The 54686-nt window shown below is 71.5% G+C and carries 57 protein-coding genes (1 of these 57 running past the window's edge); 29 read left to right on the forward strand and 28 right to left on the reverse strand.

Annotated features, from left to right (window positions below):
- From ACIGXP_RS37160 to rfbB, 3 genes are all read left to right on the forward strand, one after another.
- The coding region (locus ACIGXP_RS37160) for a vitamin B12 dependent-methionine synthase activation domain-containing protein (RefSeq protein ID WP_399776036.1) at window positions 1-366 on the forward strand (366 nt) is incomplete at its 5' end.
- On the forward strand, window positions 363-1241 hold the full coding sequence (gene metF / locus ACIGXP_RS37165) for a methylenetetrahydrofolate reductase [NAD(P)H] (protein ID WP_399776038.1): 879 nt from the start codon (window positions 363-365) through the stop codon (window positions 1239-1241). The genes ACIGXP_RS37160 and metF, both read left to right, overlap by 4 nt.
- Window positions 1238-2242 (forward strand): dTDP-glucose 4,6-dehydratase, encoded by a 1005-nt coding sequence (gene rfbB, locus ACIGXP_RS37170; RefSeq protein ID WP_399776039.1) that lies wholly within the window; start codon window positions 1238-1240, stop codon window positions 2240-2242. The genes metF and rfbB overlap by 4 nt, the downstream gene beginning before the upstream one ends.
- Before the next feature lie 83 nt (window positions 2243-2325).
- Here the strand turns inward: rfbB and ACIGXP_RS37175 are convergent, their stop codons facing one another.
- Entirely contained in the window at window positions 2326-3357 is a 1032-nt protein-coding gene (locus ACIGXP_RS37175) for a zinc-binding dehydrogenase (RefSeq protein ID WP_399776040.1), read from the reverse strand.
- Between the two features lie 174 nt (window positions 3358-3531).
- Here ACIGXP_RS37175 and ACIGXP_RS37180 point away from each other — a divergent pair, with 174 nt between their 5' ends.
- Window positions 3532-4296 (forward strand): SDR family NAD(P)-dependent oxidoreductase, encoded by a 765-nt coding sequence (locus ACIGXP_RS37180; protein ID WP_399776041.1) that lies wholly within the window; start codon window positions 3532-3534, stop codon window positions 4294-4296.
- Between the two features lie 49 nt (window positions 4297-4345).
- Window positions 4346-5569, forward strand: coding sequence for a cytochrome P450 (locus ACIGXP_RS37185; RefSeq protein ID WP_363215251.1), 1224 nt, complete (start codon window positions 4346-4348; stop codon window positions 5567-5569).
- Window positions 5570-5655: 86 nt separating this feature from the next.
- On the opposite strand, the gene ACIGXP_RS37190 is transcribed toward ACIGXP_RS37185, so the two are convergent.
- Together ACIGXP_RS37190 and ACIGXP_RS37195 are read right to left on the reverse strand one after the other, a co-directional pair.
- Entirely contained in the window at window positions 5656-7086 is a 1431-nt protein-coding gene (locus ACIGXP_RS37190) for an alpha/beta hydrolase (RefSeq protein ID WP_363215250.1), read from the reverse strand.
- Window positions 7087-7112: 26 nt separating this feature from the next.
- Window positions 7113-8630 carry an MFS transporter gene (locus tag ACIGXP_RS37195; RefSeq protein WP_399776043.1) on the reverse strand — a complete coding sequence of 506 codons (1518 nt, stop codon included), beginning with the start codon at window positions 8628-8630 and terminating at the stop codon, window positions 7113-7115.
- A gap of 195 nt (window positions 8631-8825) precedes the next feature.
- Between ACIGXP_RS37195 and ACIGXP_RS37200 the strand changes: the two genes are divergently transcribed.
- A complete protein-coding gene (locus tag ACIGXP_RS37200) occupies window positions 8826-9149 on the forward strand; it encodes a 2Fe-2S iron-sulfur cluster-binding protein (protein WP_399776044.1) in 324 nt (107 codons plus the stop codon).
- A complete protein-coding gene (locus ACIGXP_RS37205) occupies window positions 9149-10408 on the forward strand; it encodes an NAD(P)/FAD-dependent oxidoreductase (RefSeq protein WP_399776046.1) in 1260 nt (419 codons plus the stop codon). The genes ACIGXP_RS37200 and ACIGXP_RS37205 overlap by 1 nt, the downstream gene beginning before the upstream one ends.
- 65 nt (window positions 10409-10473) lie before the next feature.
- On the opposite strand, the gene ACIGXP_RS37210 is transcribed toward ACIGXP_RS37205, so the two are convergent.
- The 3 genes from ACIGXP_RS37210 to ACIGXP_RS37220 all read right to left on the reverse strand — a co-directional run bounded on the left by ACIGXP_RS37210 (window position 10474) and on the right by ACIGXP_RS37220 (window position 13432).
- Window positions 10474-11691: a cytochrome P450 gene (locus tag ACIGXP_RS37210; protein WP_363215245.1), complete on the reverse strand. Its 1218-nt coding sequence runs from the start codon at window positions 11689-11691 to the stop codon at window positions 10474-10476.
- A gap of 100 nt (window positions 11692-11791) precedes the next feature.
- A complete protein-coding gene (locus ACIGXP_RS37215; RefSeq protein ID WP_399776048.1) occupies window positions 11792-12916 on the reverse strand; it encodes a hydrolase in 1125 nt (374 codons plus the stop codon).
- Window positions 12917-12946: 30 nt separating this feature from the next.
- Window positions 12947-13432, reverse strand: coding sequence for an SRPBCC family protein (locus tag ACIGXP_RS37220; RefSeq protein WP_363215243.1), 486 nt, complete (start codon window positions 13430-13432; stop codon window positions 12947-12949).
- A gap of 241 nt (window positions 13433-13673) precedes the next feature.
- On the opposite strand from ACIGXP_RS37220, the gene ACIGXP_RS37225 reads away from it, so the two are divergent.
- The 3 genes from ACIGXP_RS37225 to ACIGXP_RS37235 are packed head-to-tail and all read left to right on the forward strand — an operon-like array spanning window position 13674 to window position 15981.
- Window positions 13674-14459, forward strand: a complete 786-nt coding sequence (locus tag ACIGXP_RS37225) for an SDR family NAD(P)-dependent oxidoreductase (RefSeq protein ID WP_399776051.1) — start codon at window positions 13674-13676, stop codon at window positions 14457-14459.
- 47 nt (window positions 14460-14506) lie between these two features.
- A complete protein-coding gene (locus ACIGXP_RS37230) occupies window positions 14507-15067 on the forward strand; it encodes a flavin reductase family protein (protein WP_363215241.1) in 561 nt (186 codons plus the stop codon).
- Window positions 15064-15981: an MBL fold metallo-hydrolase gene (locus ACIGXP_RS37235; protein WP_399776053.1), complete on the forward strand. Its 918-nt coding sequence runs from the start codon at window positions 15064-15066 to the stop codon at window positions 15979-15981. Before ACIGXP_RS37230 ends, ACIGXP_RS37235 begins: the two co-directional genes overlap by 4 nt.
- A gap of 69 nt (window positions 15982-16050) precedes the next feature.
- Here the strand turns inward: ACIGXP_RS37235 and ACIGXP_RS37240 are convergent, their stop codons facing one another.
- Window positions 16051-16515 (reverse strand): nuclear transport factor 2 family protein, encoded by a 465-nt coding sequence (locus ACIGXP_RS37240; protein ID WP_363215239.1) that lies wholly within the window; start codon window positions 16513-16515, stop codon window positions 16051-16053.
- 216 nt (window positions 16516-16731) lie between these two features.
- Between ACIGXP_RS37240 and ACIGXP_RS37245 the strand changes: the two genes are divergently transcribed.
- Window positions 16732-17565, forward strand: a complete 834-nt coding sequence (locus ACIGXP_RS37245; RefSeq protein ID WP_399776055.1) for a slipin family protein — start codon at window positions 16732-16734, stop codon at window positions 17563-17565.
- Here the strand turns inward: ACIGXP_RS37245 and ACIGXP_RS37250 are convergent.
- Window positions 17504-18700: an MFS transporter gene (locus ACIGXP_RS37250; RefSeq protein WP_399776057.1), complete on the reverse strand. Its 1197-nt coding sequence runs from the start codon at window positions 18698-18700 to the stop codon at window positions 17504-17506. The two genes, ACIGXP_RS37245 and ACIGXP_RS37250, sit on opposite strands and share 62 nt — an antisense overlap.
- Before the next feature lie 86 nt (window positions 18701-18786).
- Between ACIGXP_RS37250 and ACIGXP_RS37255 the strand changes: the two genes are divergently transcribed.
- The 3 genes from ACIGXP_RS37255 (at window position 18787) to ACIGXP_RS37265 (ending at window position 21254) form a co-directional block, all read left to right on the forward strand.
- Complete coding sequence (locus ACIGXP_RS37255) at window positions 18787-19782, forward strand: ArsR family transcriptional regulator (protein WP_399776059.1); 996 nt, start codon at window positions 18787-18789, stop codon at window positions 19780-19782.
- A gap of 34 nt (window positions 19783-19816) precedes the next feature.
- Window positions 19817-20305, forward strand: coding sequence for a glutathione peroxidase (locus ACIGXP_RS37260; RefSeq protein ID WP_363215235.1), 489 nt, complete (start codon window positions 19817-19819; stop codon window positions 20303-20305).
- Between the two features lie 67 nt (window positions 20306-20372).
- On the forward strand, window positions 20373-21254 hold the full coding sequence (locus tag ACIGXP_RS37265; RefSeq protein WP_399776062.1) for a MerR family transcriptional regulator: 882 nt from the start codon (window positions 20373-20375) through the stop codon (window positions 21252-21254).
- 132 nt (window positions 21255-21386) lie between these two features.
- Here the strand turns inward: ACIGXP_RS37265 and ACIGXP_RS37270 are convergent, their stop codons facing one another.
- The 3 genes from ACIGXP_RS37270 to ACIGXP_RS37280 all read right to left on the reverse strand — a co-directional run bounded on the left by ACIGXP_RS37270 (window position 21387) and on the right by ACIGXP_RS37280 (window position 23635).
- Window positions 21387-21581 (reverse strand): DUF397 domain-containing protein, encoded by a 195-nt coding sequence (locus ACIGXP_RS37270; RefSeq protein WP_363215233.1) that lies wholly within the window; start codon window positions 21579-21581, stop codon window positions 21387-21389.
- 188 nt (window positions 21582-21769) lie between these two features.
- Window positions 21770-22627 (reverse strand): helix-turn-helix transcriptional regulator, encoded by an 858-nt coding sequence (locus tag ACIGXP_RS37275; RefSeq protein WP_363215232.1) that lies wholly within the window; start codon window positions 22625-22627, stop codon window positions 21770-21772.
- Window positions 22628-22879: 252 nt separating this feature from the next.
- Window positions 22880-23635 (reverse strand): GPP34 family phosphoprotein, encoded by a 756-nt coding sequence (locus ACIGXP_RS37280; RefSeq protein ID WP_363215231.1) that lies wholly within the window; start codon window positions 23633-23635, stop codon window positions 22880-22882.
- Window positions 23636-23816: 181 nt separating this feature from the next.
- Between ACIGXP_RS37280 and ACIGXP_RS37285 the strand changes: the two genes are divergently transcribed.
- Both ACIGXP_RS37285 and ACIGXP_RS37290 read left to right on the forward strand, forming a co-directional pair.
- Window positions 23817-26279, forward strand: a complete 2463-nt coding sequence (locus ACIGXP_RS37285) for a D-alanyl-D-alanine carboxypeptidase (protein ID WP_399776064.1) — start codon at window positions 23817-23819, stop codon at window positions 26277-26279.
- Between the two features lie 236 nt (window positions 26280-26515).
- Window positions 26516-28420, forward strand: a complete 1905-nt coding sequence (locus ACIGXP_RS37290) for an MFS transporter (RefSeq protein ID WP_399776066.1) — start codon at window positions 26516-26518, stop codon at window positions 28418-28420.
- A 28-nt stretch (window positions 28421-28448) separates the two neighbouring features.
- On the opposite strand, the gene ACIGXP_RS37295 is transcribed toward ACIGXP_RS37290, so the two are convergent.
- The gene (locus ACIGXP_RS37295) at window positions 28449-29291 is read right to left on the reverse strand and encodes a hypothetical protein (protein ID WP_363215228.1); all 843 of its coding nucleotides are present in this window, start codon (window positions 29289-29291) and stop codon (window positions 28449-28451) included.
- A 74-nt stretch (window positions 29292-29365) separates the two neighbouring features.
- Here ACIGXP_RS37295 and ACIGXP_RS37300 point away from each other — a divergent pair, with 74 nt between their 5' ends.
- The 3 genes from ACIGXP_RS37300 (at window position 29366) to ACIGXP_RS37310 (ending at window position 32506) form a co-directional block, all read left to right on the forward strand.
- Entirely contained in the window at window positions 29366-30154 is a 789-nt protein-coding gene (locus tag ACIGXP_RS37300; RefSeq protein WP_399776068.1) for an SDR family oxidoreductase, read from the forward strand.
- Between the two features lie 127 nt (window positions 30155-30281).
- Window positions 30282-31853, forward strand: coding sequence for a sodium:solute symporter family protein (locus ACIGXP_RS37305; RefSeq protein WP_399776070.1), 1572 nt, complete (start codon window positions 30282-30284; stop codon window positions 31851-31853).
- 38 nt (window positions 31854-31891) lie between these two features.
- Window positions 31892-32506, forward strand: a complete 615-nt coding sequence (locus tag ACIGXP_RS37310) for a hypothetical protein (protein ID WP_399776072.1) — start codon at window positions 31892-31894, stop codon at window positions 32504-32506.
- A 30-nt stretch (window positions 32507-32536) separates the two neighbouring features.
- On the opposite strand, the gene ACIGXP_RS37315 is transcribed toward ACIGXP_RS37310, so the two are convergent.
- Both ACIGXP_RS37315 and ACIGXP_RS37320 read right to left on the reverse strand, forming a co-directional pair.
- The gene (locus ACIGXP_RS37315; RefSeq protein ID WP_399776074.1) at window positions 32537-33652 is read right to left on the reverse strand and encodes an ADP-ribosylglycohydrolase family protein; all 1116 of its coding nucleotides are present in this window, start codon (window positions 33650-33652) and stop codon (window positions 32537-32539) included.
- 95 nt (window positions 33653-33747) lie between these two features.
- Window positions 33748-34485, reverse strand: coding sequence for a TetR/AcrR family transcriptional regulator (locus ACIGXP_RS37320; RefSeq protein WP_399776076.1), 738 nt, complete (start codon window positions 34483-34485; stop codon window positions 33748-33750).
- A gap of 108 nt (window positions 34486-34593) precedes the next feature.
- On the opposite strand from ACIGXP_RS37320, the gene ACIGXP_RS37325 reads away from it, so the two are divergent.
- Complete coding sequence (locus ACIGXP_RS37325; RefSeq protein WP_399776078.1) at window positions 34594-35616, forward strand: alpha/beta fold hydrolase; 1023 nt, start codon at window positions 34594-34596, stop codon at window positions 35614-35616.
- Window positions 35617-35636: 20 nt separating this feature from the next.
- Here the strand turns inward: ACIGXP_RS37325 and ACIGXP_RS37330 are convergent, their stop codons facing one another.
- Entirely contained in the window at window positions 35637-36137 is a 501-nt protein-coding gene (locus ACIGXP_RS37330; RefSeq protein WP_399776079.1) for a MarR family winged helix-turn-helix transcriptional regulator, read from the reverse strand.
- Between the two features lie 95 nt (window positions 36138-36232).
- Here ACIGXP_RS37330 and ACIGXP_RS37335 point away from each other — a divergent pair, with 95 nt between their 5' ends.
- Window positions 36233-36688 (forward strand): SgcJ/EcaC family oxidoreductase, encoded by a 456-nt coding sequence (locus tag ACIGXP_RS37335; RefSeq protein ID WP_399776080.1) that lies wholly within the window; start codon window positions 36233-36235, stop codon window positions 36686-36688.
- Between the two features lie 18 nt (window positions 36689-36706).
- Here the strand turns inward: ACIGXP_RS37335 and ACIGXP_RS37340 are convergent, their stop codons facing one another.
- The 4 genes from ACIGXP_RS37340 to ACIGXP_RS37355 form a co-directional block, all read right to left on the reverse strand.
- Window positions 36707-36967 (reverse strand): hypothetical protein, encoded by a 261-nt coding sequence (locus ACIGXP_RS37340; protein WP_399776082.1) that lies wholly within the window; start codon window positions 36965-36967, stop codon window positions 36707-36709.
- A complete protein-coding gene (locus ACIGXP_RS37345) occupies window positions 36964-37311 on the reverse strand; it encodes a DUF6247 family protein (protein WP_399776084.1) in 348 nt (115 codons plus the stop codon). Before ACIGXP_RS37345 ends, ACIGXP_RS37340 begins: the two co-directional genes overlap by 4 nt.
- A gap of 74 nt (window positions 37312-37385) precedes the next feature.
- Window positions 37386-38165, reverse strand: coding sequence for a helix-turn-helix domain-containing protein (locus ACIGXP_RS37350; protein WP_399776085.1), 780 nt, complete (start codon window positions 38163-38165; stop codon window positions 37386-37388).
- A gap of 229 nt (window positions 38166-38394) precedes the next feature.
- A complete protein-coding gene (locus ACIGXP_RS37355; RefSeq protein WP_399776235.1) occupies window positions 38395-38811 on the reverse strand; it encodes an ATP-binding protein in 417 nt (138 codons plus the stop codon).
- 104 nt (window positions 38812-38915) lie between these two features.
- On the opposite strand from ACIGXP_RS37355, the gene ACIGXP_RS37360 reads away from it, so the two are divergent.
- A complete protein-coding gene (locus ACIGXP_RS37360) occupies window positions 38916-39728 on the forward strand; it encodes a helix-turn-helix transcriptional regulator (RefSeq protein ID WP_399776087.1) in 813 nt (270 codons plus the stop codon).
- Window positions 39725-39910: a DUF397 domain-containing protein gene (locus ACIGXP_RS37365; protein WP_399776089.1), complete on the forward strand. Its 186-nt coding sequence runs from the start codon at window positions 39725-39727 to the stop codon at window positions 39908-39910. The genes ACIGXP_RS37360 and ACIGXP_RS37365 overlap by 4 nt, the downstream gene beginning before the upstream one ends.
- On the opposite strand, the gene ACIGXP_RS37370 is transcribed toward ACIGXP_RS37365, so the two are convergent.
- Complete coding sequence (locus tag ACIGXP_RS37370) at window positions 39894-42395, reverse strand: tetratricopeptide repeat protein (protein ID WP_399776091.1); 2502 nt, start codon at window positions 42393-42395, stop codon at window positions 39894-39896. The two genes, ACIGXP_RS37365 and ACIGXP_RS37370, sit on opposite strands and share 17 nt — an antisense overlap.
- Before the next feature lie 87 nt (window positions 42396-42482).
- On the opposite strand from ACIGXP_RS37370, the gene ACIGXP_RS37375 reads away from it, so the two are divergent.
- On the forward strand, window positions 42483-42992 hold the full coding sequence (locus ACIGXP_RS37375; RefSeq protein ID WP_399776093.1) for a DUF2165 domain-containing protein: 510 nt from the start codon (window positions 42483-42485) through the stop codon (window positions 42990-42992).
- On the opposite strand, the gene ACIGXP_RS37380 is transcribed toward ACIGXP_RS37375, so the two are convergent.
- The 3 genes from ACIGXP_RS37380 to ACIGXP_RS37390 all read right to left on the reverse strand — a co-directional run bounded on the left by ACIGXP_RS37380 (window position 42985) and on the right by ACIGXP_RS37390 (window position 46480).
- Complete coding sequence (locus ACIGXP_RS37380; RefSeq protein WP_399776095.1) at window positions 42985-43548, reverse strand: hypothetical protein; 564 nt, start codon at window positions 43546-43548, stop codon at window positions 42985-42987. The genes ACIGXP_RS37375 and ACIGXP_RS37380 overlap by 8 nt on opposite strands.
- 59 nt (window positions 43549-43607) lie before the next feature.
- Window positions 43608-46193 (reverse strand): bifunctional FO biosynthesis protein CofGH, encoded by a 2586-nt coding sequence (locus ACIGXP_RS37385; RefSeq protein ID WP_399776097.1) that lies wholly within the window; start codon window positions 46191-46193, stop codon window positions 43608-43610.
- A 77-nt stretch (window positions 46194-46270) separates the two neighbouring features.
- Window positions 46271-46480, reverse strand: a complete 210-nt coding sequence (locus ACIGXP_RS37390; protein ID WP_399776099.1) for a hypothetical protein — start codon at window positions 46478-46480, stop codon at window positions 46271-46273.
- Between the two features lie 153 nt (window positions 46481-46633).
- Here ACIGXP_RS37390 and ACIGXP_RS37395 point away from each other — a divergent pair, with 153 nt between their 5' ends.
- Window positions 46634-48151, forward strand: a complete 1518-nt coding sequence (locus ACIGXP_RS37395) for a CehA/McbA family metallohydrolase (protein WP_399776101.1) — start codon at window positions 46634-46636, stop codon at window positions 48149-48151.
- On the opposite strand, the gene ACIGXP_RS37400 is transcribed toward ACIGXP_RS37395, so the two are convergent.
- Complete coding sequence (locus ACIGXP_RS37400; RefSeq protein WP_363215209.1) at window positions 48138-48656, reverse strand: PadR family transcriptional regulator; 519 nt, start codon at window positions 48654-48656, stop codon at window positions 48138-48140. The genes ACIGXP_RS37395 and ACIGXP_RS37400 overlap by 14 nt on opposite strands.
- A gap of 94 nt (window positions 48657-48750) precedes the next feature.
- Here ACIGXP_RS37400 and ACIGXP_RS37405 point away from each other — a divergent pair, with 94 nt between their 5' ends.
- Both ACIGXP_RS37405 and ACIGXP_RS37410 read left to right on the forward strand, forming a co-directional pair.
- Window positions 48751-49320, forward strand: coding sequence for a hypothetical protein (locus ACIGXP_RS37405; RefSeq protein ID WP_399776103.1), 570 nt, complete (start codon window positions 48751-48753; stop codon window positions 49318-49320).
- Complete coding sequence (locus tag ACIGXP_RS37410) at window positions 49317-50624, forward strand: carotenoid oxygenase family protein (protein WP_399776105.1); 1308 nt, start codon at window positions 49317-49319, stop codon at window positions 50622-50624. The genes ACIGXP_RS37405 and ACIGXP_RS37410 overlap by 4 nt, the downstream gene beginning before the upstream one ends.
- Here ACIGXP_RS37410 and ACIGXP_RS37415 read toward each other — a convergent pair.
- From ACIGXP_RS37415 to ACIGXP_RS37430, 4 genes are read right to left on the reverse strand one after another with little or no spacing between them, the layout of a single operon-like run.
- Complete coding sequence (locus tag ACIGXP_RS37415) at window positions 50621-51016, reverse strand: hypothetical protein (RefSeq protein ID WP_399776107.1); 396 nt, start codon at window positions 51014-51016, stop codon at window positions 50621-50623. The two genes, ACIGXP_RS37410 and ACIGXP_RS37415, sit on opposite strands and share 4 nt — an antisense overlap.
- A 23-nt stretch (window positions 51017-51039) precedes the next feature.
- The gene (locus ACIGXP_RS37420) at window positions 51040-51612 is read right to left on the reverse strand and encodes a protease inhibitor I42 family protein (RefSeq protein WP_399776109.1); all 573 of its coding nucleotides are present in this window, start codon (window positions 51610-51612) and stop codon (window positions 51040-51042) included.
- A gap of 25 nt (window positions 51613-51637) precedes the next feature.
- Window positions 51638-53272, reverse strand: coding sequence for a peptidoglycan-binding protein (locus ACIGXP_RS37425; RefSeq protein ID WP_399776111.1), 1635 nt, complete (start codon window positions 53270-53272; stop codon window positions 51638-51640).
- Window positions 53273-53282: 10 nt separating this feature from the next.
- Window positions 53283-53777: a hypothetical protein gene (locus ACIGXP_RS37430; RefSeq protein ID WP_363215203.1), complete on the reverse strand. Its 495-nt coding sequence runs from the start codon at window positions 53775-53777 to the stop codon at window positions 53283-53285.
- A gap of 152 nt (window positions 53778-53929) precedes the next feature.
- Here ACIGXP_RS37430 and ACIGXP_RS37435 point away from each other — a divergent pair, with 152 nt between their 5' ends.
- A complete protein-coding gene (locus ACIGXP_RS37435; RefSeq protein ID WP_399776113.1) occupies window positions 53930-54325 on the forward strand; it encodes a nitroreductase/quinone reductase family protein in 396 nt (131 codons plus the stop codon).
- A 19-nt stretch (window positions 54326-54344) separates the two neighbouring features.
- Window positions 54345-54686: the beginning of a hypothetical protein gene (locus ACIGXP_RS37440; protein ID WP_399776115.1), read on the forward strand. 546 nt of this gene lie beyond the right edge of the window; only the first 342 of its 888 coding nucleotides appear in the window; the start codon lies at window positions 54345-54347; its stop codon lies off the right edge, out of view.

Here is a 54686-nt window from a genome sequence, read left to right on the forward strand (position 1 = left end):
GCGAAGCTCTTCGAAGCCAACTCCTACCGTGACTACCTCGAACTGCACGGCCTGTCCGTGCAGTTGGCCGAGGCGCTCGCCGAGTACTGGCACGCACGGGTCCGCGCCCAGCTCGGCATCGCGGACAGCGACCCGGACGCCATGGAGGGCATGTTCCGCACCGAGTACCAGGGCTGCCGCTACTCACTGGGCTACCCGGCCTGCCCCGACCTGGAGGACCGCGCCAAGATCGCCGGCCTGCTCCGGCCCGAACGTATCGGCGTCCACCTGTCCGAGGAGTTCCAGCTCCACCCCGAACAGTCCACCGACGCCATCGTCGTCCACCACCCGGAGGCGAGCTACTTCAACGCGGGAGGACGGACATGACCACCTTCTCCTTCGAGTTCTTCCCGCCGAAGACCGAGAAGGGCGAACGTGCCCTGTGGGAGGTGATCCGCCGGGTGGAGTCGCTGCGCCCCGACTTCGTGTCCGTCACCTACGGCGCGGGCGGCTCCTCCCGGGACCGGACCATCGCCGTCACCCGGCGCATCGCGGCGGAGACCACCCTGCGCCCCGTCGCCCACCTCACCGCCGTCGGCCACTCGGCCGCCGAACTGCGGCACATCGTCGGCCGGTACGCCGATGCGGGCATCCGGGACGTCCTGGCCCTGCGGGGCGACCCGCCCGGCGACCCCAACGGCCCCTGGACGCCGCACCCGCAGGGATTCACCCACGCCCGTGAACTCGTCGAACTCGTACGGTCGCTGGGCGACTTCACCATCGGAGTGGCGGCCTTCCCCGAACGGCACCCGCGCTCCCCGGACTGGGACAGCGACATCCGGTACTTCGTCGCCAAGTGCCGGGCGGGCGCCGACTACGCCATCACCCAGATGTTCTTCCACGTGGAGGACTATCTGCGGCTGCGGGACCGGGTGGCCGCGGCGGGCTGTGACATACCGATCATCCCGGAGATCATGCCCGCCACCGACGTACGCCAGATACGGCGCTTCGCCGAACTGTCCGGCGCGGCCTTCCCCGAGGAGCTGGCGCACCGCCTGGAAGCCGCCCGCGACAACCCGGCCGCCGGCCACCGCATCGGCGTGGAACACGCCACCGCCATGGCCGACCGCCTGCTGGCCGAAGGCGCCCCCGGCCTGCACTACATCACCCTCAACAAGTCCACCGCCGCCCTCGACATCCACCAGAACCTGCGAGGACCAGCCATGACGAACCCACCGCTCCCGGCCGGGAGCCCCCGATGAGGCTGTTCGTGACCGGCGGCGCCGGATTCATCGGTTCGCATTACGTCCGTACGCTCCTGAGCGGCGGCTTTCCCGGGTACGAACACGCCGACGTGACGGTCCTCGACAAGCTCACCTACGCGGGCAACCGGGCGAACCTGCCGGCGGACCATCCCCGGCTGCACTTCGTGGCGGGCGACGTCTGCGATCGTGCGCTGCTGCTCGACCTGCTGCCCGGCCACGACGCGGTGGTGCACTTCGCGGCCGAGTCCCACGTCGACAGGTCCCTGGCCGACGCGAGTCCGTTCGTCCGCACGAACGTCGGCGGCACCCAGACCCTCCTCGACGCCTGTGTGGCCTCCCGGGTGCAGCGCGTGGTGCACATCTCCACCGACGAGGTCTACGGCTCGATCGCCGAGGGCGCCTGGACCGAGGAGTGGCCGCTGCTGCCCAACTCCCCCTACGCCGCGTCGAAGGCCGCCGCCGATCTCGTCGCCCGCTCGTACTGGCGCAGCCACCGCCTCGACGTGTCGATCACCCGCTGCTCCAACAACTACGGCCCCTACCAGCACCCGGAGAAGCTCATCCCGCGGTTCGTCACGCGTCTGCTGCGCGGCCGGCCGGTGCCCCTGTACGGGGACGGCGGCAACGTACGGGAGTGGTTGCACGTCGCCGACCACTGCCGGGCCGTGCACCTCGTGCTCACCCGGGGGCGGGCCGGAGAGATCTACAACATCGGGCAGGGCAACGAGCGCACCAACCGGCAGATGACCGACGCCCTGGTGCGGCTGTGCGGCGCCGACCCCGGTCTGGTGCGCACGGTGCCCGACCGCAAGGGCCACGACCTGCGCTACGCCCTGGACGACACCAAGATCCGCGAGGAGCTGGGCTACGCCCCGGCCGTCCCTTTCGAACGGGGGCTCGCCGAAGTCGTCGACTGGTACCGGGAGAACACCGGTTGGTGGGAGTCCGCACGCGACGCGGCCGAGTCGGCGGTCCGGCTCACTCCGGCGGGCGTCTGAGCGGGAACAGGCGCGCACGGCACGAAGGCGGGCACCGGACCGAGGAGGCCGGCACCCGCCTTCGTGCTGTCGTGGCCGGACGGTCACCCCGTCGTCAGGTCGACGACGACATTGCCCCGGTAGCGGCCCTTCAGGAGTTCCAGGAGCGCCTGCGGGGCCGCCGCCAGACCACCGTCGACCACGGTGTGCGGGTACACGAACCGCCCCTCGGCCAGCCACGTCGCGAAGTGCTGCGTCCACGCCGCGATCTGCTCGGGTGTGTGGTACGTGGCGAAGGGCCGCAGTTCCAGGTGCCGGGTGATGGCCGTCATCAGGTCGAGCCGCGGGTAGGCCTGGCTGCCGTTCTGCGCGGACAGCGCCCCGCACAGCGCGAACCGGGCGTGCGGCGCCGCGGCCTGGATCGCCGCCTCGAACTGCTCACCGCCCACGTTGTCGAAGAACACGGTGATGCCCTCGGGCGCCAGCTCCTTCAGCCGGTCGATCACCGGGCCGTCGTGGTAGTCGAAGGCGGCGTCGTAGCCGAGCTCGTCCACCAGGTACGCGACCTTCTCCTTGCTGCCCGCGCTGCCGATCACCCGTGCGGCGCCGCGGCACTTGGCGATCTGCCCGGCCAGTGAACCGACCCCGCCCGCCGCCCCGGAGACGAACACGACGTCGCCCTCGCCGACGCGGGCGATGTCGGCCATGCCGTAGTACGCGGTGGGGCCCTGCCCGAGGTAGTACACCGGGCTCGGGAACAGCTTCGGGTCGACCTTGAAGTAGGTGTGCGCCGGGCCGCTGGAGTACTCCCCCCAGCCCGACATCGACTGCACCAGGTCACCCACCGCCAGGTCGGGGCTGGCGGACCTGACGACGGTGCCGATCGTCCCGCCGCCGAGCCGGTGCCCCACCTGGAAGGGCGGGATCGGCAGCGGACAGTCGCTCTTCATCATGTCCTGGTAGGCCGCGGCCAGGGGCAGGTAGTCCGTGCGCACCAGCACCTCACCGGGGGCCGGCCCGGCCACCTCCACCTCGACGGTGTCGAAGTGGTCGAGCGTGAGGTCGCCCTCCAGATACCTGGTCAGCCGCACTTCCCGGGCCCGCTGCGGAATCTCCGGAAGCATGTCGGCGCTCATCAACTCTCCTTCGGCCTGTCACCACGGTGGAAAACGCTCACCCATGCCTACGCTGCTCCGCTCGTGCCCTGGTCGGCCGGTCCTCGGGCCCGTCCTCCGCATGGACTCGACCACGGCCCAAGACCCCCCGGGTGTACTGGGCCCCCCGGACCGACCCACGAGAGGGAACCGACCATGCCGGACCAGCCGTTCGCGGAGCACACCGTCGTCGTCACGGGAGGCGGCACCGGCATCGGCCGTGCCACCGCCCTGGCCTTCGCCGAGCACGGCGCCCAGGCCGTGATCGTCACCGGACGCCGCAAGGAGCGGCTCGCCGAGGTCGCCGCCGCGCACGAGGCGATCGTGCCGGTGGCGGCCGACGTGACCACCGGCTCGGGCGCCGAGGCCGTCGCCGACGCGGTGCACGAGCACGGCGGCACCCTGGACGTCCTGGTGCACAACGCGGGCATCTTCCGGTTCAGTCCGCTCGCCGCCCTCGACGCGGGCACCGCCCGCGAGGTCCTGGAGACCAACGTCCTCGGCCCGCTGCTGCTGACCGCCCGGCTGCTGCCGCTGCTGCGCTCCCCCGGCGCGGGCATCGTCCTGGTCTCCAGCCGCGGCGGCCACAACCCCACGCCCGACGGCTCGGTGTACGGGGCGAGCAAGGCCGCCCTGCACAGCTTCACCCGCAGCTGGGCCGCCGAACTGGCGCCGAGCGGCATCCGGGTCAACGCCGTCGCCCCCGGCTTCGTCCGCACCGAGGCGTACGCGGCCAACGGGCTCAGTCCCGAGGCGGTGGAGGGCCTGTTCGCCGGCGTGACGCCCACCATCCCGCTGGGCCGGGTCAGCGAGCCCGAGGACGTCGCCCCCTGGATCATCCGCCTCGCGGACCCGGCGAACGCGCTGGTCACCGGCCAGATCATCACGGTGGACGGCGGCCTGGACATCACCGCTCGTTAGACCTGCTCCGCTTCACTTCCCCACTCACTCCGCACGAAGGGACCCGATCGTGACCACCAGTGCCACCGAGGCGGACGCACCGGCCGAGGCCAGGACGTTCCCGTACGCGCGCACCTGCCCGTTCACGCCGCCCGCCGAGTACCGGGAGATGACCGACAAGGACGTCTCGCAGGTCACGCTGACCGGCTCCGGCCTGCGGATATGGACGGTCACCGGCTACGAGACGATCAAGCGGCTGCTCACGGACCCCCGGGTCAGCGCCTCCCGCAAGCACGACAACTTCCCCTTCTACTTCGTCGCGCCGCCCGAGTACCGCACGGAGACGTCGTTCATCGGCTACGACGGCAAGGAGCACAGCTCGACGCGGCGCAAGGCGGCGCTGACCTTCACCAACCGGCAGGTGCAGCGGCTTCGTCCGCGGATCGAGGAGATCGTCGACGAGCACATCGACAAGCTGCTCGCGCTGCAGCCGCCGGCCGACTTCCACCGGGTGTTCTCGCTGGCCGTGCCGATGACGGTGATCTGCGAACTGCTCGGCATCCCGCAGGACCAGCACGACTTCTTCATCAAGCACGGCACGGCGCTGCTCGGCGGGCACAGCACCACCGAGGAGCGGCAGGCCGCGATCGTCGAGGTCAACGCGTACGTCAACGACCTGATCCAGCTCAAGCGGCGCGAGCCGGGCGAGGATCTGCTCAGCCGGGCGATGGCCGACTACGAGGAGTCCGGCGAGGAGTACACGGACCGCGACCTGTTCAACATGGTGCGGCTGCTGATGAACGGCGGCCACGAGACCACCGCGAGCCAGATCTCGCTGGGCACGGCCGCCCTCCTGGAACACCCCGACCAGCTGCGGCTCCTCCTGGACGACCCGTCGTTGGTGAAGCCGGCCGTCGAGGAGCTGGTGCGGTACGCGACGATCGGCGACACGGCCGTGCCGCGCGTCGCCCTGGCGGACATCGAGATCGGCGGCCAGGTCATCCGCAAGGGCGACGGCATCCTGTGCCTGGGCCTGGCCGCCAACCGCGATCCGGAGGTCTTCCCCGAGCCGCAGAAGCTCGACATCACCCGCGGCAGCCGCAAGCACCTCGGCTTCGGGCACGGTGTGCACCACTGCATCGGCGCCGACCTGGCCCGCCTGGAGCTGCAGATCGTGTGGAGCAAGCTGTTCCAGCGCGTCCCCACCCTGAAGCTGGCCAAGCCGTTCCTGGAGATCCCGCGCAAGGAAGGCGCCGTGATCTACGGCCTGTGGGAGCTGCCCGTCGTATGGTGACGCCCTTCCCGGTGACGCCCTTCCCGTACACACCCGGGCCCGGTACCGAACCGATCGGTACCGGGCCCCCGCGCGTCCGTGCGGCGTCAGTCGTTGACGTCCGCCGCGATCTCGGGCCGTGGCGTGCGCCCCGGGCAGGTGGCGCGCGGCGCCGGCAGCTCGCCGTCGACGAGGTAGCGGTGGACGATCGTGTCGACGTACGGGTTGTCGCCGAGGACGTACACCTCGTGCTCGCCGGAGTCCTCGACGGTCAGCAGGTGGTGGCCGAGGCGTTCGGCCATGGCGACGCCGCCCGCGTAGTGGTCCATCGGGTCGCCGTCGGCCTGGACGACCAGGCCCACCGGGTAGCCGTCGCGGACCGGCACGACGGGCGGCTCGGCGGGTTCGAAGGTACGGAAGGCGCCGACCCAGGGCTGGGCGCGCAGCACGCCGTAGCCGTACGGGAACCGCTTCCGGAACTCCCGCATGTCCTGGTAGTAGACGTCCAGGTCGGCGGGCCACTCGTGTTCCAGGGTGATGGCCTCCAGGACGCCGATGCGCAGCGAGCCCTCGCTGTCGGCGGGCCGCCAGGTGCCCTGTTCCTGCAGCAGGTCCCGGCAGGCGGCCGCATCGCCCGCCGTGGCGGCCTTGCCCAGCCGGCCGACGAGCGTGCCGAGTTCGGCCCACCGGCCGCGGTCCGCGGCGCGGTTGCCGACCGCGCCGTCGAAGAGCGTACGCAGCCGCGGCCCCCCGCCGAGGCCGTCGAGGTGTACGACGACGTCCTCCACGGAGGCGAACACCCGCTCCGTGCTGTCGCCGAGCCCGAAGTGCCGGTGGCGTTCCGCCGTCCACTCGGCCCACCGTGTGACGTTGCCGAGCACCGCGTCGCCCTGCCACAGGAACTGCTCGCGCCAGGTCCAGTCGGGGTGCACGCAGGAGTCGAGGACGCTGCGGTCGAGGCGGTCGGGGAAGAGGGTGCCGTACACGGCGCCGACGTAGGCGCCGTACGCGTAGCCGACGAAGGTGACGCGCTCCTCGCCGAGCACTCCGCGGATGACGTCGATGTCACGGGCCGTGTTCGGAGTGCTGATGTGGCGCCGCAGCGCGCCGCCCGCGCGGGCGCAGGCCTCCTCGCGCAGCCGCATGTCCTCGGCGAGCTGCGGGAACAGCTCATCGGGCGGCCGGGAGTCGAACTCCGCCCTGGGTACAGTCACTTCGGCGTGCAGCGGAGTGGACGCTCCGGTGCCGCGCGGGTCGAAGCCGATCAGGTCGTACACCTCGTGCGGCGGGGTTCCCGCGAACCTGTCGGGCAGCGCGCGACCCGCGCCCCAGTCGCCGCCGGGTCCGCCGTTGACACCGAGCAGAATGCCGCGCCGCCGCTCGGGCGCGGTGGCCCGGCGGCGGCTGAGGGCGATCGTGAGCCGCTCCCCGTCCGGGGCGGAGTAGTCGCGCGGCACCTCGATCTCCGCGTGTTCGAGGTCCTTGTCGTCGGGGTCCTGCCGCCACTGCGGTCGCTGGGCGTAGAAGTCGGTGAGCACCGCGAACCTCCGTTCTCGTCAGGAGGTCAGCCTCGCCTCACCGGCTTGAGAGGCCCTGGATCCCTCCCGGACCGGGTGCTTCGCTGCGGCTGCCCCGCATCGCCCCCGGCCCGGCCCGGCACCGCGAGCGCGGCGAGGAGGCCGGCCGCCGCGAACGCGGCCGCGCCGGTCAGGGCGAGGCCGTAGCCGGCGGCCAGTTGCCGCGGGGAGGCCGTGCCCGCGCCGCCCGCCAGCGTGTCGATGCGGTGGGAGGAGAGGGCCGCGAGGGTCACCAGGCCCAGGGCGCTGCCGAGTTGGCGGGTGGTGTTGAGCAGGCCGGAGCCGAGGCCCGCCTGGTGGACGGGCAGACCTGCGGTCGCGGCGTTGGTCGTGGCGTTGAGGACGCCGCCCATGCCGAAGCCGAGCAGCAGCAGCGGCCCGAGCAGGTCCGTCACGAAGCCGGCGCCCACGCCCGCCTGCGCCAGCCACAGCAGCCCCAGGCAGCCCGTCGTCAGGCCGCACAGCAGCACGGGGCGCGGTCCGATGCGCGGCACCAGCGAGGAGACTCCCCAGCCGCCGAGCGCGATGCCCGCCGACAGCGGCAGATAGCTCAGGCCGGTGCGGACGGGGCTGTAGCCGAGGACCTGCTGCAGCAGCAGGGTGAAGAAGTAGAACGTGCTGAACAGGGCCGCGATGCCGAACAGGGCGACCAGGTTGGCGGCGGCCACGGAGCGGATGCGCAGCACGCCGAGCGGCACCAGCGGATGCCGGGCGAAGCGTGCCTGGATCAGCAGGAACAGGGCGAGCAGCGCGCCGCCGCCGAGCAGCGGGGCCAGCACCCGCGCCGAGGCCCAGCCGTGGGCGGGCGCATCGGCGACCGCGTGCACCACCGCCATCAGGCCGAGCGTGACGGTGACCGCGCCGGGCACGTCCAGGCCGGGGCGGTCGGCGCGGCGGGACGCCCCCTGCGGCACGACCCAGCAGACCGTCGCGAACAGGACGATCCCGATGGGCACGTTGACCAGCAGGATCCACCGCCACGACAGCCACTCGGTGATCACCCCGCCGGCCAGCACACCGATCGCGCCGGCCGCCCCGGACACCCCGCTCCACCAGCCGAACGCCCTGGCGCGTGCCTCGGGTCCGGTGAAGGTGGTGCCGAGCACGGTCAGCGTCGCGGGCGCCATGACCGCGGCGCCGAGCCCCTGGAAGGCGCGGGCCAGGATCAGCGTCACGGGCCCGCCGGCCGCGCCGCCGACCGCGCTGGCGAGGCTGAACAGGCCGATCCCGGCGAGAAACACCCGGCGCTGCCCGAACAGGTCGGCGAGCCGCCCGCCGAGCAGCAGGAAGCCGCAGACGACGACGGTGTAGGCGTTGTTGACCAGGTGCAGGTCGTGCCGGTCGAAACGCAGCTCCTCGGCGATGACCGGCAGGGCCACGTTGACCACGGACGCGTCGAGCACGTTCATGAACTGGCCCAGGCAGCAGGCGGCGAGGATCAGGGCGAGCCGCCGCCGGGGGGCGGCGGCGTGCGATGCGGCGCTCTGCACGGTCGAAGCGGTCATGACAGCACGCTCGCCGCGCGCGATCGACTGCCGATGGTGGCGTCCTGGAGCGGTGCCGTCCCGAGGAGCCGCACCCCGCCCCGGGCTGCCCCCGCGCGGGTGTCCGCCTGAGGGGCGCTCAAGGGCTCCTCAAGACGCGGTGGCCACAGTCCTGGTCCGTACGCGGGCCGGACGACATTCCCCGAGGAGAGCGCCATGGCCAAGATCACCTACCGGCATCCCAACGGCACCACCACCGTCGTCGACGTCCAGGCGCCCAACACGGTCATGCGCGGCGCGAAGCTCAACAACATCGACGGCATCGAGGCCCAGTGCGGCGGCTCCGCACAGTGCGGCACCTGCCACGTCTACATCGACGAGTCGTCCACGGTGCCGCTGCCGCCGATGGACGAGGTGGAGGACGACGTGCTGTACGGCACGGCCTGCCCGCGCCGCGAGAACAGCCGCCTGAGCTGCCAGCTGCCCGTCACCGACGACCTCGACGGACTCATGGTGCACCTGCCCGAGGCGCAGAGCTGATGGCCGCCCGCCACGTCGTCGTCGTCGGCGCGGGACAGGGCGGCCCGGACACGGCGGCCGCGCTGCGCGCCCAGGGCTACGACGGCCGGATCACCCTGGTCGGTGAGGAACCCGCGCTGCCCTACCAGCGCCCTCCGCTGTCCAAGGGCTTCCTCACCGGCGCCGTCGGCCACGCCGACCTGGTGCCGCGCCCGGAGTCGTTCTTCGAGGCGCAGGACATCGAGCTGGTCACCGGTGACCGTGCGCACCGCATCGATGTGTTCCGCGCCCGCGTCGAGCTGGCCTCGGGCGGCAGCCTCGGCTACGACCGGCTCGTCCTCGCCACGGGCGCCCGGCCGCGCACCCTGCCCGTGCCCGGCGCGGACCTGGGCGGCGTCCTGACCCTGCGCACGCTCGCGGACGCGGAGGCGCTGCGCGCGCTGCTCGCCGGTCCGCCACGCCAGGTCGTCGTGGTCGGTGCCGGCTTCGTGGGTCTCGAACTCGCCACCACCGCCAGGAAACTGGGCCACGAGGTGACGGTGGTCGAGGCGCAGTCCCGAGTGCTCGCCCGTGCCCTGACCCCGCAGCTGTCGCGGTGGCTGGCCGGCCGGCACCGGCAGCAGGGCGTGCGTCTGCTCACCGGCAGCGAGGTCGCCTCCCTGCACGGCTCCGCCGCCGGCCAGGTGGAGGTCGTCCGGCTGAACGACGGCACACGCCTGCCCGCCGACCTGGTGGTCGTCGGCATCGGCGTGCTGCCGCGCAGTGAACTCGCCGCCGACGCCGGACTCCTCGTCGGGGACGGTGTCATCGTCGACCAGTGGCTGCGCACGAACGACCGGTCCGTGTACGCCATCGGTGACTGTGCCCGTTTCCGCAGCGCCCGCCAAGGGCGCCACATCCGCCTGGAGTCGGTGCAGAACGCGTCCGACCAGGCCCGGTGCGTGGCCACCGCGATCTGCGGCGCCCCCGCCCCGTACACCGCGGTCCCCTGGTTCTGGTCGGAGCAGTGCGCACTGCGCCTGCAGCTGGCCGGGCTGACCGCGCACCACGACGAGACGGTCACCGTCGGCGATCCCGACGAGGGCCGGTTCTCCGTGCTCTGTTACCGCGAGGGTGCGCTCGTCGGCGTCGAGTCGGTGGGCAGGCCCGCCGACCACGGCATCGCACGCCGCCTGCTGGCGTCGGGCACCGGCCCCTCTCCCGCGCAGGCGCGCGTCCCGGACTTCGACCTCAAGTCCTTTGCCACCCGGACGGCCGCACCGGTCCCGGCGCACTCATGACAGGCGAAGAGCCGGTCCCGGAGCCCTCACAGGGGGTCCGGGACCGGCTCTCGCACGCGCAGGAGTCAGCCCCACACCACCGGCAGACTGGTCAGCGTGTGGTTGATCTCGCCGACGTGCCACGGCAGTTCGGACTCCGGTACGGCAAGACGCAGATCGGGGAAGCGGGACACCAGACCTTCGATGGCGATCACCAGCTCCATGCGGCCCAGGTGCTTGCCCAGGCAGTAGTGCAGGCCGTGGCCGAAGGAGATGTGCGGGTTGTGGTCACGGGCCAGGTCGAGCCGGTCCGGGTCGGTGAAGACGGTCTCGTCCCGGTTGGCGGAGGCCAGCGAGAGCAGCACCGCGTCGCCCTTGCGAATGGTCACGCCGCCGACCTCGATGTCCTCGGCCGCGATCCGCGGGAACCCGGAGGTGTCGGTGGCGAACAGGTTGACGTGCCGCAGGAGTTCCTCGACGGCGACCGGGATCCGCGAGTGGTCCGCGCGCAGCCAGTCCCACTTGTCGCGGGCGTCGACCAGCAGCGCGAGCACGGAGTTGGCGAGCTGGTTGGCGGTGGTGTCGAAGCCCGCGCCGATGAGTGTGAAGCCGAAGGTGACCAGCTCCTGCTCGCTGAGCCGGTCGTCGTTGTCGCGGGCGGCGATCAGCTCGGAGAGCATGTCGTCGGTGGGGTCGGCCCGCTTCTCGGCGATCAGGCCGACGATGTACTCGCTGAGCTTGGCGAGCCCGTCGAGGGACTCCTTGCCGCCGGCCCGCTCGTCGACGGTGGCGAAGGCACGGGCCCACTTCTCGAAGGTGCGCAGGTCACCGGCGGGTACGCCGAGCAGTTCACCGATGACGGTCAGCGGCAGCGGCACCGCGAACTCCTGCACCAGATCGGCCGTGCCCCCGCGGGCCTGGATGCCGTCCAGCAGCTCGTCGCAGACCTTCTGCACGTTGTCCCGCATGCGCTCGATCCGGCGCATCGTGAACGCGCCGGCCACCAGCTTGCGCAGCCGGGAGTGCTCGGGCGAGTCGAGCGAGATGATCATCTCGGGGGTGGTGTGCATGGTGCCGCCGATCCTGGGGGCGCCCTCGCCGCAGGCCATCGCCCGGCTCAGCCGGGGATCGGCGGACAGCTCCCGCACGTCCTGGTAGCGGGTCACCAGCCAGGCGTCCACCCCGCCCGCGGTGCGCACCTTGACCACGGGCCGGGTCTGGCGCAGCTCCGCGTAGCGCGGCGCCGGTCCCCGGTACGACGAACCGGGCAGGGGGTACACATCGGATTCCTGAAGGGCAGTCACCGTGACTCCTTCGCTGTAGCCGCCAAGGTCTCCACCACCGTAGGAACCGGTGATGGAGACCAAGTCGGCTGGAACTGGAGCCGTTCGGCGCCGGTCATGCTCAGGCGTCGGCGGGGCCGAGCAGCACCGTGGAGTAGTTCCTGCGGGCCGCGGTGTCGTACTGCAGGGCGACATGGCTGGTGGCCGAGGTGACGTCCCGCCATGTCCGCTGCAGGGCGTGCATCTCGCCGAGGCCGCCGGTGCCGGTGGCGCGGACCAGCAACTCCAGGGCCTCCTGGAGGAGTTCGGCCGAGAAGGTGGCGTTGCGCTCGTTGCGGGCCATCAGCTCGGGCGTGAAGGCGCGCGTGTCCAGGACGTCGGCGTTCTGCTCGACGAGGTGCCGGGCCGCGTCGATGCGCCCGGAGGCCCGTACCAGCCTGGTCTCGGCGGTGACGGTGCGCTTGCGTCCGGTCAGCAGCCCGGCCGCCGCCTGCAGTGCGCCGGCGGCGGCACCCACCACGGGTGCGATGAAGGTCAGCCCGCCGACGGCCTGGAACGGCACGTTGTGGGCGGGCACCTCGGACGTGGCGTTGCGCCCGCCGAGCATGTCGGCGCGGGCGAACGACAGATGATCCGGTACGAGGACGTCGTCCACGACGACCGTGTGGCTGCCGGTGGCCCGCATACCCACGCTGTCCCACGTCCGCTCGACGCCGAACGCGTCCCGGGGCAGCGCGAAGAACCGCAGCTCGGCCGGCCCGTCGCCGTCCGGCCGGGCCACCGCCGCGCACAGCAGCGCCCAGTCGGCGAAGTCGATCCCGCTGACGTACGCCCAGCGGCCCGCGAGCCGCCAGCCGCCGTCGGCCGGCCGGGCCCGTCCGGCCGGCATGAGCCCCGTGGCGACGACCGTGTCCGGGCTCTCGCCCCACAGCGCCCGGTGCCCCTCGGCGGGCAGGTGGGCGGCGAACCGCGCCGAGTACGCGGCCAGCGACGCGCACCACGCGGTGGCCGCACAGCCCTCGCCGACGGTGAGGACCGCGCGGGTCAGCTCACCGAAGGTGCCCTCGCTGCCGCCCCACCGCCCGGCCACGAAGTGCCGGGCGAAGCCGGCCGCGGTCAGCGCCTCGGTGACCGCCGGGGCGAGCGCGCGCTGCCGGTCCGCCTCGGGGGCGTGCTCGGCCGCGAGCAGCCGCAGCTTGTCGGCGGCGGGCAGCAGTCCTGTTGCGTTGTCGCAGTCGTGTCCCATCCCTGTGGCCTCCTGTCGTGACGAGACGGGTCAGACGCCGCGCGCGACGGCCTGCGCGAAACGCTCCAGGGTCTCCCCCGGGCTGGGGCCGTCCAGGGCGCGGAAGATCCGCTCGGCGCCCTCGCCGTGCTTGTGGAGCTTGACGTGTGCGAGCGACACCTTGGTGTGCGTGGCGTCGACGGGTTCGAAGTCGACCTCGATCTCGCTGGCCCGCTCGTCGTCCGGGACGGACTGCCAGTTGCCGTCGATGCGCCAGGTCATGACGAGCCTGCGGCCCGGCTCCCACTCCAGGACCCGGCCCCAGGCGATCTCGGTCCCGGTCACGTCCCACTCGTAGTAGCGGCCGCCGACACCCGGGTCGAAGGCGAGCCCGGCCCGCTCCTTCTCGACCAGCACGTGGGAGGGCGGCCACCAGTCCGCCGGCCGCTCGGTGAACACCCTGAAACACTCGGCGGGAGTGGCCGCCACGGTCACCGACTTGCGTACGTCGGGGATGGTCTGCGTCTGTTCGGGCACGGGCCCCTCCTTGTACGGCGTCTGCACAGGTTGGGTCACGCTGGCGTGCGGGGCTTGATGGGGGCCGGACCGCCGGTAGGGCCGCGGTAGGGGGTGCCGCGTGGTGTCGTCCGGCGCCCGCTGCGCCGTCGTGGCTCGTCGCGCAGTTCTCCGCGCCCGCTCCTGCAAAAGGCGAGCCGCGTCCTAGGACCCCCGGTCACCGTCGTGCCGTTCCGGGCCCCACGACCTCTTGGAGAGCACGATGACAGAAGCGGGACGACGGGTTGCCTTCGTCACCGGCGCGACCAGCGGGATCGGGCTGGCCGTGACCGAACTGCTGGCCCGGCAGGGGGCGGCGGTGTTCGGGGTGGCGCGTGCCGGGGAAAGCGTCACCGCGGTGGTGAAGCGGCTGCGCGCGGAGGGCCTGGAGGTCACCGGCGCGGTCTGCGACGTCACTTCCAGCGAGCAGGTGAAGGCCGCCGTGGAGGCGGCGGTGGCCGCGTACGGGCGGATCGACATCCTCGTCAACAACGCGGGCCGGGGTGGCGGCGGCGTCACCGCCGAGCTGCCGGACGCCCTGTGGCTCGACGTGATCGACACCAACCTCAACGGCACGTTCCGGGTGACCCGAGAGGTGCTGAGCACCGGGCGGATGCGGGACGGCGACTGGGGCCGCATCATCAACATCGCCTCCACCGGTGGCAAACAGGGCGTCGAACTGGCCGCGCCCTACTCCGCCTCCAAGCACGGTGTCGTCGGCTTCACCAAGGCCGTGGGCAAGGAGCTGGCGAAGACCGGCATCACGGTGAACGCGGTGTGCCCCGGCTATGTCGAGACCCCGATGGCACAGCGGGTCCGGCAGGGCTACGCCGACCACTACGGCGTGAGCGAGCAGGACATGCTCGACAGGTTCAACGCGAAGATCCCGCTGGGCCGTTACTCCACGCCCGAGGAGGTGGCCGGCCTGGTCGGCTATCTCGCCTCGGACACCGCCGCCTCCATCACCGCCCAGGCGCTCAACGTCTGCGGCGGTCTGGGCAACTACTGATCCCCCCGATCGTCGCCGATCCCGCTATGAGAGACGGAGCCTGAACGATGACCGACACCGGTGGCACGCTGCTCGCCGAACCCACCACCGACGTCGCCGCCTTCCGGGCCGCGATGGGCCGCTTCCCCACCGGGGTCACCCTGCTCACGCAGGGCAGCGGCGACGACACGATCGTCATGACCCTCAACAGTCTGACCTCGGTGTCCCTCGATCCGATGCTGCTGCTGGTCTCGGTCAAGGCGGACGGCCGGATGCGCCCGAGGATCGTGCGCGGCGGGGGCTTCGCCGTGAACGTGCTCAGCGAGCCGCAGCGCGACCTGGCCCAGGAGTTCTGCCGCCCCGACCGCCCGGCGGGGTCGGCCGCGATGGCGCGCCTCGACGCGGTCGAGGGACGGCTCGGCCACGCCGTGATCCCCTCGGCCGAGGCGTACTTCGAGTGCGAGCTGTACGACGAGCACGAGGCCGGCGACCACGTCCTGCTCGTGGGCCGGGTCGTGGCCGTGCACAACCGGCCCGGCGAGGCGCAGCCGCTCGTCTTCCACCGCGGCGCGTACGCGCACCTCGCCGCTGCCGCACCGGCCGTGGCGGACCGGGGCAGGGCGGCATGAGCGCTCCGGTCCAGGCGCCACCGTCGCTGGAGCAGGTGGCGGAGGGGGTGTACGCGTATGTGCAGCCCGGCGGCGGATGGTGCGTGAACAACGCGGGTCTGGTGGTCGGCGAGGACTGTGCGGTGCTCGTGGACACGGCGGCCACCGAGGCTCGTACCCGGCGGCTGCGCGAGGTCGTCGAGCGGATCGTGCCCGGCGGGGTGGACTTCGTGGTCAACACCCACTTCCACGGCGACCACACCTTCGGCAACGGCCAGTTCACGCCCCGGGCGCGGGTCGTCGCCCATGCGGGCACCCGGGCGGACAGCGCGGAGGCGGGGCTGCACCTGCGCGGGCTGTGGCCGCAGGTGGAGTGGGGCGAGACACCGCTCACCCTGCCGTCGCTGACCTTCGAGGACACGCTGACGCTGCACACGGGCGGCCCGCAGGCCGAGCTGCTCCATGTGGGCCCCGCACACACCGCGAACGACGTGGTCGTGTGGGTCCCCGAGCGGGCGGTGCTGTTCACCGGCGACGTCGTGTGGTCGGGTGTCACCCCCTATGTCCTGATGGGCTCGGTCACCGGTTCGCTGCGGGCTCTGCAGCGGCTGCGCGCGCTGGGTCCGCGCACCGTGGTCCCGGGCCACGGACCGGTCGGCGGACCGGAGTTGCTGGACTTCACCGAGGCGTATCTACGGCTGCTCGGCCGCCTGGCCGCGGACGGTCTGCGCGACGGCCTGACCCCGCTCCAGGCCGCGCGGCGCGCCGACCTCGGCGAGTTCGCCGCTCTGGTCGACGCCGAGCGTCTGGTGGGCAATCTGCACCGCGCCTACGCCGAACAGCAGGGCCTGGCCCCGGGCGCCCGGCTCGACGTCGTGGCGTCCTTCAAGGAGATGGTCGCCTTCCTCGGCGGCCCGCCCGCCTGTCACGCCTGAACGCGCGCGGGGGATGTGCCGGACGGTCGTCGACGTCCGGCACATCCCCCGTGCGCTGTCCTCCCGGGCTCAGCCGGCGTGCACCGGCGGCTCCACCGGGGTGTCGCGGTGGATCACCCGGCGCCGGGTGTAGAGGACGCCGTCGCGGCGCACCAGCTCGTCCTCGACGGTGAAGGTCGGCTCGAAGGCGACGTTGCCCTCGCGATCTGTCCGGGTGACGAGCGAGTAGTACGACACGTGCAGGGTGTCCTCGTCGACCGGGTCCGGCTCGATCAGCACGTGGTCGAACCAGTGCCGTACCGCGATGTCGCGGTAGCGCGGCAGCGCGGCCCGCATCCCCGCGAGCATCTCCTCGCGCCCGCGCTGCACGGCCCCGCCCGCGTGCACGACCTGTCCGTCCTCGGTGAACGTGGCGGCGAACCCCTCGATGTCCAGCGCGTCGACCCGGCGCATCTGCCATGCGTAGAACGTCCGGACCTCGGCGTAGACCTCCCCGGAGACCTGCGCGTACGTATTCCTGACCGCCTGGGACACGGCGTCTCCCCTCGGTGACAAGGGCCATCCGGCTGCGGCGGCCCGACTGCCCCCACGCTGCCCGCTCCCGCTCCAGGCCCGCTGGAGGCCCGGTCAGCCGCAGGCCGAGTTTCTTTACGCTTCCCTGACGCGCCGGCCGCATCCGCCGGGCCCCGCCGCGGTGTCCTCCCGGTTGTCCTGTACCGGACGAAGAAAAGCGTCGGAGATGGGAGTGCCATGGAAGGCACCGTCGTCGCAGTGGTCGTCGTAGGACTGCTCCTGCTGCTCGTGCTGAAGAGCGGGATGCGGATCGTCAACCAGGTGGAGCGCGGGGTGGTGTTCCGGTGGGGCAAGGCACTGCCGAGCCACCGCCAGCCCGGAATCACCTTCCTCATCCCCTTCGCCGACCGGATGCGCAAGGTGAACGTGCAGGTCGTCACCATGCCCGTGCCCACCCAGGAGGGCATCACCAGGGACAACGTGTCCGTGAAGGTCGACGCCGTCGTCTACTTCCGGGTGACCGACCCGGTCCGCGCGGCCATCGAGGTCCAGGACTACGTCTTCGCCGTCGGCCAGGTCGCCCAGTCCTCGCTGCGCTCCATCATCGGCAAGAGCGACCTCGACGACCTGCTCTCCGACCGGGAGCGGCTGCACGAGGGACTGGCCCTGATGATCGACAGCCCGGCCGCCGGCTGGGGCGTCCACATCGACCGCGTCGAGATCAAGGACGTCCAGCTGCCGGAGTCGCTGAAGCGGTCCATGTCCCGTCAGGCCGAGGCCGAGCGGGAGCGGCGGGCCCGGGTCATCACCGCCGACGGCGAGTTCCAGGCGGCCCAGCAGCTCGCCAACGCCTCCAGGATCATGTCCGACACCCCCGAGGCCATGCAGCTGCGTCTGCTCCAGACCGTCGTCGAGGTGGCGGCCGAGAAGAACTCGACCCTCGTCATGCCCTTCCCGGTCGAACTTCTCCGCTACTTCGACCGGGCCGTCCAGAAGATCGACGCCGACCTCAACGTGCCTCGGCAGGCTCCGGCACCGGCTCCGGCTCCGCAGAGCGACGCCCGGCCGTAGCCAGCGCCAGCGTGACGCACACCGAGCCCGCCGCCATCACCGTCATCCCCGCGGCGGGCGAGGTGACCTGCGCCACCGCCCCGGCCAGCACCGCGCTCAGCCCCTGCAGGGTCAGCATCCCCGCCGAGTGCAAGCCGAGGGCCTGACCGGCGAGTTCGCCCGGCGTCAGCTCCATCAGCCGCTCCTGCTGGACCAGACTCGCACCGAACCCCACGGAGGCGACCGTCACGCACACCGCCGCGACCGGCAGCGGCGGACGCGCCAAGAAGACCAGGTACGGCGTCCCCAGCAGGAGCAGCAGCGGGGTGGCCAGCCGGCGCCGTACGCCGGGCGGCAGCAGCCGTCCGACCGTCACGTCCCCGGCGAACATCCCGAACGCCCCGCAGGCGAACAGCGTGCCGGCGGCGTGCGGCGCGTACGACACGTACAGCGACTCGCAGCCGACGACCAGGCCGTTGGGCAGCCACAGGCCCAGGTAGGTGAGGCGGCGCGGACGGGACGACCACAGCAGGGCGTTGGTGCGCCAGGTGGCCGACGCGGAGGGGCGGCCCTCGTTCCGGGGCGGGCGTGCGGTCAGGCCGAGGCGCAGGGCGAGCGCGGCCAGCAGGTACAGCGCCGCCGACAGCAGCAGGCAGACACGCGGGGAGAGGGTTTCGAGCAGGGCGCCGCCGGCGGCGAAACCGGCGATCTGCATCAGCCCGCTCATCATGTTGAACAGCGAACGCCCCGGCAGGTAGCCGTCCTTGGCGAGGATCTCGTTCAGCAGGCCCCAGCGGACCCCGCCGCCCAGGGAGGCCACGAGACCCAGCGCCAGGACGACGCCGAGGACCGCGCCGACCGGCAGACCGGGCACCGCCTGCACCGCCGTACCGGACGCGAAGGCCAGCGCGATCACGCACAGCGCCGTACGCGGGGGCAGCCGGTCGGCGCCGGACAGCAGGAAGGTCGCGCCCAGCACCTGGGCGAGCGACGGGCCGAACATGCTCACCGCCGACAGCAGCGGCGAGCCGGTGGCCCGGTACACGAGCGTGGCCAGGGCCAGCCCGGCGACGGTCTGCGCGGCGGTCTGCGCGGCCGAGCCGAGAAACAGCGGGGTGAACTCCGGGGTGCGGAACAGGGATCGGTAGCTGGGCATGCCGGGAGTCTCGGCGGGTCACGGACGGGCTCGTTATTGTTTCGCCACAGCGCGAAAGGTCGTACGGCCATGAGGGGGGTGCGAAGGTGGGCCTGTGGCAGCTCAACGCGGACACGCTCGCCCACAGCCGGTTCGTCGTCTCGCCGCTCTCCGAGACCTTCGCCTGTCTGAAGCTGCTGCACACGGCGGACGCCGCTCATCCCGGTGAGCACGCGTGGCTGCGCGCGCATCTGCCCGCCTACCGGGCGCGGCTGGCGGCCGATCCGGTGACGGCGCGGCTGGTGCGGGCGGGGCTCGGCCGGGAGTGGATCGCCGACTTCCTGACTCCGGCACCCCGCGGCGACGAGACGTTCGCGGACGAGGTCGCCCGGGTCCGCTCGACGGCGCCGGACGCGGCCCGCGCCCATCTGCGCCTCGCGCTCGCCGGCCCGCTCCCCGCCGCCCTGGACCGCGACGACCTGCCCGAGCGGGCCGCCGTACTCCTGGAATGGGTGTGGGAGGCGACCGTACGGCCGTCCTGGGACCGGCGCCGACGGGTGCTGGAGGCGGACGTGCTCGCGCGGACCGCGCAGGTGAGCACAGGCGGTTGGGCGAGCGTCCTCGACGCGATACGCCCCGGCCGCACCCGCTGGCTCGGCGAGAACCGCCTTCAGATCAACCTCCACGAGTACCCGCCCCGTGAGATCTCCGGTGCCGAGCTGGTCCTGGTGCCGGTGACCGTCCAGCGGGCGGGCTGGGTGGCCTGGGACGACGGCGTACGGTACGCAGCGGTCTACCCGTGCGTCGGCGTCCTCGCCCACCCGGCCGGCCGAGCCGTCCGGTCCGCCCTGGGCGCACTCCTGGGGGCGGCCCGCGCCGAGGTCCTGCTCCTGCTCGCCTCCCCCATGAGCACCACCCAGCTGACGGCGGTGACCGGGCAGGGGCTGGGCTCGGTGGGGCGCCATCTGAGGGTGCTCCGGGAGGCGGGGCTGGTGGAGCGGCGGAGGGCGGGCCGCTCGGTGCTGTACGTGCGGACGGCGGCGGGGGACGCACTGACAGAGGCATCGGAACAGGAACGGAGCCGCAGCCGCCGACGGCCATGACAGCCCTCTCCGTGGAGCGCATAGCATCCAGCCCATGACCAACGTACTGAACGTCGAAATCGGCGCCCTCCAGGGCGGCCCCGCCAACCTCGCCCAGTTCGCCGGCAAGGCGGTCCTCATCGTCAACGTGGCCTCCAAGTGCGGCCTCACCCCGCAGTACACGGGCCTGGAGAAGCTGCAGGAGCGCTACGCCGACCGCGGCTTCACCGTGCTCGGTGTGCCCTGCAACCAGTTCCTCGGGCAGGAGCCCGGCACCGCCGAGGAGATCGCGGAGTTCTGCTCGGCGACCTACGGCGTGACCTTCCCGCTCACCGAGAAGGTCGAGGTGAACGGCGAGGGGAGGCACCCGCTGTACGAGCGGCTCGTCGGCTTCGCGGACGCGGAGGGCCACAGCGGCGACATCCGCTGGAACTTCGAGAAGTTCCTGATCGGCCGGGACGGCCAGGTCGTCGCCCGCTTCTCGCCGCAGACCGAGCCGGAGGCGGACGCGGTCGTGACGGCCATCGAGGCCCAGCTCGGCTGACCCGGCTTGACCTTGCCCCTGGGGCAGGGCCGAACGTCCCTGCCACCGGGCGGCGAGGATCCGCCCGGTGACGGAGGATGACCCAGTGGACGACGACCCGCTCACCGACGGCCTGCTGACCATCGGCGCGTTCGCCGCGCGGGCCCGGCTGTCGGCCAAGGCGCTGCGCCTGTACGACCGGCTCGGCCTGCTGGCCCCCGCCCAGGTCGACGAGGCGACCGGCTACCGCTACTACCGCGCCGACCAGGTCGAGCGTGCGCGACTGGTCGCGCTGCTGCGGCAGCTGGACATGCCGCTGGCCCGGATCGCCGAGGTGCTCGGCGCCGAGGGTGCCGAGGCCGCCGGCCGGCTCGCCGCCTACTGGGCGGACGTGGAGTCCCGGGTGGCCGGGCAGCGGACGCTCGCCGAGTACCTCCGTGGACGGCTGTCGGGGAGGAGCTCCGAGATGTACGAGAAGTTCGTGATCGAGACCGTGGACGTACCGGCACAGGTGGTGATCACCGAGTCGCGGCACACCCTGGCCGACGAGCTGCCGACGTGGATCGGCGCGTCGTTCGGGCGGCTGGAGGAGGCGGCGCGGGAGTGCGGCGGTATGACCGGGGCGCCGTTCGTCGTCTACCACTCCGAGGTGTCGATGGAGAGCGACGGCCCGGCCGAGTCGTGCGTACCGGTGGCCGACGAGGCAGCGGCACGGGAGTGGGCCGCCGCCCGGGGACGGACCTGGAAGACGACGGTACGGGCGGAGCCGGCGGCCCGGCTGGCCTACACACGCATCACCAAGGCCCAGGTGGCCAACCCGCAGATCCTGGCCGCCTTCGAGGCGGTGGAGCAGTGGATGGCGGGCCAGGGGCTGGAGATGGCGGGCCCCTGCCGGGAGATCTACTTCGCGGACTGGGACGCCGCGGGGCCCGCCGACCTCGTGTGCGACGTGGCGTTCCCGGTGCGGTGACCGGCCGGCGCCGCCGGGCGTGACCGAGCCCTCTCGGCAAGGACGGCGACTGGTCGAGAGGGCTCTTCTGGTGGTGCTTGTGAAGTTGTTTTGCTCGTGGAGGCGTTACTGACGAAGGTCAGGGAGGGCCCCCTAGGCCTTGACCGAGGCCACGAAGGTGTTCCACGCGTCGGCGGGGAACGCCAGGATCGGGCCCTCTAGGACCTTGGAGTCACGGACGGCGAGCTCGGCGGCGTCGGTGGGCGACTTGACCTCGACGCAGGCGCCGTTGCCCGCGGAATAGGAGGACTTCATCCACGTCTCCGAAGCGCCCTGAATCAGTGCCATGTCCACTCCTGTTGCGAGTTGCGGTAGTGCGGTTCACGCCAACCTTGTCGTCGGATTGGCGTGATCGACGCTACCGGGCAACTGCCACTGCTGGAGTAGTCGTTCACTCAACCGGATGGCATATTCCAGCGGGCCTTCCATGGAAGCCGACCGACGGTGTACGATCCGGCGCCCTCCGTGACAGCGGCTCATTCGGCGTACTGCTTGGCCACCTTCGCAATGTACTGTCGGGATTGCTCCACATTGAGGGACTGCGCCCGCAGATGTTCGTACATCACGGCGTACCTCTGCACGTCCTGGGCCTTCTCCAGGTAGAGGTCGCTGGTCACGCCCTCCAGGTACACCACACTGGAGTCGGCCGCGTCGGTGAACTCCAGGATCGCGTACTGCCCGTTGAGCCCCGGATGCGCGCCCACCTCGAACGGCAGCACCTGGACGGTGACGTGCGGCAGCTGGGACATCTCGATCAGATGCTCCAGCTGCTCGCGCATCACCAGCTTGCTGCCGACGACCCGGCGCAGCGCCGCCTCGTCGAGCACGACCCAGAGCCGGAGCGGGTTGTTCTCGGCGGTGATACGTTCCTGTCGGCGCATGCGCACCTGGACCCGCTTCTCGATCTCGGCGGTCGACGTCTCCGGCAGCGCGCCCTGCACCAGAGCCTCCGCGTAGGCGCGGGTCTGCAACAGACCGGTCACCAGTTGGGGTTCGTACACCCTGAGCGACTCGGCGTCGGTCTCCAGCCCGATGTAGACGCTGTACGGGATGTCCCCGAAGGTGTGCCACCACCCCTGCTGCCGCGAGTCCCGCGCCATCTCCATCAGCGAGTCGACGATCCGCTGATCCTCGACCTCGTACACCCCGCACAGGTCACGCACATCGCGCTGACTGATGCTTCTGCGGCCGTTCTCCAGCCGGCTGATCTTCGACTGCGACACGAGCAGTCGCTCGGCCACCTCCTCGGCCGTCATGCCTTTGAGCTCGCGGAGCCTGCGCAGCTCCTGGCCCAGCCGGCGCCGCCTGACGGTGGGATTGACATTGGACGCCACGGGACGTGCACCTCCGGCTGCCTGCCTGTTGCTTAACACTTTCCGTATCTGCTGCTGAGCAGACTGCCACCAAGGTGCTTTCTACCGCTGGGAAATGGTGGATATGCGGCGCGTACGCGTCAGTTGGCCACGGCTCGCCACCCGATGGGGTGCGGGCACGCAGTCGAGCGGGGCGGTGAGACCGCTGAGGATCTCACCGCCCCGCTCGGACCAGCGGCTCCCGAACCTGGCCTGGGGGACCGGGGTTGCGGCTCAGTGGGCCACGGCGCGCGCCATGGATCCACGGCGCGGCTGCATCGGAACCCCGCGTGCGGGTTCCGCCACGGACCTGGCACCGGCCGCGCCCTGCCGACCGGTGGCGGCCGGTCCACGGCGGGGCTGCGCGGCTGCGCCGTTCTGCACGTCCATCACGGCGTGCGCGACAAGACCCCCCATGGGGTCGTGCCGGATCAGATCCCGCAGCCGGGACCGCGAGGACCTGCCCTCGTTCCCCGGATACAGATGCTTGCCGAGCCCGACGGCGTGCGCCAGGGCGGCGAGCGCCGCGGTCCGCGGGTCCGGCGGTACGCCGGTGCGGATCGCGGAGTCCAGCCGGGCTCGGATCTCCCGGCTGATCTCGTTGTCCGTCGCCTGATAGCGCGTCGTCGGCAGCACCCCGCACATCTGGCCGGCCACGGCGTGCACCATGCCGCACCGCTCCAGATGCGAGAGGTAGGTCTGACGGAGCCCCAGCCGGGGCCCGCCGATCCAGTGAACAGCCCGCACGGGAGCGCCACGCCGTCGCAGCAACTCCAACGCACAGTCCAAAGTCGGATCTCCAGTCGGCCGTGGCACCACCACGGCGATACGATCCCCGTCTGGGGCTATCCGTCCGGCCAGCGCCAGCTCCACTAGCTGTGCACCGGCCAGACCGAGGTCGAGCGACTGCGGCTGTGCAGTGGTACCCGTGGCCGGGTCCAGTGCCAGCAACAGAAGCTCCTCCGGAAGTGTTCTGCGGCTCCTGCCCATCCATGCCTCCCCGCGTGGATGAATGACAGGGTGACCCCTCTCACATTGGTCTGTCGAGGGTGCGTGACCGGTTCGTGAGGGAACCGGCAGGTATGTCGTTCTCGTCTACCGCAGGGGCCAAGCCCTCACACAGGACACTGGTACATGGTTCGGACAGGGCGCGCGCGTGGGCGTGCGGCGCATGGAGGAGGCATCGGTGGCGGGCGAGTCCCCCGACAGGTCGAAGCAGCGTCAGTCGTCGGCAGAACCGACGTCGGGGAACGCGGGTCCGGTTCCCGAGGCCCGCGATCCGCGCCTAGCGGTCTCCCGTGAAAAGGATTCCTCTTCCAGCGGCGTGGACACCGCGACGAAGATCCTTTCGGTACGCGAAACCCCCGAGGAGGACACCGCCCTGCGCGACGCGGTCTCGGCATGGGTACGCGCCGCCGACACCCCCGAGAAGGCCGAGCAGAACCAGGCCGACGACGGCAAGAAGCCCGACACGAACGCAAAGCCCAAGCCCGAGACGGCTCCAGAGGCCGAGGCGGACGCAAAGCCCAAGCCGGAGACGGCCCCCGCGCCGGACGCGGACGCAAAAGCCAAGCCGGACTCCGCGGCCGACACGGGAGCAAAGGCCAAGCCCGGGACGGCTCCAGAGGCCGAGGCGGACGCGAAGCCCAAGCCGGAGGCTGCCCCCGCGCCCGCCGCGGACGCGAAGCCCATGCCCGAGACGACCCCCGGGCCGGACGCGGAAGCAAAGGCCAAGCCCGAGACAGCCGCAGAGGGCGGCACGGACGTGAAGCCCAAGCCCGAGACGACCCCCGCGCCCGCCGCGGACGCAAAGGCCAAGCCGGACTCCACGGCCGGTGCGGACGGCGGCGCAGAGGCTGACGGGAAGACCGAGGCGGAGGACGCCGAAGGCGAAGCCGAGGCGGAGGGGGCCGAGGACGCTCCCGAGGACGCCGACGGCGAGGACACCCCGCAGGGGCCACCCGCAGCCGACGACGAGACCCGCACGGGCGGTGCGGGTGGGAACGGCACCGACGCCGAAGGCGAAGCCGAGGCGGAGGGCGCCGAGGGCACCCATGCCGTCGACCAGCCCACCACCCTCTTCAAGGCGATATCGCCCAGGCCGGCCCCGCAGGTCGACCAGCCGACGACCATGCTCAAGCTCGGCGCCAGGCCGACCGCGCCGAAGGGCACCCCGGCGTCCGACCCCGAGCGCACCAGCAAGTTCGTCGCGCTCAAGAACGACATGGCCCCGGCGACGAAGCCCGCCACCGAGCCCGCCGCCAAGCCCGCGTCCCGGCCCGCCGGCAAGCCGGACGCCACCACCCCCGTCCCCCACGTCGGCCCCGAGCGCACCACCCAGCAGCCGCTCCCGCCGAAGCCCCCGCTGGACCTCCTGGCGGAGCTGACGAACACTCCGCCGCCCCCGGAGACCCCGGTCCGCACGATCGTGCGCCGGGTCAAGATCTGGACCCCCCTGGTCCTGCTCCTGGCGATCGTCTTCGCGGTCGTACAGACCCTCCGCCCGCTGCCGTCCCCCACCCTCGCGCTCACCGGCAAGGACACCTACACCTTCGACGGCGGCACCACGGCCCTGCCCTGGCCGGGTGAGGGCCAGGGCTGGATCGACGTCGCCGGCATCGGCACGATGGGGCACTTCGGCAAGCAGACCCCCGTGGCCATCGGCTCGGTCGCCAAGACCATGACCTCGTACATCATCCTCCGGGACCACCCGCTGAAGCCGGGCCAGGAGGGCCCGAGGATCACGGTGGACCCCCGGGCGGAGAAGGAGGGCGGCTACAGCAAGAGCGGCGAGTCCACCGTCAACACCCTCCACGCCGGTGACCGCCTCACCGAGAAGCAGGCCCTGTCGGCCGTCATGATCCCCTCCGCGAACAACATCGCCCGGCTCCTGGCGCGCTGGGACGCGGGCTCGGAGGCGGCGTTCGTCAAGAAGATGAACGCCACCGCCAAGGAGCTGGGGATGACCAACACGACGTACACCGACCCGTCGGGTCTGAAGGAGACCACCGTCTCCACGGCGGAGGACCAGGTGAAGCTCGGCCGCCTGGTCGTGAAGAACCCGGCCCTGGTCGCCATCACCAGCGCGGCCAGCTGGACCGACCCCACCGGGCACAACTGGCCCAACTGGAACAAGCTGCCGTTCCAGATGGGTGCGATCGGCATCAAGACGGGCAGCACCACGGCGGCCGGCGGCAACCTGCTCTTCGCGTCCCGCAAGACGGTCGGCGGGCAGACGGTGACGATCGTCGGCGCGATCCTCGGCCAGCACCGGGGGACGTCGATCCTCGACACGGTCAACGCGGTCAGCAAGACCGCGCTGCTCGCGGCCCAGGACGCGCTGACCTCCTCGACGATCCTGAAGAAGGGCGCCGTGGTCGGTTACGTGGACGACCAGCTCGGCGGCCACACCCCGGTCGTGCTCACGAAGGACGTCCCGGCCGTCGGCTGGGCGGGCCTGAAGGTGAACCTGTCCTTCACCTCCGGCAAGGTGCCGCACAGCGCGAAGGCCGGCACCCGGGTGGGCGCACTCACCGTGGGTGACGGTTCGGCCGGTGCCGTCAAGATCCCGGTGGCCCTGCAGAAGGACCTGGCCGAGCCCGGTTTCGGTGCCAAGCTGACCCGCCTGGGCTGATCGCACCGCGTCCCGCCCGCCGCCTGCAGCCCGCCTGCGGCGCCCCCACCCGGGGGCCCCGCGGCGGGCTGCGTGCTAGCGTCACGAATCGGGGCAGGTCGCCGGTCACGGGACACGACCGCGAACTGAACGGAAAGCGGCCGGTAACACCAGGAGACCGGGCCGAGAACAGAAGCGGCCGGAAGACCACGGACCACGGCCGCGAACAAAAGACGGGACACGGGGAGTGCCTTCAGGTGGCCACAGCGGAGCCGACACGCGCCGACGACGCCGATCCGGGCTCGGGATCCGGCCCGCGAATACGCCTGTCCACAGCTGACCGGGAGCGTCGCACCGACCTCCCGGACGGTCGCCCCGGCCTGCCCGGCGATCGCACCGACCGCTCGGCCGGCCCTGCCGACCGTGATCGTCCCGGCGCCCGCCCGAGCCGGCTCGCGGGGCTCCTCGCCGCCGCCGAACCCCTCCGGCAGCGGATGCTGCGCCACCCCGTGCTGTCCATGACGGCCCTCGCGGGTGTCCTGCACATCATCTGGTTCTTCACCTTCGCGAACAGCGGCGGTGATCTCGCGGCCCAGGACGCCTGGGCGGAGTTCGTCGGCCGGCACCCGGACTCGGCGTACAACCTCGCCTGGTACGGCGGCATGCACCCGGTGTCGTACAGCGTGGTGTCGCCGTATCTGATGGCCGTCCTGGGCGTCCGTACGACGATGATGATCGCCGGGACGGTCTCGGCGGGCCTGCTGACCCTGGTCATGATCCGCAGCCGGGCGGTGAAGAACCCGCTGTGGGCCTCGCTCGCCGGGATCTTCGCGCTGCTGTGCAACGCGATCTCGGGCCGGGTGACCTTCGCGCTCGGCACGATGTTCGCGCTCGGCGCCGTGGCGGCCGTCTTCTGCTGGCCGTACCGCTGGCGGTACAAACGCTGGGCGAAGGCGGCGGTGGCCGCCCCCCTGGCCGGTCTCTCCACCATGGCCTCGCCCGTCTCGGGGCTGTTCGTGGGCCTGGTCGCGGCCGCACTGTTCCTGCAGAAGCGGCGGCCGGGCGCCTGGGCGCTGGGGCTCGCCCCGACGGCGGTGGTCGCCGCCTCCTACTTCCTCTTCCCGTTCTCGGGCACCCAGCCGATGACCATCTGGTCGGTGATACTGCCCCTGCTCTACGGCCTGCTGTGTCTGTTCCTGGTGCCGAAGGAGTGGGTGACCGTCCGGCTGACCGCCGCCGTCTACAGCGTCGGCGTGGTCCTGGTGTGGCTGATCAGCTCGCAGATCGGCTCGAACATCTCGCGGCTGCCGATGCTGTTCGCGGGGGCGACGCTCATCGCCGCGCTGCCGTTCACGGTGCGCAAGTCGCGCAGGTGGTACACGACCGTGCTGGCACTCCTCGGCTTCCTCGGCTGGATCGGCTTCAAGACGGTCGACGACATCATGCACACGACCCCGGCCGCGTCCTGGGCCCGGGAGCTCGCCCCGCTCGTCCACCAGCTGCAGAAGGCCGGCGCCGAGAAGGGCCGCGTCGAGGTCGTCCCGGCCCGCTCGCACCGGGAGGCGTCCGCGCTCGCGCCGTACGTCAACCTGGCGCGCGGCTGGAACCGGCAGGCCGACATGGAGCGCAACCCGCTCTTCTACGACGACACACTGAACTCGGCGAACTATCACGAGTGGCTGCAGCGCTGGGCCGTCCACTTCGTCGTCCTGCCCAAGGACGACCCGGACGGCGACGGCGGCGAGCGTGAGGTGGAGCTGCTCCGGCGCGGGATGCCGTATCTGAAGCAGGTCTGGGGCGACGCCAACTGGCAGCTGTTCCAGGTGACCGATCCGACGCCGCTCGCCGAGCCCGACGCGGTGGTGGACCGGGCCGGGCAGGGCGAGATGACGCTGCAGGTGCGCAAGGCCGGGCGGATCCTGATCAGGATCCCGTACTCGCCGTGGCTGAGCATCGTCGACGAGCACGGCAAGAGCCTGAAGGCGCCGCAGGAGACGAAGGCGAAGACGTACGTCAACGTCAACGGGTGTCTGACGGAGACGCCGGAGGATGCCAAGGGCGACAAGTGGACGGTGCTGCTCGCTCCGCGGGCGGGGACGTACAGGCTGGCGGCGCCGTACCAGTTGCCTCGCGGTACTCCGTGCCCCGACGCGCTGAAATGATCTCCCCCCACCCGCTCGTCCGGAACTGTCAGCCGCGCAGTTCCGTGACGTAGCGGTCCGTGCCCGGGATCGTGGGGATGAACGGCGCGATCAGCTCCAGCCTCCCCAGCCCCGACCCGGCCACCTGCTCGTCCAGATCCGTGAAGCGGCCCTCCCAGCACTCCCGCGGGTCCTGCTCCAGGAACCACAGCAGGGTCAGCCGGGTGTCCACGCCCTCGACCTGCCGGACGTAGGTCATGCGGTCGCCGGGCAGCGGCGTGGGCCGGAACACGGTCACCATCGCGGCCGGGGAGCCGGACAGCCGCTCGGGCAGGTGCCGGACGCGCAGCCACTGCAGCAGCTCGGCCCGCTGCCCGGCCGACTCGCTGTCGATCACCTCCAGCACCAGCCCGGCGTAGGGGTGGTCCAGGGCGTGGAAGTCCCTGGGGCCCGCCGCGCCGTCCCGGTACACCGTCGTCTCGTGGTCCTGGAAGGCCGTGAAGACGTGGGTGCGGTCGTGGTAGACCCGGGCGTCCCGGTTGAGGCGCCTGTTGATGCCGACGGTCCACTTCATGTGGTCGTCGTAGCGCCCGTCGGTGATCCAGTAGGTGGAGAGGTAGCAGCCGGTGGTGACGGGCCGGGCGACCGCCGACTTCTCGGGATGGCGCAGGAGCTGCAGGTCCCGGGTGGCGACCCAGCGGCGGCCCGCGTACATCCAGGGCATGGCCATCGCGCCGGCGTAGTAGTGGTCGTCCTCGTACCAGCGGTTGTAGGCGTATTCGTGGCCGGGGTGCGGTTCGACCATGGTGATCAGGGCGTGGCCCGGGTGGACGCCGTACGGGCCGACGGCGGCCAGCTCGCCGTACAGCTCGCTGCGGGTGTCCTCGCTCATGCGCTTCCCCTTTCCTGCGGTGCGCCATACTCTGACGCCCCGTCAGATAAACCGCCATACCGCGGGAGGCACCGATGTCCCTGCTCGCAGGCAAGACCGTGGTCGTCTCGGGAGTCGGCGCCGGGCTCGGCCATCAGGTCGCCGCGGCCGTCGTGCGGGACGGCGGGAACGCGGTGCTCGGGGCGCGCACCGAGGCGAACCTCGCCAAGAGTGCGGCCGGGATCGACCCGGACGGCAGGCGTACGGCGTACCGGCCGACGGACATCACCGACGAGGACCAGTGCGCCGCGCTGGCGGAGCTGGCGCGGGCGCGGTTCGGCGGCATCGACGCGGTGGTGCACGTGGCCGCCATGGATTCCCACTTCGGCGGACTGGAGGACGCGGACTTCGCGACCTGGCAGTCGGTCATCGACGTGAACCTCCTCGGCACCCTGCGCATGACACGCGCCTGCCTGCCGGCGCTGAAGGCGGGCGGGGGCGGCTCGGTGGTCTTCATCGGGACCCAGTCGGCACTCGCCGCTCCCTCCCAGGTGCAGCAGGCCGCGTACGCCGCCTCGAAGGGGGCGCTGACCAGCGCGATGTACTCACTCGCACGGGAACTCGGACCGCACCGGATCCGGGTCAACACCGTACTGCCGGGCTGGATGTGGGGACCGCCGGTGCAGGCGTACGTCACCTTCACCGCACAGACGGAAGGAGTGCCGGTGGCGGAGGTCCTGGGCCGCCTGACGGAGCGGATGGCCCTGCCGGACCTGGCGACGGACGGGGACGTGGCGGACGCGGCGGTGTTCCTGTCGTCGAACCGGTCGCGGGCCATCACCGGACAGTCCCTGCTGGTCAACGCGGGAGAGCTGATGCGCTGAGACAGCCGGCACGCCACACGTGAGCGTTCATGTTGATGAACGCGAGTCATCAAACCGAACGATTTTGCCGTGACTTGACCTTATACTTGCTTGTCGCGTTCATGCAGCCACACCCACGATCGAGCACATGAACAGTCTCGACTGGGCCGTACTCATCGGCTACTTCGGTGTGATGGTCGCGATCGGCGTCTGGTCGCACAAGCGCGTGGACGACGTCTCCGACTTCTTCACGGCCGGCGGGAAGATGCCCTGGTGGCTGTCCGGCATCTCGCACCACATGTCGGGCTACAGCGCGGTCATGTTCACCGGGTACGCGGGCATCGCCTACACCTACGGCGTCACCTCCTTCGTCACCTGGTCCTTCCCCATCGCACTCGGCATCGCCATCGGGTCGAAGCTGTTCGCGCCGCGCATCAACCGGCTGCGCTCCCGGCTCCATGTGGCCTCCCCGCTGGAGTACCTGAGGAACCGTTACAACCTGCCCACACAGCAGGCCCTCGCCTGGTCCGGCATGTTGCTGAAGATCGTGGACGTGGGCGCGAAGTGGGCGGCCATCGCGACCCTGTTGTCCGTGTTCACGGGTGTCACGCTGAACCAGGGCATCCTCGTCACCGGTGCGATCACGGCCGTGTACTGCACGATCGGCGGTCTGTGGGCGGACGCGCTGACCGAACTCGGACAGTTCGTCATCCAGTTGCTGGCCGGCGTCTCGATGTTCGTCGCCGTCGTCCTGAAGCTCAGCGACAAGCACATCGGCTTCCTCGACGCCTGGAACCAGCCGGCCCTGCACGGCCACGGCAAGCCGCTGGTCGGCCCCTACGGCACGGTCTTCCTCCTCGCCTTCCTGTTCATCAAGCTCTTCGAGTACAACGGCGGCATGCTCAACCAGGCGCAGCGCTACATGGCGACCGGCAGCGCGTACGCGGCCGAGCGCGGCGCCCGCCTCTCGGCGATCCTGTGGCTGGTCTGGCCGGTCGTCCTGTTCTTCCCCATGTGGATGTCCCCGCTCCTCGTCCAGGCCCAGAAGCCGGACGGCTCCGACTCCTACGGCCTGATGACCCGACAGCTCCTTCCGCACGGGCTGTTGGGCCTGGTCGTCGTCGGTTTCTTCTCCCACACGATGGCCATGTGCTCCTCCGACGCGAACGCGATCGCGGCGGTGTTCACGCGGGACGTGGCACCGGTGCTGTCCGCTCGTGCGCGGGCGTGGGGACAGCGGTCGGGGCTGATCGCCGCCCGTGTCACGACGGTCGTCTTCCTGGCCCTGTCCATGGCGGTGGCGACGCAGGTCAACTCCCCCGCGTTCAAGGACATCATCACGGTCGTCATCAAGTGGGTGGCCGGTCTGATGGGGCCGATCGCGATCCCGATGATGCTGGGCCTGCTCCGCCCGTTCCGCCGCTCCGGCCCCACGGCGGCGCTGACCAGCTGGGCGGCGGGCCTGCTGGCGTTCTGGCTGGTGAACTACCCCATCAGCTGGAACGTCTCCGGCGGGGTGCCGCTGCAGTACCAGGTCTCGGTGCCGCTGGCGGTGTCCCTCGTCCTGTACATCGTGATCGGCCATGTGAAACCGGAGGACACACCGGAACGCCTGGCGATCATCGAGAAGGTGAATGCGGACGGGGATGCGGTGGCCGCGGTTCCGGTGCCCGCGAGTGGCGGGGACGACGTGGTGAGTACACCCAACCATCCTCTGTAACCTGCCGGTTGACATTGATCGACAGGAACGGGGAACCGATGAGCATCGAAGCATGGCGGGCCGCCTCCCGGCTGGTGGGCCGCCGTACCGCCCTGCGCTGTCTCACCGTCGGCGTCGGCGCATCGCTGCTGGCGGCGTGCAAGGGGAACGACGAGGGCAAGGGGAAGCGGCCGGGGAAGAGCCAGAGGACGGGGGACGGCAAGGGCACGGCCGGCACGGGCGGGTCGTCACCGACGCCCGGGGTGACCGGAAAGGCGTTCGCGGCGTTCGTCCGTGGCTCCTGGAAGGTCACCTCGAAGCCCTCCTCCGGGGCCCCCTTCTCCTACTCCATGAACATCGCCGACGGCACGTGGTCGATGAACGGCAGCGGGAAGTCGGTCAAGGGCACATGGGCGCTCCAGGGCGGCCGCCTGGTGATGAGCGTCCCCGAGGACATGGGCGGTGACAGCTCCGGCGGACAGAGCGCCGCCGCCTCCAACGTCCCCGCGTCGGTCGGCACCTTTGTGAACCAGGTCCTCCCCTGGCAGCCGCCCGGGACGTCCAGCGCCGCTTCCGGTCAGCGGCTGGAAGTGATGTACGCCAACAAGGTCCTGCACATCAGGCACGTGGACGAGAACGGCAGCACCACGGAGCACACCTGCACCCGGGCTTAGGACACCCCTGACCGCGCGTCCGGGCCCGGCTCAGGCGCGTGGGTACCGGGCCAGCCACCCCGGCGACGACCCCGCGGGCCCGTGCAGCGCGGGGCCCTGGGTCATCTCCATCGCGAAGTCGTCGGCGAGTTCCAGCATCGTGGGACGGCCCTCCAGCTCCGCCAGCCATCCCGGCGGGAGGGCCGTCTCACCGTGCAGGGCGCCGAGCAGACCGCCGGTCAGCGCGCCCGCCGCCGCCGACGGCCCGCTCTGGTTGACCGCCAGACACAGGCCGTGCCGCACGTCCTCCCCCACCAGCGCGCAGTACACGGACGCCGCCAGCAGCCCGTCCGCCGTACCGTCGCCGGCCAGTTCCTCCACCCGCGTGGGACCGGGAATCCCCTGCCGCACCGCACCCAGCGCATGCTGCAGCGCGTCCGAGACGGGCTGGTGACCCGGTCGGGCGGCGAGCAGGGCCAGGGCCCGCTGCACGGCACCGTCCAGGCTCTCGCCCCGGGCCAGCGCATGCACGATCACGGCGTACGCGCCCGCCGAGAGATAGGCGATGGGATGCCCGTGGCTCTGGGCCGCGCACTCCACCGCCAGCTGCGCGACCAGCTGCGGCTCCCAGCCGACCAGCAGCCCGAACGGCGCCGACCGTGCCACCGCCTCCGGACCCAGCTCACCGGGGTTCTTCGGTGACTCCAGCGTGCCCATGATCTCGTCGCCGAAGCCGATGAGCAGCGCCCGGGTCGGCTCCCGCCGGGCGTACAGCCACTCCTCGCGCGCGAGCCAGCCGTCGTCCTTGCGCCGCTCGTCGGGCCCCCAGTCCCGCTGGGTGGCCGCCCAGCGGAGGTACGCCCGGTGCAGATCGGTCGGCGGATGCCAGGCGCCGGTGTCCCGGCGCACCTGGGCGCGTATCAAGCCGTCCACGGTGAACAGCGTGAGCTGGGTGTGGTGGGTGACCGTACCGCGCCGGCCGTGTCCGAAGACCAGGTCGAGCAGGCCCTCGGGGCCGTAGGCGGCCCGGATCTCCTCCAGGGACAGCGGATCGGCGGGGCCGCCCAGCGCATCGCCCACGGCGACCCCGAGCAGGGCGCCGCGCACCCGGCTGCGGAAGTCCTGCTGTTCGGCTCGGCCCCAGACGGTGCCGGATGTCGCACCCACGCAGACCTCCTCATGGCACCGTCCGTCCGTACGACGCTAGGCACTGTAATCGACGGGGAACGGTCCGTTCACGGGGGCAAATCACCCGCCGCGGGTCATTCCCGCCCAGCCACGAGCGCTTCGACTCCGTCGAGGATCCGGTCGAGTCCGAAATCGAGCGGGTCGGTGCCGGTCGGGTCGAAGGCGCCGTCGGCGATGGCCCGGGTCAGTGCCGGGAACCGGTCCGCGTGGCGTTCGAGGACCTCGCCGGTGAGGCGGTTCCACTCGCGGTCCTGGTCCGCGTCGAAGTCGGCCGCCTGCTGGGCAATGCTGCGCACCAGACCGACGACCAGGACGAAGACCTGGTGCCGCTGGGCGGCCGGCAGGCCGGTGGGCTCCAGGGCCGCGTGCGCCGCGTCCAGCCAGCCGAGCTGGTGGGGGCCCATGACCTGGCGGCGCATCGCGGTGGCGGCGAGCGCCCAGGGATGGGCCCGGTAGACCTCCAGGCAGCGGCGGGCCCACAGCCGTGTCCCGGCCCGCCAGTCGCCCTCCGCCGCGGACAGGTCGGGGACCTCGGCGAGCATCGACTCGATCATGAGGTCGACCAGTTCCGCCTTGCCGGGCACATACCGGTAGAGCGCCATCGCCGAGACCCCGAACTCGGCGGCGACCTTGCTCATCGAGACCGCGTCCAGCCCCTGGGCATCGGCCAGCTCGACGGCCGCCGCGGCGATGCGCTGCGGGGACAGCGTCGGCTTCGGCCCGCGCGTGGGCTGTTCCTGTTCGCCCCACAGCAGCGCGAAGGCCGTCCGCCGGTCGCGGTCCTGTGCCTGCTCGTTCTTCCGCCCGCCCAAGACGTCCCTCCCGATCGCCACTGCGAAGTCTGTTGACTCCGCCAGACAACTGTATATACCGTAAACGCAGAGAACAGCTGATGGCATAAACAGTTTAGGGGGAACACCATGCTGCTGACCTACCGCGCCCTCAGGCGCCGCGCTCTCGCCAAGAAGCTGGCGATCACCACGCCGAACGGCATCGACGAGTCCTCGTACGTCCGCATCGGCGGCATCGACCAGTGGATCTCCGTCCGCGGCGAGGACCGGACGAACCCCGTGATCCTGGAGATCCACGGCGGCCCCGGCGCCTCCAACCTGATCTTCGTCCCGCGCACCCGCGACTGGGAGCGGCACTTCACGATCGTCCGCTGGGACATGCGCGGCGCAGGACGGACCTTCGCGGCGGGCGGCCCCGAGGGCCAGGGCGAGCTGACCCTCGACCGTCTGTACCAGGACGCCCTGGAGGTCACGCACCACATCCGCACCCGCCTGGGTGTGGAGAAGGTGATCCTCCTCGCCAACAGCTTCGGCACGGTGACCGGTCTCCGTCTGGCCCGCAACCACCCCGAGCTGTACGCGGCGTACGTCGGCACCGACCAGAACATCATCGGGGGCGGCCGTGACACCACCGCCTACGAGGCGCTGCTGGGCCGCCTGGAGAAGGCGGGCAAGAAGAAGCAGCGGGCGACGATCGAGGCGATGGGCCCGGACCGCTCCGCCTGGTCGGCCCACGCGTGGGCCACGTACGCGAAGACGATGGTGACGACCGACCCGCTCACCTACGACACGATGAAGACGGTCGTGATCCGCTCCCTCTGGTTCTCCCCGCTCCACACCCTGCGCGACCTGCGCACCTACCTCAAGGCCCAGACCTTCTCGGAGCCGCTGGGCCCCCAGGCGACGACGGTCGACGAGTACACCGAGGGCACCGCGTTCCGCCTCCCCGTCTTCCTCTTCCAGGGCGACAGCGACGTCCTCACTCCGCCGGAACCGGCCCGCCGCTTCTACGAGGCGCTCACGGCCCCGGTGAAGGACTTCGCCCTCATCACCGAGGCCGGCCACTTCGCGTCGTTCCGCCACCCCGACCAGTTCCTGAACCTCCTGCTGACCAAGGTCCGGCCGGCGGTGGCGGGGGAGGCGGTGCGCTGAGGCACCGGGGAGCGCGGGGGTCAGCCGCCGTCCTGGGTCCGGGCCGCCCTGCTGCGCCTCGGCGCGACCGCCTTGCGGATCTCCTCGGTGGCCGCGCGGAACGCGGGTGCGGCGTGCTCGAAGTAGTCGAAGAGCACCGCGCGCTGCTCAGGGGTGTAGCGGGCCAGGATCTCGGCGATGTGGCGGCGGGCGGGACCCACGACCTCCTCGATCCGCCCGAGCGCGTCCGGGACCGGCTCGACGATCACCCGCCGGCGGTCCCTGGGATCCGCGGTGCGGCGCGCGTACCCGGCCCGCTCCAGGCGGTCGATCAGGCGCGTGGTGGCACCGGTGGTCAGACCGGTCCTGGTGGCCAGCTCACCCGAGGTGAGCCCGCCCTCCACCGCGATCAGGCTGAGCGCGTACCACTCCGACGTGTGCAGACCGGCGGCTTCGGCACTGGCCAGGCCCTGGAGGCCTACGGCATCGAGGTACTGACGGAAGATCACATGCTCGTCGCCGCCACCCAAAGGGGTTGCCATCACCCGGACCCTCTCCTAAATTTATCTGCACGGATGCAGATACTGCTTACGTTCAGAATCTGCACGCAGTCTAACGAGCAGGGGAGAACTCCACCATGCCGAACCCCACCGCCCCCGAGGTCACCGCCGTCACCGCCGTACTGGAGGAACTCGTCGCCGCCTGGGAGCGCCAGGACGCCGACGCCTACGGCGAGCTGTTCACCGAGGACGCCACCTACATCACCTACGTCGGCACCTTCTACCAGGGCCGCCGGGACATCGTGGACAGCCACCGCGCCCTGTTCACGAGCTTCCTCAAGGGCACCAAGCTCGCCGACGAGGTCCTCGACATCCGCTTCCACGGCCCGGACGTGGCGGTGGTCAACGGGCGCGGCGACACCTACAAGGGCAAGCGGCCGCACAAGCTCACCAAGATCCAGACGTACACCCTGGTCCGCGAGAGCGACGGCGCGTGGCGCATCGCGGCCTTCCACAACACCAAGCGCAAGCCACTGATGGAGTCGATCTCCTACAGGTTCAACCCGGAGCTGGTCCCGGCAGCCGAGAGGTGAGCGGACGTCACAGCACGTTCAGCCGTACCAGGTGACGTTGCAGACGTAGACGCACTCGTGGCGGGGTACGGCGAGGAAGCTGATGAAACCGCGACCGCCGAGAATGTCGAACTCGCGCAGTCCACCCTCGCGATCGAAGGGCCGGCCCACCTTGACGGCGTCGTGGCCCAGGGCGGCCAGTTCCGTCGCGAGCCGCTCCACCTCCGCGACGACTCCCGGCGGCAGCTGTCCCGTGACGTAGTCGGCGCTCGGGTTGTAGTCCCAAGCCCAGTCCGTCACAGGCCGGCCTCCGACTCGGCCGTCTCGCGGATCGCGCGGATCTCCGCGATGGCCGCCGCAGGATCCTGCTCCCCGGCATCCACGATGTGCTCCAGTTCGCGCAGGCGAGCAGCCCGTTTCGGATGTCGTTCGATGGCGACGAACACGGCCCAGGAATGCACGAAGGCACGCAGCGGCGCGAGGCTCTGGGTCTGCTGGGCGTTGGTCGTGGCCTCGAAGAGGTGCTGCGTCAGCGCCGGAATCCGACTTGGTGCGATGCGCGCGACCGCCGCCCGCAACGCGTCCGGCGTCAGCTCGGGCATGGGGATCAGCGGTCCGTACGGGCCGTCGGTCTGGGCGCTCACGGTGACCTCCGGTGCGAGTGGCTCGGTCCTCGTACGGTACCGGTGGAGTCGGCGGTACGCCGGTGACGTGGCGCTCATGCCACGGCCGCGGACGGCATACGGCAGTCGCGGCACCGGCCCGGCCCAGGGGCGCGGAAGGCCCGTTCGCAGCCGTCGCAGGTCTGGAGCGGAGATGGGCGGTGCTGCTCCGGGCGGGGTGGCGCGGCCGGGAGGTGCGGCGGCAGTTGGGCGGTGAGGCGGTGCTGCAGGAAGGCCGCCGGGTGTTTGATCGGGTCCTGGGGCAGGCCGGTCGTCAGGGTGCGCACCACGGCGGTGGGTGGCACTCCTCGCTCCAGCCACTCGGAAACGGCCGGCGCCAGGCGCTGGACGTCCCGTTCGGTCAGGAGCAGGCGGGAGTCATGGGCCCGGAGCCCGGCGAGCAGTTCGGTGGCCCTGCCGGGTGGTGCGGGAGCCTTCGGAGCGGCGGCGGGCTCGGGGGCAACCGGGGCCGCGGCTGCCAGCGCGGCCCTCGGCTTGTTGTACGAGATCGTCCGGGTCGTCACTTGCCCCGATTGAAGACGCTCCCTGGGCCGCGCGAGGTATCCGTGCTCCTCCAGCTCGCGCAGGGCCGCCGCGATCCGGATCTCGCCCTCGGGGAACTTCGCCGCCAGCGTCTTGATGCCGATCGGCGTGCCCTCCGGCAACGACTGGATGTGCAGTGCCAGGCCGATGGCCACCAGGGACAGCTTGGGGTGCTGGGCCAGGTGATTGCCGACCACGGTGAAGTTGTTGTGGTGGGGTTCGTTCACGTGGGTGACGCCGGAGGAATGCCGGGTCTTCCGGCGCGCGGGCACGTTAGGCTGCTTGTCAGTCACTGGGAAGCTCCTACTTCCTCGGTGATCAGGCCCTCGCACTGGGATGCCAGTCCCGGCGGGGGCCGATGCATGTGTGGACCTGTTGTCGTCCCTGACGCTGCACCACAACTGCCCCGCCGCGCCACTTGCGTTGGGCATATTCACTCCGGCGAGTGAGCGACGGGGGCGGTGGGGGTGGGTTCGGTTCTTTCCCCGGTTCTTTGGTCTTTTGGGGTCGGGAACCACCGGGTCATGGACCGCCGCGACCCGGTACGAGTTCGGCCCATACGGTCTTCGCGTTCGCCGGCGCCTCCTCCACGCCCCAGCGGTCGGCGTACGCCGCGACGATCCGCAGGCCCCGGCCGGTCTCCGACGCCTCGGCCACCGGGTCGTGGAGACACGGGGCCCGGTCGCCCCGGGGGTCGGTCACCTCGATACGGAGGGTGCCGTCGTCACGGAGCGCCAACCCCAGCCGGAAGTCCCGCCCCCGCACCCGCCCGTGCAGTACGGCGTTGGACGCCAGCTCAGCGACGATGTGCGCCGCCCCCTCGAACGGCACGCTCCACTCGTCCAGTTGGCGCTCGGTGAGGAGACGGGCGAGACGGGCACCCCTTCGAGTGGCGGACAGCTGGATCCTGAGGCAGGTTTTCTCATTCACGTCACCCAGCGTGGCCGTCCCTCCCTACTCTGAACAGCGACGACCACGGTACGCAGCGTGACTGTCCGGGTAATTGGCGTGGCCGTACGGCTCGTACGTCAGGAGGGGCGAGGGTGGAGGACGAGGAGGCCGAGGCCGTACTCAAGGCGGTCGGGCGGCAGATCAAGGTGTGGCGGGAGTCCGTCGGGATGCGGCAGGCCGAGCTGGGGGCCGCGATCGGATACAGCGAGGAGATGGTGTCCTCGGTGGAGCGTGGGCGTCGGCTCCCCAAGCCGGACTTTCTTGACAAAGCCGATGAAGTGCTGGGTGCGGACGGGAAGTTGTCCGCGATGAAGGAGGACGTGGAGAAGGCTCGGTATCCGAAGAACGTCCGGGACTTGAAGCAGCAGGAGGACGAGTCGGTCGAGCTGGGTGCCTACGCCAACCACTATGTGCATGGCCTGTTGCAGACCCCTGAGTACGCAAGGGCCCTGTACACGATGCGACGCCCGTCGTATACGGAGGAGGAGATCGACCGTCACGTCAGCGCCCGCCTGGCGCGACAGGTGATCTTCGAGCGCGTACCGAGCCCGACGATCACGTTCGTCCAGGAAGAGGTAACCCTGCGGCGTCCCATCGGGGGCCGCACGGTGTTGCGGCGGCAACTGGAACACCTTCTGGACATCGGTCAGTTGAGGCACGTCGAGATCCAGGTGATGCCTACCGACCGCGAAGACCATGCGGGCATGGGCGGGCCGTTTCGCCTGCTGAAGCTCCGGAACGGCAAGACCGTGGCACACGAGGAAGGGCAGACCTACAACCGACTGATCAGTGACGCCCGGGAAGTACAGCTTCTGGAGATGCGCTATGGGATCATCCGAGCGCAAGCTCTCCCGCCCCGGGAGTCGCTGACTTTCATCGAAAAAGTGCTGGGAGAAGAGACATGACCACCCGCACGCTGACGTGGTTCAAGAGCAGCTACAGCAGCAACGAGGGCCCCGACTGCGTGGAGGTAGCCATAACCCCCGCCACCATCCACATCCGCGACTCCAAGAACAAGGAAGGCGCCCGACTCACCTTCAGGGACGCCGCCTGGACGGAGTTCCTGGCGTTCACTGCTGATCGCTGACGGCGGCCAGCGCCCTGCCGTGCCACTCCAGGATCCACTCGTCGTGCGGTGACAAGGACTTCGCTCTGTCCAGGGCGGCCAGCGCCGCATCGGGGGACCCCAGTTCGAGCAGGATGATCCCCCGTCGGCACTCCGCCCAGGGGTACTCCGGCCTCAGCCGGACCGCGCGGTCCAGGTCGGCCAGACCCTCCCGGTGGCGGCCGAGGTTGGCCAGCGACACGCCCCGGCTCGCGTACGCCGACGCGTACTCGGGGTCGAGGGCGAGCGCGCGGTCGTAGTCGGCGAGGGCTTCCTCGTCGCGCCCGGCCACGCGGAGGGCGTCACCTCGTTCGCAGCGGCCCCAGGCCCAGTCCGGCTGGAGGGCGAGGGCACGGTCGAGGTCGGCGAGCTGACGGGCGGGCTCGGCGCGGGCGCGCCATACGCGGGCCCGGCGGGCGAGCGCCCAGGCGTAGTCCGGGTTGAGTTCCAGGGCCTGGTTCAGATCGTCGAGGGCGCTGTCGAGTTCCCCCCGGGCGAGGCGGGTGGCGCCTCGGGAGGCCCAGGCGAAGTCGCCGGCCGGGTCGAGCCGGATCGCCTCGTCCAGGTGCCGGATCGCCTCGTCGTGGTCGCGCAGCATGCGGTGGTACTCGCCGCGCACCGCGTGACTCCACGGGTCGTCCGGTGCGAGCGCCACGGCCCGTTCCATGTCCGCGAGTGCAGACCGGTAGTCCCCCAGCTCGCCGTGGGCCAGGGCCCGGCCGCGGTAGGCCCGCGCCAGCCCGGAATCCAGAGCGAGGGCACTCGCGAATGCGGTCAGGGCCTCGTCGTACGCCCCGCCGCGCCGCAGCGCGGCGCCCCGTACCGCATGGGCGAGCGCCCGGTCCGGCTCGTCGAGCGCCGCCCGGTGCAGCAGCAGCCCGAGTGCGGCGGCCACTCCGCCGTTCCCCAGGGCCTCCGTCAGCTCACCGCCCCAGCGAGCCACGGACCCCGAGTCGGCATCCTCGCCCGCATCCGCGAGGGCCCGCGCCCACCGCTGGGCCGTGGCGTCACCGGCGGCGCAGGCATGGACGAACTCCCGCAGCGCCCCCGGCAACGCCTCCCGGTCCCCCGCGCACAGCCGGTGATAGCACTCGGCCAGCCGCAGCTCCCGCCACTCCTCGTCCGCCCACAGCTCCTCGGTGTCCCGCGCCCCTTCGAGTTGACCCCGCCACTGCCCGAACGCTCCCGCCAGCCGCCGCTGCAGCTCCCCCCATCCCCGGGGCGACCGTGCCCGCTGCAGCCGCAGCATCGGCGCCCGTACGACGTCGTGGTACCGGAGTCCGCCGCCGCGCCCGTCGACGAACGGCAGGCCGCTCAACCAGCCGTACAGCGCGTCAAGTTCCGCCTCCTCGCAGTCCACCACGGCCCGGAACACGTCCGCGTCGAGCCGCCGGGGCACCGCGCAGGCCAGAGCCACTTGCCGCCGCACCGGATCCCGCTCCCACTTCAGGAACCGCTCCACGGCGTCCGCACTCGGATCCCCCACGTCGCCGGGATCGGCGGGTCTGGCCTCCGCGAGGGTGGAGACGAGCACCGGCAGCCCGCCCGTCAGCCGCAGGACCTCCGCGACCACCTGCTCGTCCCGCACGCCCCGGTCGGCCAGCAGTCCCCGGGCCTCCGCCTCCGTGAACGGCCCGAGCGGCACGTGCGTCACGAAGTCGGCGAAGCCGCCCCAGCGAGCAGTGTCGAAAGGACCTTGGCCGGCCGTGACCACGACCACGTTGGCGGGCAGTGCCCCGTGCCGGTCCGTCGTCATCAGCTCGTGCAGCCAGCTGTCGACGAACGGCCCGATCCTTTCGTACGTGTCGAAGAACAGGACGATCCACGGCACCGAGGCCGCCACCGGGGCCAACTCGTCGAGCAGTCCGGGTGTCAGCTCGCGCTCGGGTGACAGCACCAGCTGCACGTCGTCCTGGTTGCCGAACCGGGCGCTGAGGCCCCGCCGCAACCTCTCGGCGTACCGTGACAGTTGAGCCGGGTCGACCGCGCCCACGAAGGGTCCCGCTCCCGGCACCATGCTCAGGCCGGCCAGCCCCGCCCGTACCGCCGTCGCCGTCACCGCCGACGGGCTCTCCGGCTCCGGCTCCAGCCCGGCCATCACCACCTCGGCCTCGTGCCGCCGTTCCCGGTACATGACCAACGCCTTTTCGAGCTTCTTGAACTCCCGGCCCTGTCGGCGGAACTCACGACTGATCGACGCCATCGCCTCCGGCACGCTCCCCGCGCCCTCGTCGACGTACGCCGTCAGCGCGCCCCGCTCCCGCGCGATCTGTTCCAGCTCCCGGACCAGGAACGTCTTTCCGACACCCGCGTTGCCGTGCACATGAAAAAGGAAGCGGTGGCGTTCGTCCTCGGGGGGTACGTCCAAGTTGGCGCGGAAGGCCGCCCGTTCATCACTGCGTCCGACGAACCCGGCCCGTCTGCGCCGTCCGATCAGCTCCTGCATCGACGGCCGTGCCTGCGCCATGCGTACGCCTTTCCCCCGAAGCCGGACTCTTCATTCTGGCGCAATGCCCACGCGATATCCGGGCCCTGGGCAGGGGAGAATTCAGCCATGACCACCACCCCCACGCGTCGCACCGGCCTCACGCTCGCCGCCGGTGTGCTCACCGGCATACTCGCCCTCTACATCGCCCTCGTCGCCCTCGGGAACATCACCGACTTCGGGACGAACCAGCAGTTCGTCCGGCATGTGCTGGCGATGGACACGACCTTCAAGGACGAGGACCTGATGTGGCGGGCGATCACCAGCACAGCCCTTCAGGACACCGCGTACGTCCTGATCATCGTGTGGGAGACGGTGGCCGCCCTGGTCCTGGTCTGGGGCACGTACCTCTGGGCCCGGCGGAAGGACGACGACCTCGCGCGGCGTGTCTCCACCTACGGGCTGCTGATGCTGTTGCTGCTGTTCGGCGCCGGGTTCATCGCGATCGGCGGTGAGTGGTTCTCGATGTGGCAGTCCAAGACCTGGAACGGGCTGGACGCGGCGACCCGCGTCTTCCTGCTCGCCGGAGTCGCCCTGATCGTCAACCAGCTGCCCGCCCGCCGGGAAGACGCTATTTGACGACCGCCACCGCGGTGCCCTGGTCGCCGAAGGACCACAGCGCGGCTCCGTCCGCCTTGTGCATACGGATCCCGCCCAGCTTCTTGCCGTCCGCCGGGGGCGGCGAGGAGCCGTCCAGGGCGTTGGAGAAGGCTATGTTCACGCCGGACACGATCGTGACGTACATGACGTGCTCGATCTCCACGCCGTCCGAGCCCTTGATGGACTGGGTGCGCTTGATGATCGAGTAGCGGCCGGGCTGCGGGTTCACCGTGCCCGGCCACACCGTGAACGTCCGGGTCGCCTTGCCCGTCGCGTCGACCAGCCACACCCGCTTCTCGCCGAGCGAGTACACGATCCGGCGACCCTCGCCCGACCCGTCCGGCAGCGCGGGCGGGGGCGTGGCGTGCGGCGCGGCGGAGCCGTGCGCGCTCGCCGACGCGGACGGGCTCGGCTCGGCCACGGCGGCCGTGGGATGCGGCCCGTGGTCCGCCTGTACGGCGAGCGCGACGACGACCGCGGTCGCGCCTGCCGTCAGACCGGTGACCCAGGCCCACGAGGGCAGTCGGGCAGCCACGGGTACGCATCTCCTCCGCTACGGGGCCCCTCGTCAGGTCGGGGGTCGGATCATCGTACTCAGTCCAGGACCGGCAGCAGTTCCGGCAGGTGGCCGTCGGAGGCCTCCGCCGCCCGCTGCCGTTCCCGGGGCACCTCGCCGTAGAGCGTGGTGCGCGGCTTGGCCGGACGGCCGGCCGCCTCGGCCACGGCGACCAGGTCGCGGACCGACTTGTACGAGCCGTACGACGAGCCCGCCATGCGGGAGATCGTTTCCTCCATGAGGGTGCCGCCCAGGTCGTTCGCGCCGGAGCGGAGCATCTCCGCCGCGCCCTCCGTGCCCAATTTGACCCAACTCGTCTGGATATTGGGGATCCAGGGGTGCAGGAGGAGGCGGGCCATCGCCGTCACCGCCCTGTTGTCCCGCGTCGTCGGGCCCGGCCTGGCGATACCCGCCAGGTACACCGGGGCGTTGGTGTGGATGAACGGGAGCGTCACGAACTCGGTGAAGCCGCCCGTCTCCCGCTGGATGCGGGCCAGCGTGCGCAGGTGGCCGAGCCAGTGGCGCGGCTGGTCGACATGGCCGTACATCATCGTCGAGGAGGAGCGGATGCCCAGCTCGTGCGCGGTCGTGATCACCTCGATCCAGGTGGACGTCGGCAGCTTGCCCTTGGTCAGCACCCAGCGGACCTCGTCGTCCAGGATCTCCGCCGCCGTACCCGGGATGGTGTCCAGGCCGGACTCCTTGGCCGCCGTGAGCCACTCGCGCACGGACAGGCCGGTGCGGGTCGCGCCGTTCACCACCTCCATCGGCGAGAAGGCGTGCACGTGCATCCCGGGGACGCGGGACTTCACCGCCTTCGCGATGTCGAAGTACGCCGTGCCGGGCAGGTCGGGGTGGATGCCGCCCTGCATGCAGACCTCGACCGCACCCACGTCCCAGGCCTGCTGGGCGCGGTCCGCGACCTGTTCGAGGGAGAGGCTGTACGCGTCCGCGTCCGTCCTGCGCTGCGCGAAGGCACAGAAGCGGCACCCCGTGTAGCAGACGTTGGTGAAGTTGATGTTGCGGGTGACGATGTACGTCACGTCGTCGCCGACCGCCGCCCGGCGCACGTCGTCGGCCACCTGGCACAGCGCGTCCAGCGCCGGGCCGTCCGCGTGCAGCAGGGCCAGCGCCTCGGCGTCGGTCAGCTTCGTCGGGTCGCCGGCCGCGGTGCGCAGCGCCTGCCGCACGTCCGTGTCGATGCGCTCCGGCGCCATACCGGGCGCGGCGGCCTCGCGCAGCGCCTCCCAGTCGCCGTACACCTCGTCGAAGTCGTCACGCCGGTCGGCGGTGCGGCCCTCGGTGTCGATCGTGCGGTGCAGGTCCGTTCGGCCGGTCGGCACGAAGGACTCCTCCGGCTCCTGCCACGGGCGGCCCTGGACCAGCGCGTCCGGGAGGGCGAGGCCCGTCTCCGGGTCGGCCAGCGCGCTCACGTGCGGGCGCAGCCGCGGGTCCAGCCAGGGTTCGCCGCGGCGCACGAACTCCGGGTAGACGCAGAGGCGTTCGCGTAGTTCGAAGCCTGCTGCGGCCGACTTCGCGGCCAGCTCCTCGATCTGCGGCCAGGGGCGCTCGGGGTTGACATGGTCGATGGTCAGGGGCGACACCCCGCCCCAGTCGTCGATACCGGCGCCGATCAGGCGTTCGTACTCGGAGTCGACCAGGTTCGGCGGTGCCTGGAGACAGGCGGACGGGCCCATGATGTGCCGGGCCACGGCCACCGTGGCGACCAGGTCGTCCAGTTCGGCATCCGGCATGCCGCGCATCGCCGTGTCCGGCTTGGCGCGGAAGTTCTGGATGATCAGCTCCTGGATGCCGTGGTAGGCCCGGGAGACCTTGCGGAGCGCGAAGAGGGACTCGGCCCTCTCCTCGTACGTCTCACCGATGCCGATGAGGAGTCCGGAGGTGAAGGGCACCGAGGAGCGGCCCGCGTCCTCCAACACCCGCAGCCGTACCGCCGGTTCCTTGTCCGGGGAGCCGTGGTGGGGGCCGCCGGGCTCGGACCACAGCCGGGTCGCGGTCGTCTCCAGCATCATGCCCATGGAGGGGGCCACGGGCTTGAGGCGCTGGAAGTCCGTCCAGGTCATGACGCCCGGGTTGAGGTGGGGCAGCAGCCCCGTCTCCTCCAGGATCCGGATGGAGACGGCACGGACGTAGGCGATCGTGTCGTCGTAGCCGTGCGCGTCCAGCCACTCGCGCGCTTCCGGCCAGCGGTCCTCGGGCTTGTCGCCCAGGGTGATCAGGGCTTCCTTGCAGCCGAGGGCGGCACCCTTGCGGGCGACGTCCAGCACCTCGTCCGGGGACATGAACATCCCGTGACCGGCCCGGCGCAGCTTGCCGGGGACGGTGACGAAGGTGCAGTAGTGGCACTTGTCCCGGCACAGCCGGGTGAGGGGGATGAAGACGCTCTTCGAGTACGTGATGACGCCGGGACGTCCCGCCTGTTCGAGACCCGCGTCCCGCACCCGGGCGGCGGACGCGGCGAGATCGGTCAGGTCCTCGCCGCGGGCCTGGAGCAGCACCGCCGCCTCGGAGACGTCGAGGGCGACGCCGTCCCGGGCGCGTTTGAGGGCGCGACGCATGGAGTTCTCGGTCGGGCCGGGTCCGGGGGTCGCGGAAGTCGTCATTCTTTGAGCATACGTTCGGCTTGATCAGGCCGGAGAGGACCCGCCCGGCCCTGTTCCCGCTCGCCGGGGAACGCCTCTCAGTGGCAGGCCAGCCATCCGATGCCGGCGGCGACGGTGAGGCCGGCGGCGGTCAGGGCGGCGGGCCGGTGGCGGTTCAGCGCGTAGCCGACCAGTACGGCGGCGAGCAGGACGACGACCGTGCCGACCGTGGCGCGCAGCGGCCCCTGGCTGTAGCCGTATTCGTTGAAGTGCACTGCCATCCACGCGAGCCAGACGATTCTTCTCATGACAGCAGAGTCTTCCTGGCCGGGTGCTCACCACGGTCGGCACCCCCCTGGGTGATGCACCGTGGCCCTGAACGTCGCGCACATGACACATTGTGGAGTGCCAATCGTCTCCTCTTTCACGTGAGTTCACGCTCGGACGGGAGAGTGACCACCATGGGTGAAGACACGCACGATCAGGCTCACGGCATCGGCAGACGCGCACTGTTCGTGACGGGCGCCGCCGCTGCCCTTACGTTGGGAGGCGTGAGCTTCGCAGCGGCGGACGGTCAGCGCGAGGAGACCCGGACGGTGCACGGCACCCTGCCACCCGGCTCCCCCGACTTCGTGTACGTACCGGTCGAAGTCCCCGCCGGCGTACAGGAGGTCAAGGTCTCCTACGCCTACGACAAGCCCTCGGTCCCGGCCGGCACCCAGGGCAACGCACTCGACATCGGCCTCTTCGACGAGCGCGGCACCGAGCTGGGCGGCCGGGGATTCCGGGGCTGGTCGGGCGGCGCGCGCACGGAGTTCTACGTCCGCGCCGACGACGCGACACCGGGCTACCTCCCCGGCCCGGTACGGGAGGGCACCTGGTACGTCGCGCTGGGCCCCTACACGGTGGCGCCGCAGGGCCTGACGTACGAGCTGACGATCACACTGACCTACGGCGAGGCGGGCCGGACCCCGCGGCCGGTGTATCCGCCCTCCCGGGCGAAGGGGCGGGGCCGGGCCTGGTACCGGGGGGACTGCCATCTGCACTCCTGGCACTCCGACGGCCGCCGCACCCCGGCCGAGATCGCGGCTCTCGCGCGCGCGGCGGGCCTGGACTTCATCAACTCCTCGGACCACAACACGAACTCCTCGCACGCCCACTGGGCGGACCAGGCCGGCGACGACCTGCTGGTCATGCTCGGCGAGGAGGTCACCACCCGGAACGGCCATGTGGTGGCACTCGGCACCGATCCCGGCACGTTCGTGGACTGGCGCTACCGGGCCCGGGACAACCGCTGGGCCCGCTTCGCGCGGGAGATCCGCCGCGCCGGCGGCCTGGTCGTCCCCGCCCACCCGCACGCCACCTGCGTCGGCTGCGGCTGGAAGTTCGGCTTCGGCGAGGCGGACGCCGTCGAGGTGTGGAACGGCTCCTACACCCCGGACGACGAGGTGACGCTGGCCGACTGGGACAACCAGCTCGTCGCCTCCGTGCGGCACGGGCGGGCCTGGCTGCCGGCGATGGGCAACAGCGACGCCCACCGCGACCCCGACACGGTCGGCATGCCCCAAACGGTCGTCCTCGCCGACGACCTGACCCGGGAGGCGATCCAGGAAGGGATCCGCGCGGGACGCTCGTACGTGGCCGAGTCGAAGAACGTGACCCTCGCCTTCACGGTGACGGGCGGGCGCGGGCGGCAGGCGGGCATCGGCGAACGGCTGGCGCTGGCCGCCGACACCCCCGTGACCGTCCGGCTGGAGGTCGCGGGCGCCCCGCGCTGCTCGGTGCGCTTCGTCACCGACCAGGGTGTGCTGTTCACCAGCGATCCGCTGCCGGTGTCGGGCACGGGCACGGTCGAGTGGCGTACGACCCCCGCCTGCGCGGCGTACGTGCGCGCCGAGCTGCGGCACGAGGCGGCCCTCGGGCCGCTGCCGGGGGCGTTGGCCGCCCTCACCAACCCGGTCTTCCTCACGGTTGCCTGATCTGCCCGGCCGCCCATTCGGCCCACTCCCGCCGCATCGCGTTGAAGCGCAGGCCGTACTCCAGCGCGATGCGGCCGTAGACCGAGAGGTTGTCGTCGTCCCAGTCGACGGAGTCGACGAGCTGCCGCAACCGCTCGTGCCCCTCCCGGGACATCTCGATCAGGTCGGTCAGATAGGCGCGCGCCTGCTCGGGCCGCAGCACGCCGAGGAAGAAGACGCGCAGCAGGATGTCGCTGCGGGTGTTGCGCTGGGGTGCGACCTCCGTCAGCCAGTGGCGCAGCTCCGCCATGCCCTCGTCCGTGATCGCGTACTCCTTGCGGCCGCGCGGGCCCTCGGCGGCCACCGTGATCAGCCCGGCCCCCGCCAGTCTGGTGAGCTCGGTGTAGATCTGGCTCTGCGTCGCCGGCCAGACGTTGGCCAGCGAGGTCTCGAAGGTCTTCAGCAGGTCGTAGCCGCTGGCGGAGCGCTCCGAGAGCAGGCCGAGCAGTGCGTGTCTGAGGCTCATGTCCCCCACTTTACCTTCCACTGTTGACATGTCGAGTACTGACCTTCTACTTTTGACATGTCGAGACCGAAACCCAAACGTACCGGGGGAACCAATGTCGTACCTGCGCACCTTCCTGCCGTGGATAGTCTTCGCCGTCATCCCTTCGGGGAGCTGGCAGTGGGGCGCCCTGGCCGCCCTGCTGGTGTCCGTGGCGCTCATCGCCCAGCAGAAGCAGCAAGGCACCGGTTTCGACGCCCTCGTCATCGAATGCGGCTCGGCGGTCTTCTTCGCGGCGCTCGCGGCCATCGCCTTCGCCGACCCGCACTCGGGCGTCCACGACTACTCCGCCGCCCTCTCCTCCGGCACCCTCGCCGTGATCGCCGGGGTGTCGCTGGCCGCCGGCCGGCCCTTCACCCTGGGCATCGCCAAGCGCACCACGCCGCGCGAGCTGTGGACACTGAAGCCGTTCATCCGGATCAACACGGTCATCACCGCCGTCTGGACCGCCGCGTTCGCCGTGACCGCGGTCGTCCTCGCCCTGCTGGACCACTCCGGACACGCCCACTCCACGCCCGCGACCCTCGTCCAGATCGCCGGCTTCGCCGTCCCGATGGTCTTCACCGTCCGCTACGTCGCCCACGCCCAGGCGAAGGCCCAGGCCGCCGGTCAGGTGGCCCGGTGAACACCGCCCCGAAGCACCTCTCCGGCAACTACGCCCCGGTCACCGAGGAACTCACCGCCCACGACCTGCCGGTGACCGGCACCATCCCGCCCGAGCTGACCGGCTGGTACCTGCGCAACGGCCCGAACCCGGCCGACGCCGCCTCCGGCCACTGGTTCTTCGGCGACGGCATGATCCACGGAGTGCGCCTGGAGGGCGGACGGGCCGTCTCCTACCGCAACCGCTGGGTCCGCACCAGCCGCCTCACCGACGGGGCGCGGACCTACGACCAGCAGGGCCGGCGCGACCTCACCGCCGGCCCCGCCAACACCCATGTGGTGCGGCACGCGGGGCGCACCCTCGCCCTGGTCGAGACCGCCCTGCCCTACGAGCTGACCTGCGACCTGGACACCAAGGGCCCGTACGACTTCGACGGCCGCCTCACCACCGCGATGACCGCCCACCCGAAGACCTGCCCGGCCACCGGCGAACTGCACTTCTTCGGCTACGGCCTGCTGGAGCCCACCCACCTCACCTACCACTGTGCCGACGCGACCGGGGAGTTGACCCTCAGCAGGCCGATCGAGGTGCCCGGGCCGACCATGCTGCACGACTTCGCGCTCACCGCCGGACACGTCGTCTTCATGGACCTGCCGGTCGTCTTCGACGTCGAACTGGCCCTGAGCGGCGGCACTATGCCGTACCGCTGGGACGACGGGTACGGCGCCCGGCTCGGCCTGCTGCGCCGCGCCGACCCGCACGGCGAGGTCCGCTGGTTCCCCGTCGACCCCTGCTACGTCTTCCACGTCCTCAACGCCCACGACGCCCCGGACGGCACCGTCGTGCTGCACGTGATGCGCTACCCGGAGATGTGGCGGCGCGACCCGGACGGCGGTACGCGGCCGCAGCAGGCCGTGCTGTGGAAGTGGACCGTCGACCCGGCGGCCGGCACGGTCCGTGAGGAGCAGTGCGACGACCGGCCGGGCGAGTTCCCGCGCGTCGACGACCGGCTGACCGGCCTCGCCGCCGGACACGGGCACATGACGAGCGGCACCTCACTGGTCCGCTACGACCTGTCCTCCGGGGCCGTGACGGCACACGACTTCGGTCCCGGCCGCACCCCCGGGGAGGCCGCCTTCGCCCCCGCCGACGACACACCGGGCGGGCCCGGCTGGCTCGTCACCTACGTCCACGACGCCGCCACCGACCGCAGCGACCTGGTCGTCCTGGACGCCGAAGACCTCACGGCCCCTCCGGTCGCCACGATCGGCCTGCCGGCCCGGGTGCCGTTCGGCTTCCACGGCAACTGGCTGGCGGACGCTTAGGCGCTGCCCCGGCGGGCGGTGCGGCGCAGAGCGATGATCTCGGCCACCGCCTCCAGCCAGCGGGCGGACCGCTCCTCGGCCTGCGGGGTGGTCGCGGTCTGCGCGGCGCCGGTCAGCCACTCGCGCAGCAGCCCGGCGGGCTCCGCGGACGGCAGCGGCTCGGGCAGGGCGGCCGCGTAGGCCAGGCCGCCGGAGCGGACGATCGCGGCGACGAACACCAGCGAGCGCGGCAGCACGCCGAGGCGGTCGAGGGTGACCGCCGCGGCGATGGCACCGTCCCCGAACAGGGCCGTGCGGAAGGCCTCCTGGGTCAGGCCGTAGCGCAGCAGCAGGGCGACGTCGGTGGCGGCCAGGACCTCGTCGTCGGTGCGGGAGTCGGGCGCAGGGGGCATGGGGGCCTCGGTTCCGGTCCGGGTCAGCGGACCGTGATCGTGAAGACGTAGAAGCCGGCGCCGACGTGGGCGTGCGGGACGGCGGTCAGGGTGGGGTACGGGGACGGGGGCGGGGACGCCGTACCGCCGGGGGTGGGGCCCAGGGTGGACCGGTCGTGGGGGCCGGGGCCGGTGCACGTGTTCAGGGGGCAGTGCAGCAGCCTTACCGTGGTCCTGCCCTTCGCCCGGGCGGTGAAGTCGAAGGACTGGGTACCGCCGGTGCTGCCGACGAGGTCGCTGCCGTCGCCGGACTCCCGCACCCCTCGGTACTTCAGCACGGCCGCGTCCGGATGGGGGCCGGCGAGGTACCAGTGCTCGCCCAGGGTCGCGGCCGACGGGACGGTGAGGGAGAACCGTCTGCCCGGCTCCACGGTGACGGTCCGGTGATCGATGCCGTACGCGGCACCGTCGGCCGTGCCGGTCGTGGCCGGTGTGCCGGATGTCGCCGTCACGTGGGGCGTGCCGGTGCCGCCGGTCCCGCTCTCCTTCCCGCAGCCGGTGAGGGCGAGCAGGCCGACGAGTACGGCCGGGCCGAGGAGTGGTGCGCGTGAAGTCATGGCCGGTGTCCGGTTCCTCGGTCTCTCAGTTCTGCGGCAGGTGCACGGCGTACGCGTTCGGCAGCCGGTTGTCGCTGGCCTTCGCCATGCCGCCGTTGACGAAGTCGTCCTCGCTGACCCAGGTGGTCTTCCCCCACGGGTTGTAGATCTCCAGCTTGTCGCCCTCCTGGCCGACGATCATCATGGAGTGCCCGTGCCGTGTGCCGTCCGCTTCGTACCCCTCGGCGTCGAAGGGCACCGGCTTGCCGTCCGCCACCGCCTTCTCGATGTCCGGCAGGATGGTGCGGCGGGAGTCCGCGTCCCGTACCTCGTGCAGTTCGTAGGAGCTTCCGGTCTCCGGGCTGATCTCCTTGTTGGAGATCTGCTCCTGGCCCTGCAGGTCCATGCCGTTCCAGTTGGCACCGCCATGGCCCTCCACGTGCATCCGGTGCTGTTCGGCTATGAGGCGCTGCCGGAAGGCCGCCGGGTCGTCCTCCTGCCCGCCGGGGCCGCCGGTGAGCGAGAGGGCGTAGACGGGATCGACCATGGCGCGCGCGGTGACCGTGGTGGAGGCGACACAGGTGCCCTCCTGTCCGTCGCCGCCCTGGGCCCACTCCTGGCCGTCGAAGCCCTGCAGTTCGGTGTTGAGGTTGGCGCCGCTGACGGGGTCCGTCCCCTCGTCCTTGAGGCTGTCCGCCCCGGTGACGATCGGCGACAGGTGCCGCTGCAGCCAGGCCGGGTCCTTGCCGTGGATCTTGCCGTCGAACGTCTGGATGTCATCGACGCCGTGACCCGCGGCGAGGGCCTTCATCAGGTACGCCTTCTCCTGCGGGGACTTCGCGCCCGCGAGGAGCCGGTCCATCCGGGCCCGGTCGGCCGGCGAGAGCCGGTCCATGGCCCGGCCGGAACGCTCCAGGTCGTTCGCGGTGAGGATCTCGTTGTAGTCGGCCGCGCCGGCCTTGCCGCTGGTGTCGGCGAGCATCAGCCGGTCCACCGCGGACAGCCGGCCGGTGTGCATCTTCCCGGCGCGCGCCTCGGCCGCCCACTTGTTCAGGTCGCGGGCCGCGGCGCGCACGGCGTCGTCCGCGGCGACGGCGGCCCTGTGCATCAGCTCGACCCCGTCGGCGGCGAGGGTGCGGCCCGCGGCGAGGACCGCCTTCTTCTCGGCCTTCTCCTCGTCGGTCTCGATCATCCTGCCGACGTCGAAGAAGCTGTCGGGCGGGCCGAGCTTCTGCTTGGCCTGCTGCAACTTGGCGCGGCCGTCGGCGTCCTGTTTCTTCGCGGTGCCGAGCGCGTCGGCCAGCGCGTGCAGCGCCTTGGCGCCGCCCTGGAACGCCTCGGACATCCTGGTCGCGGCGCGGGCGACGGCGGCCACGCCGTCGGAGGCGAGGACGCTGGTGTCACCGACCCAGACCTCCGGCAGACCCTTGTGGGCCACCTTGTTCACCCGGCCGTGCACATCGCCGGCGTGGTGGACCTGGTCGCGGTAGCGCTTGCCGAGCGATTCGAGCGTGGCCGTGTCGCCGACCGGTGCGCAGACGAGGAGCGCGTCGTCGATCTGGTCCAGCAGGTCGTTCTTGTCCGCGGCCTTGGGGATGCTCGTGCACAGGCCGGCCAGCCACGAGCGGCGGCCGGCCGGGGTCTCCAGGGCGCCCAGCGGGTTCAGGTCGAAAAGTCCCATCGGCCCGGCCTCAGTACGTCGTCAGGGCCGACGGGCGGTCGGCGTGCACGGGCATCGTGGTGACCGCGCCGGCTCCGGCGGGCGTCGGCATGGTGGCGGGGTTCGGGCCGGTGGCAGGCGTCGGCATGGTGGTGACGTACGCGTTCCCCACAGGAGTCGGCATGGTGGTGATTCCGCTCCCGATGCCCGCCCCGTCGGTGGACACGGCCGCGGCGCGCGTCGCCACGGCGTGGTCGGAGCCGCCGTACGCACTCTTGGCGAGGCGCACTTTGTCCGCGAGTTCGTGCAGTGCCGACTCCAGCGTGGCCGCGTCCTCCAGCCAGGCCGCGGCGAACGCGTTGAACGCCGCCGCCGACTCGGCACCGCCCAGGGCGTCCTGCGTGTAACACGCGTCGGTGACGATCGCCTTGTGTATGTGTCCCGCGTCGTCGCCGGCGCCGTCCAGTTCGTTCGCCTGGCCGGAGATGCCGGACCTGACCGTGTAACCGTCCGAAGACGCGCCCATCACGCTCCCCCGTTTGCGCCGGCTCATGTCCGCGGGGGAGGCTAACACGCGTACGGAGTACGACCTTCCACACATCACAGGCCGCGCACGAGGCCGACACAGCATCCACGCGGGGCGCCCTGCGCGCCCGGCGGAGCAGGAGAGCGAGAGACATGGCAGGCCGCAGCGATCTCAAACACCGGCTCGTGACCCGCTTCCAGCGGTACGTCGCCAACCCGCTGAACCGGCGGCTGCCGTTCCAGACCCTCCTGGAGACCACCGGCCGCACCTCGGGCCTGCCCCGGCAGACGCCGGTCGGCGGGCGCCGGGTCGGGGAATCCTTCTGGCTGGTCTCCGAGTTCGGCCCCAAGTCGCAGTACGTGCGCAACATCCAGGCGGACCCCAGGGTGCGCGTCCGCATCGCCGGCCGCTGGCACCACGGCACCGCGCACCTCCTGCCCGACGACGACCCGGTGGCCCGCCTGCGCTCCCTGCCCCGCTTCAACAGCGCGGCGGTACGGGCCTTCGGCACGGACCTGCTGACAGTGCGGGTGGACCTGCTGGACTGACGGAGGCCACACTGCGCGGGTGAAGCTCACCACCGCCCCCTCCGCCGTCGAACCCGCCCGGGACTTCCCGGAGTTGCTGCCGCACGCCCGCCCGGCCGTCCGCCTGCATCCGCGCCGCGGCACACCCGGCCCGCGTGACAGCCACATCGGCGGTCCGGTGCTGTGGCCGGCCGCCGAACCGTGGCCGGAGTGCGCCGGCCACAAGGACGTGAACGGCAGGGCGTACACGCTCCCGATGGCCGTGGTCGCCCAGTTCACCGCGGCCGACTTCCCGGAGATCCGCTTCCCCGAGGGCACGGACCTCGTCCAGCTCCTGTGGTGCCCCGACTGGCACGACCAGCCGCCCCCGGACGGCTGGGGC

Source organism: Streptomyces sp. NPDC053069, from assembly GCF_044546895.1.
Taxonomy (GTDB): domain Bacteria; phylum Actinomycetota; class Actinomycetes; order Streptomycetales; family Streptomycetaceae; genus Streptomyces.

Coding starts and splice junctions, on each gene's coding strand:
- ACIGXP_RS37330 (WP_399776079.1), bottom strand. CDS start 36,137: ATGGCAACCCCTTTGGGTGGCGGCGACGAGCATGTGATCTTCCGTCAG.
- ACIGXP_RS37235 (WP_399776053.1), top strand. CDS start 15,064: ATGAGCGCTCCGGTCCAGGCGCCACCGTCGCTGGAGCAGGTGGCGGAG.
- ACIGXP_RS37295 (WP_363215228.1), bottom strand. CDS start 29,291: ATGAGCGAGGACACCCGCAGCGAGCTGTACGGCGAGCTGGCCGCCGTC.
- ACIGXP_RS37435 (WP_399776113.1), top strand. CDS start 53,930: ATGGCAGGCCGCAGCGATCTCAAACACCGGCTCGTGACCCGCTTCCAG.
- ACIGXP_RS37180 (WP_399776041.1), top strand. CDS start 3,532: ATGCCGGACCAGCCGTTCGCGGAGCACACCGTCGTCGTCACGGGAGGC.
- ACIGXP_RS37415 (WP_399776107.1), bottom strand. CDS start 51,016: ATGCCCCCTGCGCCCGACTCCCGCACCGACGACGAGGTCCTGGCCGCC.
- ACIGXP_RS37395 (WP_399776101.1), top strand. CDS start 46,634: ATGGGTGAAGACACGCACGATCAGGCTCACGGCATCGGCAGACGCGCA.
- ACIGXP_RS37420 (WP_399776109.1), bottom strand. CDS start 51,612: ATGACTTCACGCGCACCACTCCTCGGCCCGGCCGTACTCGTCGGCCTG.
- ACIGXP_RS37430 (WP_363215203.1), bottom strand. CDS start 53,777: ATGGGCGCGTCTTCGGACGGTTACACGGTCAGGTCCGGCATCTCCGGC.
- ACIGXP_RS37425 (WP_399776111.1), bottom strand. CDS start 53,272: ATGGGACTTTTCGACCTGAACCCGCTGGGCGCCCTGGAGACCCCGGCC.
- ACIGXP_RS37260 (WP_363215235.1), top strand. CDS start 19,817: ATGACCAACGTACTGAACGTCGAAATCGGCGCCCTCCAGGGCGGCCCC.
- ACIGXP_RS37305 (WP_399776070.1), top strand. CDS start 30,282: ATGAACAGTCTCGACTGGGCCGTACTCATCGGCTACTTCGGTGTGATG.
- ACIGXP_RS37375 (WP_399776093.1), top strand. CDS start 42,483: ATGACCACCACCCCCACGCGTCGCACCGGCCTCACGCTCGCCGCCGGT.
- ACIGXP_RS37405 (WP_399776103.1), top strand. CDS start 48,751: ATGTCGTACCTGCGCACCTTCCTGCCGTGGATAGTCTTCGCCGTCATC.
- ACIGXP_RS37365 (WP_399776089.1), top strand. CDS start 39,725: ATGACCACCCGCACGCTGACGTGGTTCAAGAGCAGCTACAGCAGCAAC.
- ACIGXP_RS37335 (WP_399776080.1), top strand. CDS start 36,233: ATGCCGAACCCCACCGCCCCCGAGGTCACCGCCGTCACCGCCGTACTG.
- ACIGXP_RS37250 (WP_399776057.1), bottom strand. CDS start 18,700: ATGCCCAGCTACCGATCCCTGTTCCGCACCCCGGAGTTCACCCCGCTG.
- ACIGXP_RS37325 (WP_399776078.1), top strand. CDS start 34,594: ATGCTGCTGACCTACCGCGCCCTCAGGCGCCGCGCTCTCGCCAAGAAG.
- ACIGXP_RS37230 (WP_363215241.1), top strand. CDS start 14,507: ATGACCGACACCGGTGGCACGCTGCTCGCCGAACCCACCACCGACGTC.
- ACIGXP_RS37215 (WP_399776048.1), bottom strand. CDS start 12,916: ATGGGACACGACTGCGACAACGCAACAGGACTGCTGCCCGCCGCCGAC.
- ACIGXP_RS37200 (WP_399776044.1), top strand. CDS start 8,826: ATGGCCAAGATCACCTACCGGCATCCCAACGGCACCACCACCGTCGTC.
- ACIGXP_RS37390 (WP_399776099.1), bottom strand. CDS start 46,480: ATGAGAAGAATCGTCTGGCTCGCGTGGATGGCAGTGCACTTCAACGAA.
- ACIGXP_RS37285 (WP_399776064.1), top strand. CDS start 23,817: ATGGAGGAGGCATCGGTGGCGGGCGAGTCCCCCGACAGGTCGAAGCAG.
- rfbB (WP_399776039.1), top strand. CDS start 1,238: ATGAGGCTGTTCGTGACCGGCGGCGCCGGATTCATCGGTTCGCATTAC.
- ACIGXP_RS37385 (WP_399776097.1), bottom strand. CDS start 46,193: ATGACGACTTCCGCGACCCCCGGACCCGGCCCGACCGAGAACTCCATG.
- ACIGXP_RS37400 (WP_363215209.1), bottom strand. CDS start 48,656: ATGAGCCTCAGACACGCACTGCTCGGCCTGCTCTCGGAGCGCTCCGCC.
- metF (WP_399776038.1), top strand. CDS start 363: ATGACCACCTTCTCCTTCGAGTTCTTCCCGCCGAAGACCGAGAAGGGC.
- ACIGXP_RS37175 (WP_399776040.1), bottom strand. CDS start 3,357: ATGAGCGCCGACATGCTTCCGGAGATTCCGCAGCGGGCCCGGGAAGTG.
- ACIGXP_RS37300 (WP_399776068.1), top strand. CDS start 29,366: ATGTCCCTGCTCGCAGGCAAGACCGTGGTCGTCTCGGGAGTCGGCGCC.
- ACIGXP_RS37245 (WP_399776055.1), top strand. CDS start 16,732: ATGGAAGGCACCGTCGTCGCAGTGGTCGTCGTAGGACTGCTCCTGCTG.
- ACIGXP_RS37205 (WP_399776046.1), top strand. CDS start 9,149: ATGGCCGCCCGCCACGTCGTCGTCGTCGGCGCGGGACAGGGCGGCCCG.
- ACIGXP_RS37195 (WP_399776043.1), bottom strand. CDS start 8,630: ATGACCGCTTCGACCGTGCAGAGCGCCGCATCGCACGCCGCCGCCCCC.
- ACIGXP_RS37225 (WP_399776051.1), top strand. CDS start 13,674: ATGACAGAAGCGGGACGACGGGTTGCCTTCGTCACCGGCGCGACCAGC.
- ACIGXP_RS37280 (WP_363215231.1), bottom strand. CDS start 23,635: ATGGGCAGGAGCCGCAGAACACTTCCGGAGGAGCTTCTGTTGCTGGCA.
- ACIGXP_RS37370 (WP_399776091.1), bottom strand. CDS start 42,395: ATGGCGCAGGCACGGCCGTCGATGCAGGAGCTGATCGGACGGCGCAGA.
- ACIGXP_RS37270 (WP_363215233.1), bottom strand. CDS start 21,581: ATGGCACTGATTCAGGGCGCTTCGGAGACGTGGATGAAGTCCTCCTAT.
- ACIGXP_RS37310 (WP_399776072.1), top strand. CDS start 31,892: ATGAGCATCGAAGCATGGCGGGCCGCCTCCCGGCTGGTGGGCCGCCGT.